The sequence below is a fragment of the Georgenia sp. AZ-5 genome (genome assembly GCF_043952095.1).
Taxonomy (GTDB): Bacteria; Actinomycetota; Actinomycetes; order Actinomycetales; family Actinomycetaceae; genus Georgenia.
In genome coordinates, this window is sequence record NZ_JBINOU010000001.1 from 4077097 (window position 1) to 4134767 (window position 57671).

Annotated in this window: 51 protein-coding genes (2 of these 51 only partly in view); 11 read left to right on the forward strand and 40 right to left on the reverse strand. The window is 69.5% G+C overall.

All coding sequences use genetic code 11. The annotated features are described in order from the left end of the window. Both ACF0H8_RS18880 and ACF0H8_RS18885 read left to right on the forward strand, forming a co-directional pair. A protein-coding gene (locus ACF0H8_RS18880; RefSeq protein ID WP_395290388.1) for an enoyl-CoA hydratase/isomerase family protein crosses the window boundary here: on the forward strand, positions 1 to 41 show its 3' portion. 739 nt of this gene lie to the left of the window's left edge; the window shows 41 of its 780 coding nt (coding positions 740–780); the start codon falls outside the window, past its left edge; its stop codon occupies positions 39 to 41. Positions 42 to 81: 40 nt separating this feature from the next. Further along, on the forward strand, positions 82 to 687 hold the full coding sequence (locus ACF0H8_RS18885; RefSeq protein ID WP_395290389.1) for a biotin transporter BioY: 606 nt from the start codon (positions 82 to 84) through the stop codon (positions 685 to 687). 36 nt (positions 688 to 723) lie between these two features. On the opposite strand, the gene ACF0H8_RS18890 is transcribed toward ACF0H8_RS18885, so the two are convergent. Next, positions 724 to 1521 carry a crotonase/enoyl-CoA hydratase family protein gene (locus ACF0H8_RS18890; protein ID WP_395290390.1) on the reverse strand — a complete coding sequence of 266 codons (798 nt, stop codon included), beginning with the start codon at positions 1519 to 1521 and terminating at the stop codon, positions 724 to 726. Positions 1522 to 1650: 129 nt separating this feature from the next. Between ACF0H8_RS18890 and ACF0H8_RS18895 the strand changes: the two genes are divergently transcribed. The 5 genes from ACF0H8_RS18895 to ACF0H8_RS18915 all read left to right on the forward strand — a co-directional run bounded on the left by ACF0H8_RS18895 (position 1651) and on the right by ACF0H8_RS18915 (position 6235). Continuing rightward, entirely contained in the window at positions 1651 to 2409 is a 759-nt protein-coding gene (locus ACF0H8_RS18895; RefSeq protein ID WP_395290391.1) for an SDR family NAD(P)-dependent oxidoreductase, read from the forward strand. Between the two features lie 463 nt (positions 2410 to 2872). Then, entirely contained in the window at positions 2873 to 4141 is a 1269-nt protein-coding gene (locus tag ACF0H8_RS18900; protein ID WP_395290392.1) for a cytochrome P450, read from the forward strand. A gap of 21 nt (positions 4142 to 4162) precedes the next feature. Then, positions 4163 to 4471 (forward strand): 2Fe-2S iron-sulfur cluster-binding protein, encoded by a 309-nt coding sequence (locus ACF0H8_RS18905; protein WP_395290393.1) that lies wholly within the window; start codon positions 4163 to 4165, stop codon positions 4469 to 4471. A 17-nt stretch (positions 4472 to 4488) separates the two neighbouring features. After that, positions 4489 to 5709 (forward strand): NAD(P)/FAD-dependent oxidoreductase, encoded by a 1221-nt coding sequence (locus tag ACF0H8_RS18910; protein ID WP_395290394.1) that lies wholly within the window; start codon positions 4489 to 4491, stop codon positions 5707 to 5709. 13 nt (positions 5710 to 5722) lie between these two features. Next, positions 5723 to 6235: an HtaA domain-containing protein gene (locus ACF0H8_RS18915; RefSeq protein ID WP_395290395.1), complete on the forward strand. Its 513-nt coding sequence runs from the start codon at positions 5723 to 5725 to the stop codon at positions 6233 to 6235. Between the two features lie 236 nt (positions 6236 to 6471). Here ACF0H8_RS18915 and ACF0H8_RS18920 read toward each other — a convergent pair whose 3' ends face one another. Together ACF0H8_RS18920 and ACF0H8_RS18925 are read right to left on the reverse strand one after the other, a co-directional pair. Next, the gene (locus tag ACF0H8_RS18920; RefSeq protein ID WP_395290396.1) at positions 6472 to 6780 is read right to left on the reverse strand and encodes a 2Fe-2S iron-sulfur cluster-binding protein; all 309 of its coding nucleotides are present in this window, start codon (positions 6778 to 6780) and stop codon (positions 6472 to 6474) included. 20 nt (positions 6781 to 6800) lie between these two features. Further along, positions 6801 to 8069, reverse strand: coding sequence for a cytochrome P450 (locus ACF0H8_RS18925; RefSeq protein ID WP_395290397.1), 1269 nt, complete (start codon positions 8067 to 8069; stop codon positions 6801 to 6803). 613 nt (positions 8070 to 8682) lie between these two features. On the opposite strand from ACF0H8_RS18925, the gene dctP (ACF0H8_RS18930) reads away from it, so the two are divergent. Continuing rightward, positions 8683 to 10002, forward strand: a complete 1320-nt coding sequence (gene dctP / locus ACF0H8_RS18930) for a TRAP transporter substrate-binding protein DctP (protein ID WP_395290398.1) — start codon at positions 8683 to 8685, stop codon at positions 10000 to 10002. A gap of 126 nt (positions 10003 to 10128) precedes the next feature. Here the strand turns inward: dctP (ACF0H8_RS18930) and ACF0H8_RS18935 are convergent, their stop codons facing one another. From ACF0H8_RS18935 to ACF0H8_RS18945, 3 genes are all read right to left on the reverse strand, one after another. After that, on the reverse strand, positions 10129 to 11328 hold the full coding sequence (locus tag ACF0H8_RS18935; RefSeq protein WP_395290399.1) for a cytochrome P450: 1200 nt from the start codon (positions 11326 to 11328) through the stop codon (positions 10129 to 10131). A gap of 162 nt (positions 11329 to 11490) precedes the next feature. After that, positions 11491 to 12726: a zinc-binding dehydrogenase gene (locus ACF0H8_RS18940; protein WP_395290400.1), complete on the reverse strand. Its 1236-nt coding sequence runs from the start codon at positions 12724 to 12726 to the stop codon at positions 11491 to 11493. Continuing rightward, complete coding sequence (locus tag ACF0H8_RS18945) at positions 12671 to 13876, reverse strand: cytochrome P450 (RefSeq protein WP_395290401.1); 1206 nt, start codon at positions 13874 to 13876, stop codon at positions 12671 to 12673. Before ACF0H8_RS18945 ends, ACF0H8_RS18940 begins: the two co-directional genes overlap by 56 nt. Positions 13877 to 14255: 379 nt before the next feature. Between ACF0H8_RS18945 and ACF0H8_RS18950 the strand changes: the two genes are divergently transcribed. The 3 genes from ACF0H8_RS18950 to ACF0H8_RS18960 are packed head-to-tail and all read left to right on the forward strand — an operon-like array spanning position 14256 to position 18480. Next, positions 14256 to 15194, forward strand: a complete 939-nt coding sequence (locus ACF0H8_RS18950; RefSeq protein WP_395290402.1) for an LLM class flavin-dependent oxidoreductase — start codon at positions 14256 to 14258, stop codon at positions 15192 to 15194. Positions 15195 to 15199: 5 nt separating this feature from the next. After that, complete coding sequence (locus tag ACF0H8_RS18955) at positions 15200 to 16255, forward strand: aldo/keto reductase (RefSeq protein ID WP_395290932.1); 1056 nt, start codon at positions 15200 to 15202, stop codon at positions 16253 to 16255. A 23-nt stretch (positions 16256 to 16278) separates the two neighbouring features. After that, positions 16279 to 18480: a CoA transferase gene (locus tag ACF0H8_RS18960; RefSeq protein WP_395290403.1), complete on the forward strand. Its 2202-nt coding sequence runs from the start codon at positions 16279 to 16281 to the stop codon at positions 18478 to 18480. A 33-nt stretch (positions 18481 to 18513) separates the two neighbouring features. Here the strand turns inward: ACF0H8_RS18960 and ACF0H8_RS18965 are convergent, their stop codons facing one another. The 34 genes from ACF0H8_RS18965 to ACF0H8_RS19130 all read right to left on the reverse strand — a co-directional run. Then, positions 18514 to 20697, reverse strand: a complete 2184-nt coding sequence (locus ACF0H8_RS18965) for a CoA transferase (protein WP_395290404.1) — start codon at positions 20695 to 20697, stop codon at positions 18514 to 18516. 14 nt (positions 20698 to 20711) lie between these two features. Beyond that, the gene (locus ACF0H8_RS18970; protein WP_395290405.1) at positions 20712 to 21830 is read right to left on the reverse strand and encodes an NAD-dependent epimerase/dehydratase family protein; all 1119 of its coding nucleotides are present in this window, start codon (positions 21828 to 21830) and stop codon (positions 20712 to 20714) included. Beyond that, a complete protein-coding gene (locus ACF0H8_RS18975; protein ID WP_395290406.1) occupies positions 21827 to 23296 on the reverse strand; it encodes an MmgE/PrpD family protein in 1470 nt (489 codons plus the stop codon). The genes ACF0H8_RS18970 and ACF0H8_RS18975 overlap by 4 nt, the downstream gene beginning before the upstream one ends. Before the next feature lie 72 nt (positions 23297 to 23368). Further along, positions 23369 to 24817: an MmgE/PrpD family protein gene (locus tag ACF0H8_RS18980; protein WP_395290407.1), complete on the reverse strand. Its 1449-nt coding sequence runs from the start codon at positions 24815 to 24817 to the stop codon at positions 23369 to 23371. Between the two features lie 94 nt (positions 24818 to 24911). Further along, positions 24912 to 26024 (reverse strand): TRAP transporter substrate-binding protein DctP, encoded by a 1113-nt coding sequence (dctP, locus tag ACF0H8_RS18985; protein ID WP_395290408.1) that lies wholly within the window; start codon positions 26022 to 26024, stop codon positions 24912 to 24914. Between the two features lie 401 nt (positions 26025 to 26425). Next, complete coding sequence (locus tag ACF0H8_RS18990) at positions 26426 to 27565, reverse strand: CaiB/BaiF CoA transferase family protein (protein WP_395290409.1); 1140 nt, start codon at positions 27563 to 27565, stop codon at positions 26426 to 26428. Between the two features lie 32 nt (positions 27566 to 27597). Beyond that, positions 27598 to 28770, reverse strand: coding sequence for an acyl-CoA dehydrogenase family protein (locus ACF0H8_RS18995; RefSeq protein ID WP_395290410.1), 1173 nt, complete (start codon positions 28768 to 28770; stop codon positions 27598 to 27600). A gap of 10 nt (positions 28771 to 28780) precedes the next feature. After that, positions 28781 to 29911: an acyl-CoA dehydrogenase family protein gene (locus tag ACF0H8_RS19000; RefSeq protein ID WP_395290411.1), complete on the reverse strand. Its 1131-nt coding sequence runs from the start codon at positions 29909 to 29911 to the stop codon at positions 28781 to 28783. Between the two features lie 26 nt (positions 29912 to 29937). Next, positions 29938 to 30771 (reverse strand): enoyl-CoA hydratase/isomerase family protein, encoded by an 834-nt coding sequence (locus ACF0H8_RS19005; protein WP_395290412.1) that lies wholly within the window; start codon positions 30769 to 30771, stop codon positions 29938 to 29940. Beyond that, positions 30768 to 32984 (reverse strand): CoA transferase, encoded by a 2217-nt coding sequence (locus ACF0H8_RS19010; RefSeq protein WP_395290413.1) that lies wholly within the window; start codon positions 32982 to 32984, stop codon positions 30768 to 30770. Before ACF0H8_RS19010 ends, ACF0H8_RS19005 begins: the two co-directional genes overlap by 4 nt. A 2-nt stretch (positions 32985 to 32986) precedes the next feature. After that, positions 32987 to 33247, reverse strand: coding sequence for a hypothetical protein (locus ACF0H8_RS19015; RefSeq protein ID WP_395290414.1), 261 nt, complete (start codon positions 33245 to 33247; stop codon positions 32987 to 32989). Positions 33248 to 33264: 17 nt separating this feature from the next. Then, positions 33265 to 34428 (reverse strand): acyl-CoA dehydrogenase family protein, encoded by a 1164-nt coding sequence (locus ACF0H8_RS19020; protein WP_395290415.1) that lies wholly within the window; start codon positions 34426 to 34428, stop codon positions 33265 to 33267. Between the two features lie 40 nt (positions 34429 to 34468). Further along, positions 34469 to 36625, reverse strand: coding sequence for a CoA transferase (locus tag ACF0H8_RS19025; protein ID WP_395290416.1), 2157 nt, complete (start codon positions 36623 to 36625; stop codon positions 34469 to 34471). A 35-nt stretch (positions 36626 to 36660) separates the two neighbouring features. Further along, positions 36661 to 37962, reverse strand: a complete 1302-nt coding sequence (locus ACF0H8_RS19030) for a Rieske 2Fe-2S domain-containing protein (RefSeq protein ID WP_395290417.1) — start codon at positions 37960 to 37962, stop codon at positions 36661 to 36663. A gap of 332 nt (positions 37963 to 38294) precedes the next feature. After that, positions 38295 to 39383: a hypothetical protein gene (locus ACF0H8_RS19035; protein ID WP_395290418.1), complete on the reverse strand. Its 1089-nt coding sequence runs from the start codon at positions 39381 to 39383 to the stop codon at positions 38295 to 38297. Between the two features lie 172 nt (positions 39384 to 39555). Then, positions 39556 to 41013: an aldehyde dehydrogenase family protein gene (locus ACF0H8_RS19040; RefSeq protein WP_395290419.1), complete on the reverse strand. Its 1458-nt coding sequence runs from the start codon at positions 41011 to 41013 to the stop codon at positions 39556 to 39558. Between the two features lie 231 nt (positions 41014 to 41244). Continuing rightward, positions 41245 to 42036 (reverse strand): IclR family transcriptional regulator, encoded by a 792-nt coding sequence (locus ACF0H8_RS19045; protein WP_395290420.1) that lies wholly within the window; start codon positions 42034 to 42036, stop codon positions 41245 to 41247. 182 nt (positions 42037 to 42218) lie between these two features. Beyond that, positions 42219 to 42884 (reverse strand): RraA family protein, encoded by a 666-nt coding sequence (locus tag ACF0H8_RS19050; protein WP_395290421.1) that lies wholly within the window; start codon positions 42882 to 42884, stop codon positions 42219 to 42221. Continuing rightward, positions 42881 to 43537: an RraA family protein gene (locus ACF0H8_RS19055; protein ID WP_395290422.1), complete on the reverse strand. Its 657-nt coding sequence runs from the start codon at positions 43535 to 43537 to the stop codon at positions 42881 to 42883. Before ACF0H8_RS19055 ends, ACF0H8_RS19050 begins: the two co-directional genes overlap by 4 nt. Then, positions 43534 to 43935 carry a RidA family protein gene (locus ACF0H8_RS19060; protein ID WP_395290423.1) on the reverse strand — a complete coding sequence of 134 codons (402 nt, stop codon included), beginning with the start codon at positions 43933 to 43935 and terminating at the stop codon, positions 43534 to 43536. Before ACF0H8_RS19060 ends, ACF0H8_RS19055 begins: the two co-directional genes overlap by 4 nt. Further along, positions 43932 to 44570 (reverse strand): RraA family protein, encoded by a 639-nt coding sequence (locus ACF0H8_RS19065; protein WP_395290424.1) that lies wholly within the window; start codon positions 44568 to 44570, stop codon positions 43932 to 43934. Before ACF0H8_RS19065 ends, ACF0H8_RS19060 begins: the two co-directional genes overlap by 4 nt. Further along, the gene (locus ACF0H8_RS19070) at positions 44567 to 45691 is read right to left on the reverse strand and encodes an amidohydrolase family protein (protein ID WP_395290425.1); all 1125 of its coding nucleotides are present in this window, start codon (positions 45689 to 45691) and stop codon (positions 44567 to 44569) included. The genes ACF0H8_RS19065 and ACF0H8_RS19070 overlap by 4 nt, the downstream gene beginning before the upstream one ends. Beyond that, positions 45688 to 46734, reverse strand: a complete 1047-nt coding sequence (locus ACF0H8_RS19075) for a hypothetical protein (protein ID WP_395290426.1) — start codon at positions 46732 to 46734, stop codon at positions 45688 to 45690. The genes ACF0H8_RS19070 and ACF0H8_RS19075 overlap by 4 nt, the downstream gene beginning before the upstream one ends. A 46-nt stretch (positions 46735 to 46780) precedes the next feature. Then, positions 46781 to 47728 carry a PDR/VanB family oxidoreductase gene (locus tag ACF0H8_RS19080; protein WP_395290427.1) on the reverse strand — a complete coding sequence of 316 codons (948 nt, stop codon included), beginning with the start codon at positions 47726 to 47728 and terminating at the stop codon, positions 46781 to 46783. Further along, positions 47652 to 48947 carry a Gfo/Idh/MocA family oxidoreductase gene (locus ACF0H8_RS19085; protein ID WP_395290428.1) on the reverse strand — a complete coding sequence of 432 codons (1296 nt, stop codon included), beginning with the start codon at positions 48945 to 48947 and terminating at the stop codon, positions 47652 to 47654. Before ACF0H8_RS19085 ends, ACF0H8_RS19080 begins: the two co-directional genes overlap by 77 nt. After that, positions 48944 to 50290 (reverse strand): Rieske 2Fe-2S domain-containing protein, encoded by a 1347-nt coding sequence (locus ACF0H8_RS19090; protein WP_395290429.1) that lies wholly within the window; start codon positions 50288 to 50290, stop codon positions 48944 to 48946. Before ACF0H8_RS19090 ends, ACF0H8_RS19085 begins: the two co-directional genes overlap by 4 nt. 26 nt (positions 50291 to 50316) lie before the next feature. Beyond that, a complete protein-coding gene (locus ACF0H8_RS19095) occupies positions 50317 to 51093 on the reverse strand; it encodes a citryl-CoA lyase (protein WP_395290430.1) in 777 nt (258 codons plus the stop codon). Beyond that, positions 51090 to 53219 (reverse strand): acetate--CoA ligase family protein, encoded by a 2130-nt coding sequence (locus tag ACF0H8_RS19100; protein ID WP_395290431.1) that lies wholly within the window; start codon positions 53217 to 53219, stop codon positions 51090 to 51092. Before ACF0H8_RS19100 ends, ACF0H8_RS19095 begins: the two co-directional genes overlap by 4 nt. A 34-nt stretch (positions 53220 to 53253) precedes the next feature. Then, a complete protein-coding gene (locus tag ACF0H8_RS19105; RefSeq protein ID WP_395290432.1) occupies positions 53254 to 54558 on the reverse strand; it encodes an MFS transporter in 1305 nt (434 codons plus the stop codon). Then, on the reverse strand, positions 54545 to 55096 hold the full coding sequence (locus tag ACF0H8_RS19110; RefSeq protein WP_395290433.1) for a nuclear transport factor 2 family protein: 552 nt from the start codon (positions 55094 to 55096) through the stop codon (positions 54545 to 54547). Before ACF0H8_RS19110 ends, ACF0H8_RS19105 begins: the two co-directional genes overlap by 14 nt. Beyond that, positions 55093 to 55902: an NAD(P)-dependent oxidoreductase gene (locus ACF0H8_RS19115; RefSeq protein WP_395290434.1), complete on the reverse strand. Its 810-nt coding sequence runs from the start codon at positions 55900 to 55902 to the stop codon at positions 55093 to 55095. The genes ACF0H8_RS19110 and ACF0H8_RS19115 overlap by 4 nt, the downstream gene beginning before the upstream one ends. A gap of 1 nt (position 55903) precedes the next feature. Then, positions 55904 to 56737: an NAD(P)-dependent oxidoreductase gene (locus ACF0H8_RS19120; RefSeq protein ID WP_395290435.1), complete on the reverse strand. Its 834-nt coding sequence runs from the start codon at positions 56735 to 56737 to the stop codon at positions 55904 to 55906. A gap of 49 nt (positions 56738 to 56786) precedes the next feature. Further along, positions 56787 to 57566, reverse strand: coding sequence for an SDR family NAD(P)-dependent oxidoreductase (locus ACF0H8_RS19125; protein ID WP_395290436.1), 780 nt, complete (start codon positions 57564 to 57566; stop codon positions 56787 to 56789). Further along, positions 57563 to 57671, reverse strand: the 3' portion of a protein-coding gene (locus ACF0H8_RS19130; protein WP_395290437.1) for an MmgE/PrpD family protein. Its footprint extends 1343 nt past the window's final position; the window shows 109 of its 1452 coding nt (coding positions 1344–1452); its start codon lies off the right edge, out of view; the stop codon is at positions 57563 to 57565. The genes ACF0H8_RS19125 and ACF0H8_RS19130 overlap by 4 nt, the downstream gene beginning before the upstream one ends.

A 57671-nucleotide genomic window follows, 5' to 3' on the forward strand; every position in this document is an offset into this window, starting at 1 on the left:
CATTCAACGAAAAGCGCGTGCCGGCCTGGCCGGGTGCCTGACTAACCTTCATCACGTTGTGTCCGATTTCTTGGAGAAACTATGAGCGTCACTGCTAGCAGCCTGTCCCGCCCCGTCCTGGGCGATCTCCTCGCCGCCTCCCGGGTGCGCGACGTCGCCACCGCCCGGGTGCGCGATGCCGCGCTCGTCGTCGGTGGCGCCGCCACCGTGGCGCTCGTGGGCCAGGTCGCCATCCCGCTGCCGTTCACGCCGGTCCCGCTGACCTTGGGCACGTTCGCGGTGCTCCTGGTCGGTAGTGCGCTCGGCCCGGTCCGCGCGCTGGCGTCCCTCACGCTGTTCCTCCTCGCCGCCGTTACCGGGGTGCCCGTGCTGGCGGGCTGGGAGTCCGGGTGGGCGCTGGCCTCCTTCGGCTACGCGCTCGGCTATCTGCCGGTGGCGGTGCTGGCCGGCTGGCTCGCCCGCCGTGGCGCGGACCGCTCCGTCTGGCGTACGGCGCTCGGCACGCTGGCGGCGGCTGCCGTCGTGTACGCCGTGGGCGTGCCGTGGCTCATGGAGTTCACCGGGATGACGTTCACCCAGGCACTCGCCCTCGGGGTGGCGCCGTTCCTCGTCGGGGACGCCATCAAGGCCGTGGCCGCAGCCACGCTGCTGCCGGCCACCTGGCGGTTGCTCGGCGAGCGGGGCTGACCCGCTGCGGCTGCCCGCGCCGGCCGCTCCACCGGGTTACTGCCCGGTGTAGCGGCCGGTTCGCTTTTCCAGCAGGGCGGCGACCGCCTCCTCGTGATCCGCGGCCTGATGCGCGACCGCCTGGAACGCGGCGGTGAGCTCGAGGAAGGAGTCGAGCGAGTGGTGCGGGGCCTCGCGCAGCAGCTTCTTGGTCATGCGGACGGCGTGGGGCGGGTTGGCGGCCAGGCGGGCGGCCAGATCGAGCGCCGTCGGCAGGAGATCGTCGGGCTCGACCACCCGGGAGATCAGCCCCCACTCCACCGCCTGCTCGGCCCCGACCGGCTCGCCCAGCAGGGCCATCTCCGCCGCGCGTGCGGCGCCGACGATCCGCGGCAGGAACCAGGCCCCGCCGTCGCCCGGGACGAGCCCGAGCCGGACGAAGCTCTCGGCGAAGAAGGCCTTCGGGGTCGCGATGCGGAGGTCGCACATGAGCGCGAGGTCGCAGCCCGCCCCCACGGCCGGGCCGTTCACGGCGGCGACCACCGGAACCTCCAGCGCGTGCATCGCCCGCGGGATCCGTTGGATGTTGTCGCGGTACGACTCCCGCAGAGCCGGGGCGCTGCCGGCGAACATCCCCGAGCGGGACGCCATCTCCTTGACGTTGCCACCCGCGGAGAAGGCCGGGCCCGCGCCAGTGAGCACCACCGCCCGGACGTCAGGATCACGGCTGGCCTCGCGGGCTGCCGTCTCGAGTGCGCCGATGACCGCGGGATCAGAAATCGGGTTGCGCTGCTCGGGAAGGTTGAGGGTCCACGTCTGGACGTGCTCGCGTTGCTCGACGAGCAAAGGGGACATGAGGACACCTCCCGGCGCCCGGTCCCGGCAACGCACCGGCGCCAGGCGCGCACTCTAGGATGAGACGTTAGCGATCGCTAACGTAACACGCGGCCTGTGCGCCGCCGCGGGATTGATTGGGGAGCCGAGATGGGAACTTTGTTCGCGGGCAAGGTGGCGCTCGTGACGGGCGGCGCCTCCGGCATCGGCCGGGCCACGGCGCTGCGCTTTGCCGCCGAGGGAGCCCACGTCGCCGTCTGCGACATCGACGCCGACGGCGCCCGTGACGTTGCCACCGAGATCGAACGGGCCGGGGGCGTCGCCCTCGCCGTCACGGCGGACCTCGCGCGCAGCAGCGACATCGCGGCCATGGTGCAGACCACCGTGGACCGGTTCGGCCGCCTCGACGCGGCGTTCAACAACGCCGGCCGTCCCGGGCCCTACGCCCCCATCACCGAGCTGGCGGAAGACGAGTGGGACGCCACGCTGGACCTCAACCTCAAGGGCGTCTTCCTGTGCATGAAGCACGAACTCCTCGCGATGAAAGGTAATGGCGGCGCGATCGTCAACACCTCCTCGGCGTCGATCCTCAAGCCACGGACGCCGCAGCCGGACTACCAGGCGTCCAAGGCCGGGCTCGTCGCGCTGACCAGGAACGCCGCCGTGGCGTACGGCCCACAGGGCGTGCGGGTCAATGCCGTTCTACCCGGTGCCGTCGAGACGCCGATGCTCCGGGCAGGGATCACGGGCCGCAGCACCCCGCTGGCGGACATGGGGAAGGCGTTCCCGCTGGGGCGGATCGGGCAACCGGAGGAGATCGCCAACATCGTGGTGTGGCTCTGCTCGGACCAGGCCTCGCTCCTGACCGGCACGGCCATACCGGCCAACGGCGGGGCGCACTTGGTCTGAGGCGCGCCCAGACCTCTGATCGCCTCGATCGGGCCCGCCGCGCTACGCCACGAGCATCGCGACGGGTCAGGGCGATGTTCGCGACACTTGACCGGAGGTCCGTGGCCCCGACCCCGCTCCCCGCCCCCTCCGGACGGCAGCGGACGCCCTTGCTTCACACGAATCCTCGGAATACAGTTCGAAGAGTCGTTAGCACCGCTCGGACGAGGCGTCCGTGGCGGGAACACGCTCAGAGAGGAGACGTGGGCCGCACGCCGAATGTAGCTCGCTGACACCTGGCGTGGGGGCGGCACATCGGAGCGGATGGCAACAGACGAACTCATGACCGGCACGGCGCCGGGCCCACAGTCGACGATGCTCGCTGGCGAGCGGCGACGGCGTGCGGCCTCGGAACGCGGCCGAGGGTGGCGGGCGAGGTGCTCCGCGCGGTCGACAGCAGTAAATACGGCGAAGGGAAACAGGCATGACAACTGAGACAACAACGGACTGGAAGGCCATCGACAACCTTCTGCTCGACCCGCACTGGTACGCGCAGGGGAACTTCCACGACACGTACCGCATCCTGCGCCAGGAAGACCCCATCCACTGGACCGAGGACGAGCGTTACGGGCACCCGTACTGGGCGATCACCACGTACGCGCACATCCGTGAGATCCAGGACCGCTGGGACATGTTCAGCAGCCGCATCGGCACGCCCGTCCCGCCACGCTCCGGCAAGAGGATTCCACCCGAGCAGCGCCACCAGATGGGGCTGGACACCTCCATCGCGACGCTCGACCCGCCGCTCCACCGCATCTACCGCCGCCCGATCAACAAGCACTTCTCGGTGCCGGCGATCGCCAAGCTCACCGACCTGGCCGACCGCATCGTCGATGACCTGATCAACGAGGTCGCGGACAAGGACGAGTTCGACTTCGCCCAAGAGGTCGCCGCCGAGCTGCCGATGCGCCTCGTGCTCGGCTTCATCGGTGTGCCGGAGGAAGACTGGAAGAGCCTGCAGGCCTCCACGAACCGCTACGCGCTCCACGCCGACCCCGCCGTCACGATCGACAACGACCCGATCAAGACCATGGAGATCGGCCGGGCGGAGCTGTCGGAGTACGCCATTGCGCTGGCCGAGGACCGGGCGAAGAACCCTCGCGACGACCTCGCCTCGAAGGTCGGGAAGCTCAAGGTGGACGGCGACTACCTGAGCCCCCACGAGGTCAAGAACTGGTTTATCAACTTCATCCTCGGTGGGCTCGAGACCTCCATCAACGGCCTGGGCACGGGCATGTGGCAGTTCATCGAGAACCCGGACCAGCGCGACCTGCTGCTGTCCGACCCGTCCCTGGTTTCCAACGCCGTCGAAGAGGTGCTCCGCTGGGGGTCCCCCTCCCGCGTCCAGTGCCGAGTGGTGAACGAGGACCTCGACTTCCACGGCAAGGAGATGAAGGCCGGCGACTGGGTGATGCTGTTCGCCGCGTCGGGCAACCGCGACGAGACCGTGTGGGAGGAGCCGGACCGCTTCAACATCGGCCGCGAGCTCATCGACCACCTCTCCTTCGGCGAAGGCATCCACAAGTGCCTGGGCCGCAACCTGATCCGCCTCGAGATGGCACGCTTCTTCCCCAAGTTCCTCGCCGCGTTCCCCAAGCTGAGCCTGGCCGGTGAACCCGTGTGGAACGTGGACTACCACGGAAACGGCTTCAAGCGCCTTCCCGTGACCCACAACAACGTCGTCGTTCGCTGACTCAGAAAAAGGAATCTCCCGGTGCCCAAGGTCAAGTTTCGCATTGCCGGATCCGACGACCTCGTCGTCGACGGAGCAGTCGGCTCAAGCATCATGCAGGTAGCCGTGAGGGCCGACGTGCCCGGCATCATCGGCGAATGCGGCGGCGACCTGTCCTGCGCAACCTGCCACGTCTACGTCAAGGACCAGTCCCCCTTCAAGCGCCGCACGGAGGACGAGGAAGACCTCCTCGAGCTGGCCGACAACGTCTGCGACAACAGCCGACTGAGCTGCCAACTCGCACTCACCGACGCGGTCGACCTCGTCGAGGTCGAGGTGCCGGCGGGATGACCATCCCCACGTACGACGTGCTGATCGTGGGCGCCGGCCACGCCGGCGCCCACGCGGCGATCAAACTGCGGGAGCTGAACTACGCCGGGTCCATCGGCTTGCTCTCGGACGAAGCCGCGCATCCGTACGAGAGGCCGCCGCTGACGAAAGGCTTCTTCAACGGGAAGGTCACGTTGGGTGACCTGCTCATCCGACCCGAACCGTACTGGGCGGAGAACGGCATCGAGGTGCTGCTCGAGCATCGCGTCACCGCTCTGGACCCCGCGGCGCACGTCGTCACCACCTCTCGTGGCACGCACATCACCTACGGACATCTCGTCTGGGCCGCCGGGGCAGCGCCGATCAAGGTGCCCATTCCCGGTGCCGACCTGCCGGGGGTCCACTTCCTCCGGAGCCTGGCGGACGCCCAGCGCTTCGGTCCAGAGCTGCGTCCCGGCGCCCGGATCGTCGTGATCGGCGGTGGTTACATCGGGTTGGAGGTCGCCAGTTCGTGCGTGACGGCGGGGGCGAGCGCGGCCGTGCTCGAGTCCCGCTCACGCCTCCTGTCCCGGGTGACGGGAACGGAGCTGTCGGAGCGATTGCTGCGCCTGCACCGCGACCGCGGGGTGCAGGTGGAGCTGGACGCTCAGGTCGTCGAGGTGCTCGAGCGGGACGGGCGCGCATCCGGGGTGCTGCTCGCCGATGGGCGCACGATCGACGCCGATTCGGTGCTGATGGCGGTGGGCGTCGCGCCGAACACGGCGGTCTTGGCGGCCGCCGGGGCCGAGTGCTCGAACGGCGTGGACATCGACGCCCACTGCCGGACGAGCCTGGCGGACGTGTACGCCGTCGGCGACTGCGCGAACTTCCCCTACCAGGGAGTCCGCACACGCCTGGAATCCGTGCAGAACGCGGCCGCTCAGGGCGCCCACGTGGCGGCCCTGCTCGCTGGCGACACCAGTGCGTACAGCCTGGAACCGTACTTCTGGTCCGACCAGTTCGATGCCCGCATCAAGACGGTCGGCCTGGTGAGGGACTACGACGATCAGGTCGTCCGTTGCGGCCGGGACGAGGGTTCCTTCTCGGTGGTCTACCTCAAGGATGGCCGGGTGCAGGCGGTGGATACCGTCAATGCCATGAAGGACTACGTCGACGCACGCAAGCTCCTCGGACACAAGGTCTCCCCGGAGCTCATCCGGGACTCTTCGATCCGCCTACGCGAGGCCTTGCTGGGCCGCGAGTATACCGACGCGCTTTAACCGGGACGGGATTATGCCAGTTTCTGACGTCACGCTTTGGTGGTCCCTGCGCGAGAGTTTCCGGGCGTACGTCGCCTCGCTGGCGGACGGGCAGGAAGTCGTCGGCGGCGGCGCCGGCATAGCCGGCGATGGCCGCTTCGAAATGAAGGGGACGTCTCAGCCCGACGCACCGGTCGGCGCTGACGCGGCGGACGCCGGCGTGGATTCAGTTCTCGCTTTCGAGGGCACCGTAGGTTTTAGTGGCTATTTCGGCATGCTGTCGGTGTCGATCAGCGCTCCGTGGGTGGGCTTGCGGAACGACGGCAGCGGCGTCGTCTCGATCCTCTCGCAACGGGATCCTCGGTACCCCGGCCGACGGGTCACCATCGCTGAGTTCGGCGAGGTGGTCCGGGCCCCGCAGGAACTGACAGTGCCCAGACCGACCCTGACGTCGGCGGGGGTCGCGCTGCTCGGCGACGTCTACAAGGTCGGCGACCTGCTCGATCCGATCGAGATTCGCGGCGCCGGCGTCTCGCCGTCTCCCTAGCCGTTAGCCCTCCTCCCTCCGTCTCGCCTGAGCCCCTAGCCCGCTCTCCAGCCCCCAGTCGGCTCCACAGAGGCGGCCGGGGGCTGTTGCGTTGAAGGGCGGCCCCCCAGATATCCCCACCCTCGGCCGTTGGGGCCAAGACAAAGATGCTGCTTGGCATCCATCCTCATCGGACACCAAGCAGCATCTTGATCGCGACCCTCAGGCGGCGATCAGCACGTCGTACGTAGGGGTGGTCATCCCGCTGGTACCTCGACCTCGACGAGGTCGACCGCGTCGGTGAGCGCGAGTTGGCAGCTCAGTCGGCTGTTGTCGCAGACGTTGTCGGCCAGCTCGAGGAGGTCTTCCTCGTCTTCCGTGCGGCGCTTGAAGGGCGATTGGTCCTCGACGTAGACGTGGCAGGTTGCGCAGGACAGGTCGCCGCCGCATTCGCCGATGATGCCGGGCACGTCGGCCCCCACGGCTACCTGCATGATGCTTGAGCCCACTGCTCCGTCGACGACGAGGTCGTCGGATCCGGCAATGCGAAACTTGACCTTGGGCACCGGGGAATTCCTTTTCTGAGTCAGCGAACGACGACGTTGTTGTGGGTCACGGGAAGGCGCTTGAAGCCGTTTCCGTGGAAGTCCACGTTCCACACGGGTTCACCGGCCAGGCTCAGCTTGGGGAACGCGGCGAGGAACTTGGGGAAGAAGCGTGCCATCTCGAGGCGGATTAGGTTGCGGCCCAGGCACTTGTGGATGCCTTCGCCGAAGGAGAGGTGGTCGATGAGCTCGCGGCCGATGTTGAAGCGGTCCGGCTCCTCCCACACGGACTCGTCGCGGTTGCCCGACGCGGCGAACAGGAACACCCAGTCCCCGGCCTTGATCTCCTTGCCACCAATGGTGATGTCGTCGTTCGCGATCCTGCTCTGGACGCGGGAGGGGGACCCCCAGCGGAGCACCTCTTCGACGGCATTGGGAACCAGGGACGGGTCGGACAGCAGCAGGTCGCGCTGGTCCGGGTTCTCGATGAACTGCCACATGCCCGTGCCCAAGCCGTTGATGGAGGTCTCGAGCCCACCGAGGATGAGGTTGATGAACCAGTTCCTGATCTCGTGCGGGCTGAGGTTGTCGCCGTCGACCTTCAGCGCGCTGATCTTCGTGGCGAGGTCGTCGCGGGGGTTCTTCGCCCGGTCCTCGGCCAGCGCAATGGCGTAGTCCGAGAGCTGCTGGCGCGCGATCTCCATCGTCTTGATCGGGTCGTTGTCGATCGTGTACGCGGGGTCGGCGTGGAGCGCGTAGCGATTCACGGTTTCCTGAAGGCTCTTCCAGTCCTCCTGGGGAGCGCCGAGGAAGCCCAGGATCAGACGCATGGGCAGCTCGGCGGCGACCTCTTGGGCGAAGTCGAACTCGTCCTTGTCCGCGACCTCGTTGATCAGGTCGTCGATGATGCGGTCGGTCATGTCGGTGAGCTTGGCGATCGCCGGCACCGAGAAGTGCTTGTTGATCGGGCGCCGGTAGACCCGGTGGAGCGGCGGGTCGATGGTCGCGATCAGCGTGTCGATTCCCAACGCATGGCGCTGCTCAGGGGTGAACCGCTTGGCCGCGCGGGGAGGGACCGGGGTGCCCAACCTGTTGCTGAACATGTCCCAGCGGTCCTGGACTTCCCGAATCGCTGCATACGACATGACCGCCCAGTACGGGTGGCCATAGTTCTCGTCCTCGGTCCAGTGGACCGGGTCCTGCTGGCGCAGCAGCCGGTACGTGTCGTGGAAGTCCCCCTTCGCGTACCACTGGGGGTCTAGAAGGCGGTTATCAATGGCCTTCCAGTCTGTGGTCGTATCAATCGTCATAGCTCTTCCCCTTCTCTATACCTGCTGGTGTCGATTCGCCACGGCGCACGCGTGCCTGCGAGACGTCGACCGGACTGCGATCCGCTCTTCGTCGTTCGCCGGTAGTGTCGAGATGCCGTCTTGCTGCGCGCGCCTATGCCCAGAGCGCACGGCTTCCCTGGCGGGGCGCCTCACCCGGAGCCGGGCATAGTGCCATCCGACCCGACATACCGCCTCCGCATCCGCAGGTAGTTCTGACGATCGCGGTCGCATCATGGCTCCTCTCTGAGCGTCCTCCCGCATCCTGAAGCTCGGCGGAGCTTGCCCCCTCGAGGCTGGCGGCTGCGATATCTCGAAGAGTATTCCGGAGCGTCGTGCACCGCAAGAACCGTCCAGGCCCCGGTCAGCTGCGGCGGACCCGACTACTCCGACGCCCTCGTCGCCGGCGGCTTGCGAGGTGCACCCCTGCTTCGGGAGGCGCATGACACTGCCGGGCCGAGCCCTGAGGTGTCGATCTCGCAACAGTGCCGCCATTGCCCTGCGGAGCCATTGACCTGGATCACAGTGAGCCGTAGTGTGCGCCGAGATTTCGGTGGGCACCGTAGCCTGCCGAGTGGGACCATGGAGGTATGGAATGCGAAACAAGCGACTGCTTCGCAACCGGCGAGCCGCTATCGCGATCAGCACGTTGGCCGTGGCCGGACTCACCTTGTCGGCCTGCGGCGGCTCGAGCGGTGCGGACGACAACGGGGGCGACCCCGCAGCCGGGGACACCGCTTCGGTGGAGCCGGGGGCCAGCAAGGAGGAGTACGCCGAGGCGCTGGCGAACATCGACCCGGTTGAGCTTAGCTTCCAGTTTCCCACCGCGCCGGGTGTAGCCACCACGGCCCCGGCGGAGAAGTGGGCCGCGGCCGTGGAGGAGTGGTCCGACGGCAAGGTCGCGATCGAGCTGCTCTACTCCGGCTCGCGCGTGCCCGTCCACGAGATGGGGCAGGGGCTGCGTGACGGGCTCGTCGACGGCGGCTACCTGCTGCAGTACACCGCGCCGGAGCTGTTCCCGATCGCCACCTACACCGGTGACCTCATGCCCCTGCACAACCCCAGCCCGTTCGTGGGGACCATGCAGATGGTTGCCCAGTGGGTGGAGTTCGGCAACACGCAGGAGGCGCTGCTGGAGGAGGCTCGTGCCAACAACATCGAGCCGCTGCTTTGGTGGCTGCCCGGCGCCGGCAACGGCCTCTTCTGCACGGAGCCAGTCAGCTCGGCGGAGGACGCGGCCGGCAAGACCATTCGCACAAACTCCCCGCTGACGACCGGGCTGGTCAAGGAGCTGGGCGCGGCCACGGCCGATGTCCCCACCGCGGAGGTCTACTCCGCGCTCCAGCGCGGCGTCGTGGACTGCGCCGCCACCGCTCTCTCGGTGGTCGACTCGATGGGCCTGTCCGAGGTCGCCAAGCACTGGACGCTCGACAGCAAGGCACAGCAGCCGCCGGCAGGCGGTGGCCTTGCGATCAACAAGACCACCTGGGACGACCTGCCGCTGCCCGTGCGTCAGCTGCTGTGGGACCGCCTCGACGTCTACCTCGAGTCCTCGTTCATTGACCGCGAGTTCGGCGTCCTCTTCAGCGCCCTGCAGTCCGGCCTCGACGCCGGGGTGACCATTCACGAGTGGGACGAGGAGACCCGGAAGGGCCAGGTCGCCTACATGGAGGCCTCCGTCGCGGAGGCGGCGGGCAACGCACCCGAGGGCGTTGACGGTCAGCAGCTCGTCGACGCGGCCCGCGAGTCCCACGAGAAGTGGGGCGACGTGATCGAGGAGCTGGGCTTCACCGAGGACGTCACGTGGGCCGAGTTCGCCGAGTGGTACGCCGATAACAAGGACGACATCGACGTGACGCCCTTGGTCGACAGGCTCGTCGAGGACGTCCTCGCCCCCAACAGGCCCACCGCCTGATCCACCGACGTTGCTCGTGAGGGGCATCTTCTACGGCCACTCACCAACGTCGAGCGGCCCTTGGTTGCTAGGAGTTCCAAGCAACCAAGGGCCGCTTCTTTGCGCGCTGGCTACGCCCACCCGCGGTCAGGCGGTGGGCATCTGAGGGGTGAAGGAGACCGGAAGCGCGAGTGGGCCGCGATTGAAGGGTGCATCCCCGCCGACTGCGACCTCGCCGGTGATCTCGAAGTCCGGCAGGCGGCGCAACACTTCCTCCAGGGAGATACGCATCTCCGCCCTCGCGAGATGCTCGCCGACGCACCGGTGCACCCCGTGCCCGAAGGCGAGGTGGCTGGTGCCGTGCCCCCGGTCGAGCCGGAACTCCCCCGGCTCCTCGAAGGCGGCGTCGTCGAGGTTGCCCACCCCGAAGACGAGGGCCACCTTGTCGCCCGCGCTCATCTGCACACCACCGAACGAGGTGTCCTTGGTCAGCGTGCGCGCCATGAACTGGGTGGGGGCCTCCAGGCGCAGGGCCTCGTCGATGGCGGCGTGGATGAGGTCGGGTTGCTCTTGCAGGCGCCGCTTGATCTCGGGACGCTCCCCCACCAGGCGGAGCAGCGAGGAAATGCCGTTCACGGTGGTGGTGTGCCCGGCGATGACCAGTGTGAGCAGCGTGCCGACCGCCTCGAGGTGCTCGATGTGCCGCCCGGCGACTTCCGCGTTGGCGATGTGGTGGAACAGGTCATCGCCCCGCACTCCCTTTGCCTGGCGCACGCGCTCGTCGACGTAGGCCACCAGTGCCGTGGTCGCCTTCTTGTTCGCCTCCAGATCGCCGCGGTCCAGTGAGCGCCGCATCTCCGTGGTCCACTCGACGAAGTCGTCGGCATCGTCCGCGGGCAGGCCGAGGAGGTAGGTGATGATGATCGGCGGCACGCGGCTGCCCAGTTCGTGCGCAAGGTCCGCGCTGCCGCGCCCGATGAAATCGTCGATACATTCGTTCACGACCCGGCGGATGTCGTCCTCCCACGCCGCCACCCGTTCCGGTCGTAGCTCGGGGGTGAGCAGCTTGCGGAGGTCGCGGTGCTCGGGTGGGTCAGCCTCGAGCGGCAGCGCCGGGATCGGCAGCCGCACGCTCGGCAGTGACGCGCCCCCACTGGAGCAGAAGGTCGCCGCGTCAGCCGCCGCCTTCTTCACCTCGGCGTACCCCAGGACTGCCCAGAATCCCCCGAACTCCTCGCTGCGGACCACCTGGCCCTCGGTCAGCATCTCGCGCGCCACGGCGGCGTTGTCCACCTGGGTGCGCAACTTGGACATGTCGATCCGAGCATGCGTATCGGAACTGCTCATCGAGCTCACCTCACTGTCGTCGCTCACCGGCGGACACCGTCCCGGCGAACCTTCGGTCGTAAAACTCTCCGGGGAGAGCTATGGGCGCACGTGTGAACGTGCGCCCATAGCTCTCCGAACTCAGAACTCCGAACTCAGAACTCAGAACTCAGAACTCAGAACTCAGAACGAGGTGATCACCACGCGGGCGATCGAGGGGTCCTCGAGCGCGGCGTATCCGTCGTTGATCTCCGCGAGCGAGATCTCCTTGGAGACGAGGCCGTCGAGGTTCATGCGCCCGCCAAGATAGAGATCGGCGTACATGGGGATATCCCTTGCGATGTTGCTCGAACCCATGTTCACGCCCTGGATCCGGCGTTGGCCCGCGATCATGCCGATGATGTCGAGGTCCATCCTCTCGCCCATGCCCACCGCACCGATGAGGTAGAGGGCGCCACCCTTCACGAGCATCTCGAGCGCCTGTTCCGTCACGGCCTTGGCTCCGACCAGGTCGAAGACGGCATCGGCTCCCCCGAGGTCTCGGACGAGCTCCACGGGATCGGCCTTCGCGGAATTGACCACGTGGGTGGCTCCGAACGCCCGGGCGAGTTCGAGCTTGGCGTCATGGACGTCGACGGCCACGATGTGGGCGGCGCCGGCGATGACCGCGCCGCTGATAGCGTTGAGGCCGACGCCACCGGCGCCGATGACGACGACGGTCTGGCCAGCCTGCACGTTCGCGGTGTTGATGACGGCACCGGCGCCCGTGACCACGGCGCAGCCCAGCAGCGCGGCCAGGGCAAACGGCAAGGTCTTGGGCACCGTCACCAGCTGCCGCTCATGGATGAGAGCGCGCTGAGCGAATCCACCAAGGCCCAGGCCCTGCGTGATCGCCTCGCCGTCACGGCTCAGGCGGGGCGCCTCCTCCGGCGCGCGGAGCGTCCCGCCCACCGGGCACTGGTAGGTCCGCCCGGACAGGCAGGTGGCGCAGGTCCCGCAGAACTGGATCAGGCTCGCGACGACATGGTCGCCGACCGCGTGCGTCGTCACCTCCGGCCCCACCTCGGTGACGACGCCGGCCACCTCGTGCCCGAGCACGACCGGGGGCGGGTAACCCATGCCGGAGCGAGCGAACGTGAGGTCGCTGTGGCACAGGCCCGAGGCCTTCACCTCGACCAGGACCTCCCTGCCGAGCGGTCGGGAGATCTCGAGCTCTTCGATCTCGAAGGGCGCCCCCGCCGTGTTGACCACCGCAGCGCTCGTCCGCAGCCGGTCCGCCTCGTCGCCGCGTGCGGCGGTACGCACGCTCGCGCCAACTTCTGTCATGTCTGCTCCTAAATCGTTGGTGAGGATGCTGCAGTGATCAGGCGCGGACCTTCTTGCCCGGTGTGAACGTGACGGGAACGGCGAGGGGACCACGGTTGAAAGGCGCGTGGCCGCCGACGCCGACCTGGACGTCGCCGTCGAGGCGGAAGTCCGGCACGCGGGCGAGCATCTGCTCGAGCGAGATCCGCATCTCGGCACGCGCCAGGTGCTCCCCCACACACCGGTGGATGCCGTGCCCGAAGGCGAGATGGTTGTTGTGCCGGCGGCCCAGGTCGAACTTCCCCGGGTTCTCGAAGCCGGCCTCGTCGAGGTTGGCCAGCCCGAAGAGCAGCGCGACCTTGTCCCCCGCCTTCATCTCCACCCCACCGAAGACCGTGTCGCTGGTCACCGTGCGGGCCATGTACTGCACCGGCGCCTCCAGGCGCAGCGCCTCGTCGATCGCCGCGGGGATCAGGCTGGGGTCGTCCTGCAGCGCCTGCTTGATCTCGGGTCGCTCACTGACCAGGCGGAGCAGCGAAGAGATGCCGTTCACGGTGGTGGTCTGCCCGGCGATGATGAGCGTCAGCACCGTCCCCACGGCCTCGAGGTGTTCGACGGGGCGGCCGGCCACCTCGCTGTCGGTGATGTGATGGAACAGGTCGGTCCCGTCCTGGCCCTTGGCGCCGCGCACACGCTCGTCGATGTAGCCCACCAGCGCGGTCGTCGCGGCCTTGTTCGCCTCGACGTCGTTGCGGTCCAGCGAGCTGCGCATCTCGGTGGTCCAGCCGACGAACTTGTCGACGTCCTCCCCGGGCAGGCCGAGCACCTGCGCGATGATGATCGGTGGGACCCGTCCGCCGAGCTCGGCGGAGAGGTCTGCGCTCCCCCGTTCGATGAACGCGTCGATGCACTCGTCGACGGCCGCGCGAATGGCGTCCTCCCAGGCGAGGATGCGCTCTGGGCGCAGCTCGGGCGTGAGGAGCTTGCGCAGCTCGCGGTGGTTCGGCGGGTCCGCCTCGAGCGGCAACGCGGGGATGGGGAGCTTCACGCTCGGCAGGGAGGCGCCGCCGCTGGAGCAGAAGGTCGCGGCGTCGGCCGCGGCCTTCTTGACCGCGGCGTTGCTGACGACGGCCCAGAAGCCACCGAAATCCTCACTGCGGGCGATCTCGCCGCCTGCGAGCACCTCGCGCGCCAATGCGGCATTGTCGACTTCCTTGCGGACGCGCGAGATATCGATACTTGGCGCGACACTGCTTTCGATCACGGGCTTACCTCACTCGTCGTGGTGTTCGCCGGCTCGGTGCGCGCGAGAACACGTGCACCGGTGGGTATAGCTCGGCTCGGTGATAGTCCGGCGATGCCGCTTGGCTCTCTGCGGGACCTCATCGCCCCGCTTTAGGGTCTCGACACTTCGTCAGCATTGACGTAATCCCGGATGCTAGGGACTGCCCGGTGCCGTGTCAACGACATCGCAAGCGCGAGCCTCCGCTTCAGAACCGGCGCCGCCAATGCCCACTGGAGCGCGCCAAGGCTTCCCGAGCCGCACCGACACCTCATAGACTGATCCGAAATGTCGGATCAGTCCGCGCGACGATTGCGCCGCTTCCGATTTTCCGCGCGCCGAGAGATGGGTCGTCGTCATCATGGACCGAAACTGGCACCTGGGTGTCAGCGTCACGAGCATCTTTCTCGACTCCCCCGGCGGCTCCCTCCTGCCCGCGATGGCACAGGCCGGCCGGGCCGAGGTGGATTACCTCTCGATCGCCGATCACGTGAGCTTTCGTGGCGGGGTGGGCGTGGACGGGCTGTTGAACGCGGCCGCGCTGCTCTCGGTGCAGGACCGGCTGCCGGTGACCGTGGGGGTCTTCCTCCTCGCCCTGCGCCACCCGGTCCTGGCCGCCCGGCACCTGGTGGATCTGGACCGGATCGCGCCGGGCCGGCTGACCCTCGCGGTCGGCGTCGGCGGGGAGGACCGCCACGAGTTAGAGGTCTGCGGGGTCGACCCCGCCCGGCGCGGGCGGCGCACCGACGAGGCCCTGGAAGTGCTGCGTCCCCTCCTCGCCGGGGAGGAGGTCACCCACCGCGGTGAGCACTTCGCCTTCGACGCGGCACGCCTCTTGCCCGCCGTGTCGCGCCCACCGCAGATCCTGGTGGGCGGGCGGTCCGAGGCCGCGTTACGGCGCGTGGCCCGCCTTGGTGATGGGTGGCAGGCGATGTGGACCTCACCGCGCCGCTTCGCCACCGCCACCGCCGAGCTGGCCGAGCTCGCCGCCGCGGCCGGACGCACCACGAACTTCCGCCACGGTCTGACGGTGTTCGTCGCGGTGGACCCCGACGCGCGCCGGGCGCGGTCCCAGCTCGAGACGTTCATCGGCCAGCGGTACGGCATGCCCCTGGAGAAGGTGGAACGGTGGTGCGCGGCCGGCACCGCCACCGACGTCGCCGAGTTCCTCCACGGCTACCTCGAGGTCGGCTGCACAAGTTTCACCATCGTCGCCGCCACCGACGACGTCCCCGACGCGCTCCAGCAGGCCGAGCACGTACGCGAGGCACTCCTCGACCACACCGGAAAGGGCATTTGATCATGATGAGATATCAGCCGCTGGGCCAAAGCGGCCTGCGCGTGTCCGAACTGTGCCTCGGCGCCATGACATTCGGACAACAACGCGGCTCCTGGGGCGCGGACAAGGCAGACAGCCGCAAGGTCTTCGACGCCTTCGTCGAGGCCGGCGGAAACTTCTTCGACACCGCGAACACCTACCAAGGCGGCGAGTCCGAGACCTTCCTCGGCGAGTTCGTCGGCGCCGAACGCGACCACTACGTCATCGCCACGAAGTTCAGCGCCGGCCTGCGCGCCGGAGATCCCAACGCCTGGGGCAACGGCCGCAAGAACATCCGCCAATCGGTCGAGGCCAGCTTGCGCCGCCTGGGCACCGACTACATCGACCTGTACTGGATGCACGCCTGGGACCAGGCCACCCCCCAGGAAGAGGTCTTGCGCGCCCTCGACGACCTCGTGACCTCCGGCAAGGTGCTCCACATCGGGCTCTCCGACACCCCCGCATGGGTGATCGCCCGCTCCCAGACGATCGCGGAACTACGCGGATGGGCACCACTGGCCGCCGTGCAGCTGCCCTACAGCCTCGTCGAGCGCACCCCCGAACGAGAACTCCTACCGATGGCCGAACGCCTCGGCCTGGGCGTGACCACCTGGGGCGGCCTGGGCTCCGGCATCCTGAGCGGGAAGTACACCGCCGCCGGCAACGGTTCCGGGCGCCTCCACCACGCCGAATTCGCCCGCCCCGACCGCATCAGCGAGGCCAAGCTCGCCGTAGCCGCACAGGTCAGCGACATCGCCGAAGACCTGGGCGTACGACCAGCACAAGTAGCCCTGGCCTGGCTACGCCAGCGCTCCAGCGCGATCGTGCCCATCATCGGCGCCCGCACCGTCGACCAACTGCAGGAAAACCTCGCCTGCCTGAACACCACCCTCGACCCCGCCACCCGCCAACGCCTCGACAACGCCAGCGCCATCGACATGGGCTTCCCCACCGACTTCCTCACCGGCGACATGTACGAACGCGTCTTCCGCCAGTCGATGAGCACCCTCATCAGCCCACCAGCTGCGGGTCCGCGGGTGTGACCTATCGTTTCCCGGAGGTACCCATGACCGCCCCACGCACCCTCAGCGACCTCGTCGCCGTCGACCTCGGCGTCGGGATACCGACCGCGCTGATGGCCAAGTTCCTGCTCGACCTGGGTGCCAGCGTCTGGAAGGCGGCGCCCCCCGCGGGCGACCCGAGCGAGGCGCACTACCCGGCGTACTCGTCCTGGTACGACCGCGCCCGGCGGACGACTCCCGAGGCCGCCGGTGACCTGCTGTCGACGGCGGACGTGGTGCTGGTGGGCGGGGAGGACCATCCGGGCCTACCACGCCGGCACGACGCCGCCGCGTTGGCCGCCGCGAACCCTTGCCTCGTCGTCGTCGACGTGCGCGCCTACGCCGACGGGTTCGAGGAGCGGCCGGGCGTCGACGTGCTCGTCGCCGCACGGATGGGCTACGTGTTCGAGACCTTCACCGACCGGCCCGTCTATCCGGCCTTCCCGATGCCCTCCTACGGCGCCGCCCTGCAGGGCCTGCTCGGCATGGCCGCCGCTCTCGTCGAGCGTGCCCGCAGCGGCCGCGGCCAGGTGGTGTCCACGTCGCTCCAGCAGGGGCTGGCGGCCCTGCTCAGCCCCGTGTGGGGCACCTATGCCGACACCGGCAAGGTCAATATGCGAAATCCCCCGAAGGGCGTGCGGCTGCCGGTGGTGCGCACGGCGGACGGCGAGTTCGTGTGCCTGTCGCCGCGCATGAACGGCATGGAGAAGGTCTTCGCCGCATTCGGCATCGAGGGCGACCCCGGCGACTGGTCGAAGATCTCCTACTTCGGCGATCTGGAGCTCTTCCAGCGCCACGCGGCGGGCTTCGACAGCGAGGAGCTGCTCGCGGCGTTCGCCGCCAACGACGTCGCCGCGGAGAAGGTGCGCGCCCCGGGCGAGTGCTGGGACGACGAGCAGGTCCAGGTCAACGGCATCATCGTGACCGACTCCGCGGGGCGGCGCCGCGCCGGTGCCCCCGTGACCTTGCGCTCGCGGCCCGGGCCGGAGCTACCAGGCGGCGCAGACGAGCCCGCTCGATCGCCCGCCGCCCCGCTGCCGGAGAATGCCCCACCGCTCGCCGGGCTGCGCATTCTCGACTTCGGCGCCATGGTCGCCGGGCCGTACGGTTCGCGGCTCCTCGCCGACCTGGGCGCCGACGTCATCAAGATTGAGCCGCTGGCGGGGGACGTCATGCGGGCCGCCAGCTATCCGCACTTCGCACCGGCCAACGCCGGCAAACGCAGCATCTGTCTCGACGCCAAGTCTGTCGCCGCGCGCGAGGTCATCCGCCGGCTGTGCGCGACCGCGACCGCCGCACAGCACAACTTCCGCGTGGGCGCCGCGGAACGGCTCGGGCTCGATCCCGCCACCCTGCGCGAGTACCAGCCGGGACTCGTGCACCTCCACGCCTCCGCGTACGGTCCGTCCGGGCCACGTTCACGCAACTCCGGCCTGGATCCGCTCATGCAGATGTACTGCGGTCACGCGGTGCGCGCGGGCGGCCAGGGCGGCACGCCCCTGTGGATCCGCAACATGTTCGTGGACTATGCCGCCGGCACCCTCGGCGCCATCGGGGTGCTCCTCGGCGTCCACGAGCAAATGGTCACCGGAACGCCGGTGGAGGCGGAGACCAACCTGCTCGACACCGGCCTGTTCCTGATGTCGGAACTCGTCCAGGACTCGGACGGCACGTTCTCGGGGGCCCCGCTGCTGAACCGAGAGCTCACCGGCTATCACTGCACCGATGCGCTCTATCAGTCCGCCGACGGGTGGGTCGCCGTCGCCGCCCGCTCGGACGCCATGGCGGCGCGTCTCGCGACCGAGCTCGGGCTCACCGGCTTCCCCGCCGCGCGGTTCGCCTGGGGGGACGCCGAGTGGCGCCGGCTCGGCGAGGCCATTCGCGCCGTCCCCACAGCGGCACTGCTGGCCCGGCTCGACGCCGCCGAGGTGTGGTCCGAGCCGTGCGTCGAGGACGGGTGGCAGCAGCTGACCACCACCCCGGCGGCGGCCGCGGCGCAGCTGGTGGTGACGACCCCGGATCCGACCGTGGGCACCATGGCCCTGGTCGGGCCGGCCGTCTCCTTCTCCCGCTCGTGCCTCGACCCGGCGCGGCCCCTGGCGGTCCCCGCGCGCGGCGCGGACACGCGCCGGGTGCTGACCGAGGTCGGTTTCACCGAGGCGGAGATCGAGGAGCTCATCGCGGCTCAGGTCGTGGCCGGTAGCTGACCGGCCCCGCCGCCCCTGCAGGTGGCGCGCTTCTCAGCGCACGCCCTGCAGGGGTTCCGCAGCCTCCTGCTCGAAGTCGGTCACGACGCCGGTGGCGTAGAGGTCCTCGACGACGTCCTCCGCGTAGCCCAGCTCCAGCAGCAGCTCTCGGGTCGCCGACCCGAGCACCGGTGCGGAGCCACTCTCGACGACCTCGCTGCGTGAGAACGCCAGCGTCGCCCCGGTGACGAGGATGTCGCCCTTGTGCGGGTCTGCGAGCGTCGTGACGAGCGGGTCCCCGACCGCCTGGAGGTCCTCCCACCCGTCGGCGACCGCCTCCTCCGCCCAGACGTCGACTTCACCCAACTCGCGGAGCGCGGCGGACGTCGACCGGCCGGCGAAGGCGGATCTCAGCTGTTCTCGCGCCGCGTCGGGCCACTGCGTAACGGGCGCATCCGGCGCCTCGCCACCGGCCCAGGACATCAGCCGTTCCGCCATGGCGGTGGAGCGGGCGGCCACCGCGACCCACCCGTCCCGGGTCTGGTAGAGGGACTCGGCGGGGTGATATCCCGTGCGCTCCGCGTTGGTGAATCCAGCACCCCGGAAGGTCCCCTCGGCGTCCTGGAACAGCTCGGAGAGCAGGAACAGTCCGGTGTCCAGCAGGTTGAAGGTGACATCCACCGCGCGCCCCTCGAGCTGCTCGAGGACGCCGACGAGCATCCCGATCGCCCCCAGGAGACCGGCGGAATAGTCGATCGTGAGCAGCCGGTACCACAGCGGGTCGCCGCCGTCGCCGCCGGCACGGACCTCGAGCCCGGTCAGCGCCTGCATGATCGGGTCGAAGCCGGGGTCCGCGATCTTGGGACCGGTGACGCCGTACGCCGATGTGTGCACCGTGAACAGGTCGGGCCGCACACCGCGCAACGTCGCGCCGTCCAGGCCGAGGCGCTCGGCGACTCCCGGGCGGAAGTTGTGGCTGATGCCGTTCACGCTGCCCGCGAGGCGGCGGATGATCTCGCGGCCGCGCTGGTCCTTGGCGTCGACCGCCAGCGTGCGCTTGCCACGGTTGACCGACAGATATGCGGAGAAGCTGTTCTCGCGCATCCTCTCCCCGGAGGTGGTCTCGACCTTGATGACGTCGGCGCCCAGATCGGCCAACAACTTGGTCGCGTAGGGGCCGGCGACGAAGTGGCCGAAGTCCAGGAAACGGAACCCGCTCAGGGGCCGCTCCGTGGCCGGCGAGGCTGCCGCTGCCGGGTGGCTTCCCGGTACCGGTTCCGCACCGGAGAAGTTCAGCGGATGACTGACGGAGCGACCGTCGTCGTGGGTCTCGATGATGCCGTTCGCCACGGCCTGCGCGTGATCCCACATCTCACCGGGGCCATGGACGAGTTCGACGGCCATACCGGCCTCACGCAGCAGGGCAATCGCCTCGTCACTGGACATCTCGGCGATCGCGGCGCCGATCCTGTCCGCGTCACCGAACCAGTTCGGATGTGGCGTCGCCGGTGCCTCCAGGCCGAGCACCTGGTACGCCAGGGCGGGGTTGGCACCGGTCGAGAAGTGCAACCAGCGGCCATCGGCGCACGGGAAGAGCAGGGGCACCGTGCCCTTGGGGATGGACTTGCCGAAGCTCGGGTCCGGCTTGCGCGGGAGCATCCAGAACGGCAGGTAATGCAAGGTGCCCTGTTGCAGGGAGGTGGTCACGATCTGGCCTGTGCCCGACCGGGTCCGCTCGACGAGCGCGGCGAGGACGCCGACCATGCCCTGGAGTGCGGCGCCGAAGCTCGGCGCGGCGAAGGTCAGGTGAACGGGTCGCCCGGCCACGATCTCGTTCGCGATGCCGCTGCGCGCCTGCACCAGGAAGTCCACTGCAGGCCGACCGGCCGCGGGATGGGCGGCCGGGTATCCCTCGATGTTCAGGACGACCGCCCGTGGGTTGGCCGCGTGGAGCGCGCTGGGGTCCGGATGGTGGATACCGGGGTAGTCCTCCCCGCCGGTGAGGATCACGTCCGCGCGAGAGATCCACTCGTCTCGTTCGTCGCGCGATGGCCGCACCGCCTTCCGTCGCCATTCCTGTTGGAACGGGTAGGCGTCGTCGAGCGGGTCGCCTCCCTCGGGTTCGAAACGTGCCACCCGGGCGCCGAGCCCGGTGAACATCTTCACCAGGAGAGCGTCGGGAAACCCCAGGCCCAGGTCGACGACCGTCAGGCCTTCGAAACTCTGCACATTCTTCATGCCCCGCTCCCGGTTCATCGTCCTCGTTCGTCCGTCCCAGTCCCTGGCTTCTTGGGGTGGGCATAGCTGTGCATGATCTCGGGTGCCTCGAGGCGACCGGCCCACGTCGCCTTCCACTCCTGAAGCGCCGCGTACACCTCGTCCTCGAGGGCGTAGTCGAAGGGATCACGGCGATTGTCCCGGCCGTGTTCCCGCACCCACCGGACGGTCTCGCCGAGGGCCTCCCGGGCCGTTTGGCGCTCGGTGTACCCCAGGAGAGTGCGCACCTTCTCGGTCGAGATCGTCATGTGCCGGGACGTGGTACCGCCCATCGTCAGCAGGTGCCCCGTCACCGGGTTGAGAAACTCCGGTAGCCCGACGATCTCGGCACGGACACCCATCTCGTCCATGATCATCTCGACCCATTGGGCATGGTCGTACTGGTCGTCGTCGGCGATGTTGAAGATCTCGCCCCCCGCACGCGGATGCTCGATCGACAGGAGGATCGCGTGCGCCGCGTTCACCCCCGCACAGCGCGTGTACGTGGTCATGCCTCCGTTGGGCAGCAGGAGGAAGGGCCGACCGTCCTCCAGTCGCTTGATGTAGGACCACTCGCTCGTCGCCGGGATCGGCACGGCCTGTGGGCCGTAGATGGCCGGGTATCGGAACAGCGTGGCGGAGTATCCTCCTCGCTCGTGCTCCGCGAGGACGGCGTCCTCGGCGGCGACGACCTTCCGCACAAAGGCGCTGGCCTTCTGATTGACGGGCTCGACCGTGTCGCCCCGCCGGGCGTCCTCGGTCGCCATCAGGGGGAAGCCCTGGGGCGACATCGCGGCGGGATCCATGAAGCCTGCGTACGCCGCCACGGCCCCCACGCCGATGAAGCGCCGGCATCGACCGGTGAACACCTTCGCCAGGCCCTCGAGCCGCCCATAGGCGGCCACCACGACGTCGAAGGTCCGGTCACCTATTGCCTCGGCCACCTGGTCCGGGAAGGACGGATCCACGTGGATATGGGGCAGATGCTCGATCTCCGGCGACTCGTGGACGCCGCGGTGCAGGATCGTCACGTCGAACCCGCGCTCGGTCAAGCCGGTCGCGATGTGCCCGCCGGTGCCGCCCGTGCCGCCGATGAGCAGGGCGCTGCGACTCATCGGCCGAGGCCCGTCAGGGAATTGACGAGGCCTGTCACGTCGCGGCAACCAACCAGGTCGTCCAGGATGCGCAGCGCGCTGTCGGCTGCCCCCGGGAGGAGGAGGTCGGCGGTGAAGTCGCGGAACTTCTTATTGACGTCGTCGTCGGTGAACCGGGTGGCCTCGTGGTACGGGTCGCCGTGGGCGAACTCGCGGTAGTCCGTGTACACCTTGTCATCGACGACGACCTCGATGCTTGCCGGCATCCGCACGTTGTACCCGTGCGCGTCCAGGTCTTCCTTGGCGGCCGGGCCGGAACGGGGCTCGAGCTCGACGGTCACCTTCTCGGCGAAACGGCGAACGCGTTCGTCCCGACGAGCCTCCTCGGTGTGCCAGTTCGGGCCGGGTGCCCCGCGATAGGAGGCGACGCCGAGCAGGTACGGGAGGGAGAACATCCCATCGACGGTCGTCTCGACGTCACTGGAGCCCATGTGCTTCGCGAGGGCACCACCGTGCACCCGGGAGGTCACGGCGGTGACGTCATCCGGCGAGAATCCGTGCTGCTCCATGAGCGCGAGGAGCATGTCGATCGAGGAGTTGAGGAAACGGCATCCGGGATACGGCTTGTAGGTGACCTCGTCGGCCAGCCAACGCGAGCCCAACCGGTCGCCGAGGATGGACTCGTTGAAGTCGACCGACCCCGCGACGCGCCAGAATCCACGCTCGCCGTCGAGCACCGACGTTTCCGAGGTGAACCCCTCTGCCGCGAGCAGTGCCGCCTGGACGCCGGCCTCCGCGATGGCACCGTACAGGGCGTACTTCGTCATGGGCCGCGGCAGCTCGAGGCCGAACTGCGAGGATGCGGGAAGAGGCGCGCTGGCCAGGGCGATGCCGAAGGCGTGGCGCATCTGCCGAGCGTCCAGGCCGATCAGGCGCCCGGTGGCGCTGACGGCGCCGAAGACGACGGCGGAGTAGCCGCTGACCTTGCCGAAGACGATCTGGCCGTCCTCGCCCACGGTCAGCGAACGCATCGACATGGCGACCCGGCTGGCGACCTCGTAGCCAATCATGCAGGCGGCCAGGTATTCCTCTCCGGAGGAGCCACGCCACTCGGCAACCGACAGTGCAGGGCCGACCACCCCGGCGGCGACGTGCGCCTTGTAGTGGATGGTGTCATCGGCGTCGATCGCGTTGCTCAGGTGCCCGTTGATGTGTGCGGCGGCCGTGACGGGCAGTTTGAGCCCGCCCGCTCCCAGCACGGTGGCCTCGGGGTTGCCGCCCCGCCGTGCGATGACCTTCTCGATGATTCGGCTCGACGGGATCGTGCGTCCGGCGATGGCGCACGCAAGGGTGTCCTTCACCAGCCTGGCGCCCGCTTGTTGATCGCTCGCCGGAATATCCGAGAAGCTCTGTTCGACCGCAAAAGTGGCCAGGCGTTCGGTGTGATTCAATGAATTCTCCGCTTGCATCGAGGGGACGGCGGCCATTCACGCGCGCGCGTGCTCGCCGGACCGTCCGTGGCGAATGGGCAGTTCTCATTTCCTGCCCGCCAGGGGTGGTCAGGGGTTCAGGAGAGCCACGACGTCGCGCACATCGGTCACCTGTTCCAATGCCCGCAGGGCGGCGAGGGCACGCGCCGCCTGATCCTCCGTCAGCACCCGAGAGACGTTGTGCAGGAACTTGGCGTCGAGTTGCTCATCGGTGGCCCGGGCGTCGGTGAAGGGCGTGCCGCCGGGGTACATCCTCTCCTCGGTGAAGGTCCGCCCGCCGGCGACCACCTCCACCCGGGCGAGGGATGAGCGTCGGTCGGCTCGGTACGCCGCCTCGTAGCCGGGGTGGGCACGGACGGTGACCTTGTCCATGAAGGCACGCACGCCGGGGTCGGCGAGCGTGCTCACGTCCTGCCAGGCGGCGCCAGGCGGAATCCGGTGCACCGCAACCGCGGCGCAGTACGTCATCATGAACTGCGCCGCCAGTGGTGTCAGCTCGCTCGTCTGCAAGTACGGCTTGCGCTCGACCTGGGGATCCATGAACACCCTGACCTCTCCGATGTCCTCGGGCCGGAGACCGTGCCCGTCGATGATGCCGATGAGCGCGTCCAAGGACGAATGCACGTTGTAGCAGGCGGGGTAGAGCTTGTACGCGATCTCCTCGATCGTGGTCCAGGTGGTCCCCAACCCGGTCATGACGTCGGCAGGGTCCCAGCCCTGCGCGCCGACCATCCGCCACCAACCGTGCTCGCCCTCGAACACCGTGGTGTCCCCCACGAAGCCGAGTCCCGCGGCCAGGGTGGCCGTCACGGCGTTGGAGGAGATCCAGCCGGCCGCCCCGTACTTGCTCCACGCGCCGCCTTCCACGGCCGCGAACTTGGTGCCGGTGGGCACGTTACTGACGTGTCCGGTGAGGCCGATGGCGTTGGCCAGTTGCACCCGGTCGTAGCCGAGGAGCCCGCCCATCGCCACCGTCGTCCCGAAGGCGCACTGTCCGGCACCGGTCAGGTTCGAGTAGGTGATGACCTCGTTGCCGGCCGCGTCCGTTGTGACCTTCTTGAACGGCATGGCGATCGACAGCCGTCCGGCGATCTCGTGGGCGAGGACCGTCGCGACGATCAGGTCCTTGCCCGTCACACCGGCCGACTCGGCCGCGGCCAGGACCCCCGGGATGACGTACGGGACGATGTGGCCGGGCGGTCGGTGAATCGCGTCGAAGTCGTGAGCGTTCATGAGCTCACCGTTCGCGAACGCTGCCGCGGGCATCGAGACGCGTTCGCCGGTCCCGAGGATCGTCGCCTCCGCCGCTCCGCCCAGGCGGCGGCCCAGTTCGACGCCCACCCTGCCCTTGTCGTGGGCGAGCCCCGCGACGGTGCAACCGATCGAGTCGAGCAGGACCCGCTTGCCCTCGGCGATGACGTGCGCCGGGAGGCCGTCGTACGAGATGTCCGCGGCGACGTCGGCCAGGTCGAACGCCATCGAGGGCGAACTCTTCACGGGCGGGGTACTCACTGCCATTTTTCACACCTCACGGACCGCAACTCCTACGGGCTGACGCTGGGTGGACCGACGGACGGTGATGCGGGCGGCATCGGCGTCCGTCGGCCATCGATCACTCGGGTCGGTGCGGAACCAGGACCTCCTCGCGGATGATGTCCGCGAAATCCGCGAAGTCGTGGTCGTCCTGTGCCCACGAGGTGTAGGTCGGCCACGTCACGTCCTTGCCGTGGCCGAGCTCCTCGACCGTCGACAGCCACTTGTCGTGCAGGTCGATCACCGTGTCGACGGTCTGCTGGCCGTCGACCCCGGAGGGCGCCCGGTCCGGCAGCTCCGCGAGCACGGCCTGGTGGTGCTCGAGCAGCGTCTCCGCGGCGTCGTCCGCCCACGGCATGACCGTCAGTCCGGCCTCCTCGCTCTGGGAGAGGGCGTCGGCGGCCGAGCCGACGATGTTCCCGTGCGCGTATTCCTCGACGAAGACGTCGAGACGATCCCAGAGCAGTTGGCGGGCCACGAGGGGCAGACCGTCCCAGGTGGCCGCGCTGATGCTCCACGCCACCGGCGCGCCCGGGAACATGACGCGCTCATCGAGGACCCAGGTGTCGGCGACCTCGTGGAGGCCGTACACGGACGCGTTGCCGAGCGCGGAGGCCACACAGTCGACCACCCCGCGTTGCATCGCTTCGTACTGTTCGGGAGCCGGGACGCTGACCGGGACACCTCCGAGCGCCTCGATGCCGGCCGCCACCGCCGTGGCACTCGTGCGGATCTGGGTGCCGTGCAGCTCATCGAGGGAGTTCCGCTCGCCGTTGCAGATGAGGCCGGCGGATCCGCTGACCATCATCGGAAGCAGGGGCTGCACACCGCGGTCGCGCAGTTCGGTGTGCAGGGCCTCGTCGGTGGCCCCGAACTCCGACCATACGCCGACGAGCTGCAGCGCGCCGACCACTGGGCTGCCCTCGTTGAGGAAGGTCAGTTGGGCGGCGTAGTCCACGACCGGGAACGTGTCCGGCGCGATGCTCGGCATGTGCTGGCCCATGTCGACAAGGCCCTCGGCGAGTGCGTCGTTCATCTCCTGGAGCGGGACGCGCGAGCCGCTGTACAGAATGTCGAAGGTGATCTTCCCGTCGGACCATTCCGTGATCGCGTCGGCGTAGGCCACGACGGCCTGGGAGTACGGGTTGTCGGGTCCGGACGCGAGCTGGACGGTCAGCTCGGTCGCATCCACGTCGCCGAATGCTGCCGCGTAGTCCTGCTTCGTTGCGTCCGCAGGCAGGCTCTCCTGACCCTGCTCCTCGCTGCTCCCCGCGGGGTCCGCCGCGCCCCCGGCGCAAGCCCCCAGGAGAAGAACCGCCGCAACGGAGGCCGCCAAGGAGCGACCGGCTACATGACTGCGCATCGAAAAACCTTCAATCGTCGGTGATTGGGGAAGCGGCGACCGCCACGAACTGCTGCAGATTGGCACGTTATTTCGCAAGTGTCAACGATGCTCCGTTGACGGTCCGCTTTCTATGGATCAGCAGGGACTTGAACGCTGCAATGAATTCCATCGTCGCGAATTCGGCTCGCCATAGTCCACCACGAAACTTCGAAATGAGAGCGCGGGTGGCAATCGTGTGTCGGCTTCAATCACCGCACGACGGCGGGGTGTTCCGCCTCGCCCGCCGGACTGCTCATGCCGGCCGCGTCGCCGCCCAGCCGGATCGGGAAGCGGATTGCCGGTTGGCCGGCAACCTCCTCCACCAGACCGCGGCCGACCGCCTGGGGATGGGAGACCAGCTCGCTCGGCAGGGTGACCGCGCTGACCGGTACGCCCGCCGCCGTGAGGCGGGCGATCGCCTCTTCGCTGGGTAGCTGGGCGAGCGCCTCGGCGATCGCCGCGTTCACCTCGCGCGCCCGGCTCACCCGATCGCTCAGCGACAGCGTGGCCCAGGAGGGCTCCAGCGCCAGGGTCTCGACGAGGTGCGCCCAGAAGTGGTCCTCCAGCGCGGCGACGGCGATCAGCCGCCCATCACTGCCGGCGAAAGTGCCGTAACCCGGCTTGCTGTACGTGAACTCCCGCTGTTCCTCCAGCGTGGCGAGACCACTGTGCTGGAACTGGCCGAGGCTGAAGTTCATCATGTGCATCAGGCAGTCCGTGATCGAGACGTCGATGCGCCGGCCGCGACCGGTCTGCCGCGCCTCGTACAGGGCCGCCAGCGTCGCCCCGAGCCCGTACAGCGAGGCCGCGATGTCCCCCACCGGGAGGTTGATGCCGGGGCCGACCGGGTTGTCGAGCCCACCGCTGAGCGCCAGCACACCCGCGACGGCCAGGTAGTTGATGTCGTGACCGGGGTCGTTGACCATGGGGCCCGACGCGCCGTAGCCCGAGATCGAGACGTACACGAGTCGCGGATTCAGTGCCACGACATCGTCATATCCCAACCCGAGCCGGCCCATCACGCCGGGCCGGAACCCCTCGACCATGACGTCGGCGTTGCGGATGAGCTCGCTGGCCCGCGACAGCCCCTCGGCGCTCTTGAGGTCCAGCATCGACGAGGTCTTCCCGGCGTTGATGATGGGGAAGACCCCGGGCCCGGTGCGCCGCGCCATGTCACCCAGCGGCGGGCGTTCGACCTTCTGGATCGAGGCACCCATCGCCTCCATGCAGTGCGTCAAGAACGGGCCGGGGGCCAGCTCACTGAAGTCGACGACCTCGACCCCTGCAAGGGGACCCGCGTCGGTTGCGGCGGCGGCGCCGGGGCGGCCGCCCTCAGTTGGTGTTTCCACGTGAATCGTCCTCGTCCTTCCGACCGGTGGCCTCAGCGGGGCACGCGGGGCAACCCCAGCCCCAGGGTGCCGATGAGCTCGCGCTGGATCTCGCTCGCCCCACCGGCCACCGGCAGCTTGAGCTCGACCTTCAGCGTGTGGTCGATGTCCCGCATCAGAGCTGCGGTGGCCGGGTCTGCGGGATCGCCGTAGCGCTGGACGACCTCCGCCACTGTGCGACCAACCTGGATCAGCCGCTCGGAGCTGTAGAGCTTGTTCGCCGACGCGTCCGCCGCCCGCACCTCTCCGGCGCCGGTATCGGCCACGATCCGCCAGTTGAGCAGCTCGTTGGTGGTGACCATGGCCGAGAGCTCGGCGAGGGCGCGGCGCACCGCCGGGAGGTCGGCCATCCGGCCCTGCCCCTCCACCGGTGTGTCGAGCGCCCACTCCTGGAAGTGGTCCAGGTGCGCCTGTAGCTTGCCGGCCGGGCCTACGATGAAGCGCTCGGAGTTGAGCTGATCGATCATGAGCTTCCAGCCGCGGTTCTCCTCCCCGACCAGCATCGTCGCCGGGACGCGCACGTCGTCGAGGTAGGTGGCATTGACCTGGTGTGTGCGGGGCAGCGTGCGGATGGGCGTCCACGAGATGCCCGGCAGCGAGGTGTCCACCATCAGGATGGACAGGCCGCGGTGGCGAGGCTCTGCCGGGTCCGTGCGGCAGCCGAGCCAGATGTAGTCGGCGCTGTGCACCCCCGACGTCCACATCTTCTGGCCGTTGACGACGTAGACGTCGCCGTCGCGCCGCGCGCTGGTGGTCATGGCGGCCACGTCCGTCCCCGCGCCTGCTTCGCTGTAGCCGACGGCGACTTGCAGCTCGCCCGCGAGGATCCGGGGCAGGAACTCGGCCTGCTGCTCGGGGGTGCCGAACCGCTGGAGTGCCGGTCCGATCGAATAGACCGTGACTAGCGGGTATGGCACCCCATAGCGGAACGCGGCACTGACGACGATCTGGTCCGCCATGGGACCGAGCCCACGCCCGCCGTGCTCGGTGGGCCACCCCAGCCCGAGCCATCCGTCCCGGCCGAGCCGTGCGCTGATGGCCCGGTAGGCCGGCCCGAACTCGTCCTCGCGCAGCGAGGCACGTTCCTCGTCGGTGACTACCTGCGAGAAGTACGCGTCGGCCTCGCGGCTGAGCGCGCGCTCTTCCGCGGTCAGGTCGATCTGCATGGGTGTCCTTTCAGCTCACGGCGACCGGCGCGGCAACGGGCAGGGGTGCCGCATCGAGGCACGCCTCCGTCCCACCCAGCAGCTGGTCGAGGTAGAGGCCGGTCGTGAAGTAGCGGTGCAGCGGGTAGTCCAGGTCGAGGCCCGTGCCGCCGTGGAGGTGCTGGCAGCTGAACAACGCCGGGACGGCCTCCTGGCACACCAGGTAGGTGGCGGCCGTGACGGTACGTCGCGCCTCCTGCGCCCCCCGCTCGGCCAGCAGCCATCCGCTGGCGCGGACCGCGTTGTCGAGGGCGAGGTTGGCCACGTACACGTCGCTGATGCGCATGGTCACGGCCTGGAATTCGGCGAGCGCTCGGCCGAACTGACGCCGGTTCTTCACGTGCTCGGCCGTCAGCTTCATGGCGGTCTCCAGCACACCGGAGGCAAGGGCGGCCACGCCGGTCAGCGCCGTGAGCTCGAACAGCTCCGCAGCCTGCCCTGGATCCTCCGCCTGGAGCAAGGCGTTGGCGGGAACGGCGACGTCGTCGAGTTCCAGGCGGGCCGTGGGGAGGTGGCAGGCCGTCGGGTGGTCTGCCCAGGTGATACCGGCACCGGCGGCCGGCACCAGGAACAGGCCGACGCCACCGTCCGCCAGCCTGGCCGGGACGAGGACGACTCCCGCGTCCCGGCCGAACGGGACGAACGACTTCACACCGGTGAGGCGGTACTGGTCGCCGTCGCGACGGGCGATCGTCTGCACGTCGCGGACGCCCCGCCCACCGGGCTCCCGGATGGCCCCGGTCACCCACGCCTCCCCAGCGGCAATCTCGCGGAGCAGGCTGTGGTGCTCCTCCCCGGCGACCGCAGCGAGCGGAACGAGGCCCAGCGCGAGGGTGCTCAACGCCGGGACCATCGCCCCGCGCTGACCGACCTCGCGCAGCATCGCCGTCATCGCCGTCGGTCCGGCCTGCGCGCCGTCGGCCTCCAGGGGCAGGAACGCCTCGAGGACGCCCGCCTCGACCAGGCCCTGCCAGGCAGGCGGGGCGTACCCGTCGGCCTCGTACTGTGCCGACGAGATGGCCTCGTCCGGCAGTTGGGTGGCAAGAACCTGTCGGGTGAGGTCCGCCAGCTCCTGGGCGACCTCGTCGAACGAGAAGTCCATCCCTGTTCCCTCGCTTTCTGTCCGGCTCAGCGAGCCTGGAACTGGGGCTTGCGCTTCTCGGCGAACGCGCGGCCCGCCTCTTTGAAGTCCTCCGTGCGGTCCAGGCGCGAGAGCTGCATCTCGGTGTCGAGCTGCGTCGCGATCGGCACCCACTGCTTGCGCGTCACCCGAACCGCGTCGCGCGTGGCCAGGGGCGGCACGCTGAGGACCTCCTGCGCGAGCTCCTCAGCGGCGGCCAGGTGCTGACCGTTCGGGACCAGGCGGTTGACGAAGCCCATGCGGTACAGCTCGGACGCCTCCATCTTCCGGCCGGTGATGAGCATCTCCGAGGCCAGCTTCGTCGGCATGAAGGTGTTGATCTTGGCCCAGGTGCGCGACCCGGACATGCCCGCGGTGGTCTCGCTGATCGCGACCCGGGCGTCCTCCGAGGCCACGATGAGGTCGCACTCCGCGGCCAGGTGGGCCCCGCCGCCGAGGGCGTAGCCGTGCAGCGCGGCGATGACCGGCTTGTAGTTGGCGGTCCGGCCCAGCCAGCCCTCACCGCCGGTGCCGCGCACGTGCTGCGCACCGCCAATGTGACCCGCGCGGGCCGCCTCGAGCGCACGGGCGTTACGTGCCGCGTCGTCGACGCCGAAGGCGAAGGAGCTGTGCTCCTTGACGTCGACGCCTGCGCAGAAGCTCTTGCCGGCGCCGTGGATGATGAGGACCCAGAGGTCGTCGTTGAGATCGAACTCGAGCAGCGCCTGCCGCATCTCCGCCTCCATCTGGTCGGTGAAGGCGTTCAGACGTTCGGGTCGGTTCAGCTTCAGGTACGCCAGGCGGCCCTTGTTGGTGAACTCGACGGTCTGGTAATCGCTCATGTGGTCGCTACCTCGTGCTCTTTCGTGTGGGGTGCGGTCCTGACCGCACCGGTCGTGACGAACGTGCGCTGTTGCTCAGGTGAGAACCCCAGCTCGGTCAAGATGTCGTGCGTGTGCTCACCGGGCGCCGGCGCGGACCGCAACGGCCCCAGGGGCCGGCCCGCGAGACGTACCAATGGCCCGAACACGCCGGTGATCGCTCCGTAGCGTTCGTCGGGCACGGTGATCACCAGGCCGGCCGTGCGGGCGGCGGGGTCGGTGGTGAGCCGGTCGAAACCGGCGGGCTCGCACCTGGTCACCCATACCCCGGCGGTCCCCAGCTGCTCGAGGGCCGCATCGTTCGTGCGGGTGGCGAGTGCGGCGGAAATTGCCTTGTGTTCGCCGTCCGTCCACGTCTCCGGTGCGGTCGGCAGGTCGAGCCTCAGGGCCTCACCGAGCCGTTGCGCCATGGCCGTGCCCCGCACCGCGAGGGCGATCCAGCCGTCGCTGGTCGGGTAGAGGCATTCTGCCGGGTCGAACCCGGTGCGCTGCGCATTGAGCAGCGGCGCGCCGCGGACCGCGCCGTCGGCCTCGCGGACGAGTTCTCCGCGCAGGAACATCCCGGCGCCGAGCAGGCTGGTGTGCACGTCGGCCCCCGCGCCGTGCACGGTCCGTGCATAGAGCCCGGCCAGCATCGCGACGGCGCCGAGCGCCCCCGTGGCGTAGTCGATGTACGGCGCGCGGTACCAGACTGGCTCGTTCCCGACCCCGCCGGCGCGGACCTCATGTCCGCACAGGGCTTGCACGACCATGTCGAAGCCGCTGTTGCGGGCCTGCGGCCCGGTGCGCCCGTAGGCGGTGGTGTGCAGGTAGACGAGGCCCGGGTGCAGCGCCCGCAGGGTGGCGGCGTCGGCGCCAAGCCGCTCGGCGACGCCGGGCCGGAAGTTGTGGTGCACGACGTCGGCCGTGGCGGCCAGCCGTCGGAGGACCTCCTGGCCGTCCGGTTGCTGCAGGTCCACGACGATGCTGCGCTTACCGCGGTTGGAGGCCCACACGTTGCGGATCCCGGTGATGTTGGACAGCCCGGTGGGCGGCTCCACGGAGATGACATCCGCGCCGAGGTCGGCGAGAAGCTTGGAGGCGAACGGTCCGGCCACCCAGTTGCCGAGGTCGAGCACCCGCACGCCGGCGAGCGGCCCGCCCCCGTCCGTGGCGGCGGACCACGGCGCAGCGCCGGCGCCGGCGGCCGTGGTGGTGACCTCCACCGGATTGCCCGCGTAGCGCCGGCCGTCGGGTCCGGTCTGGACGAGCCCCACCTCCTCGGCTTGCGGGTTGGTCAGGCACTCCCCGGGCGTGAGCACGGGCGCCGCGGCGATGCCCACCTCGTTCAGCGCCGTGACGACCTGTTCGCGTGGGAGGCGGGCGATGTGCTCCGCGAGAAGCGCGCGGTCGCCGAAGTAGTTCTCCGGTCCACGGGTGGCATCGGGTGCCCCGCGGTCGGCCGGGTCGGCCTCGGCCTCGATGCCCAGGGCCCGGTAGATCTTGGCGACGGCGGAGGGGACGCCCATGACGAGTTGGACATGCCCACCGTCGGCGCAGCGGAAGATGAGGTGCTTGACGTCGAGCGGCGGCACCGTGTCGAACTCCCGGTCCGGTCGCTCCGCGCGCATCCACAGGTGGGACCAGAACAGGGCGATGCCTTGCTGCAAGGTGACCGGGACGAGGCTGCCGCGGCCCGTGCGGTGCCGCTCGAGCAGCGCCGCCCACGCACCGATCGTGGCGAGCAGCGCGGCGCCGTACAGCGTCGGCCCGAAGGCCAGTTGCGTCGGCTGACCGCTGAACTGCTCGAACACGAGGCCGCTGCGGGCCTGGACGAGCAGGTCGACCGCGGGGGTGCTCGGCTCGGTCCCGGGCACGTAGCCGGAGATGTCGACGACCACCACGTGGGGGTGACGTTCGGCGATCGCGTGTGCATCCAGCCGCGGCGCGGCGTCGGGATGGTCCTCACCGCCGACCAGGCAGACGTCGATGCCGGCGAGGACGTCGTCGAGATCCGCCGGGTCTACCGTGGCCGCGTCGCGACGCCACCATGACAACGCGGGATAGCGCGGGGCCGCCGGATCGGCGACGTCCAGGCGCAGCAGGACGGCACCGAGCTCCCGAAAGAGCCTGCCCACCACGGCGGTGGGCAAGCCCGTTCCGGCATCCAGGACCCGCAGGCCCTGCCCAGGCATCGTCAACGGGCAACCTCGACGTCGAGCGGGACGATCATCTCGACGGGCAGGGGCTGCCACAGGCGCGTGTCGTCCTGGCCGACGAACCCGAGCTTGCGGGGGCTCAGGACGCGTGTCAGCTCCTCACGCAACGCCTCCACGGCGGACTCCATGCTGCCCGCCTCCCGGGTGAGATCCGCGACCCCGAGGCACCGCGCCGAGTACTCGCCGGACTCCTGCCACGTGATAGCTGCTACCGCCTCGATGACCATGCTGGCCTCCATCCGTTTTCTCACGCCCCTTACAGGGCGCGAGCGATCGCTTGCTTCATGGTTTCGGACGTGCCCCCGTACACGCGCAGCACGCGGTTCGAGGTGTAGATGCGCGAGATCGGGGACTCGTCCATGAAGCCCATGCCGCCGAACAGTTGCATGCATCGGTCCAGCACCCGCCCGGACATCTCGCACACCCACAACTTGGCCATGGCGGCCTGCTGTTCGGAGCTGATGCCGCTGCGCACCTTGCGCACGATGTCCTCGAGCATCGTGCGGCCGACCTCGATCTCCGTCTTCATCTCCGCCATCGCGAACTGGGTGACCTGATAGTCGCCCAGCGTCTGCCCGAACATCTGGCGCTGGCGCACGTGCTCGAGAGTCAGCTGGAAGGCCAGCTCGGCCTGGCCGAGCGCGCGGGCGCTGATCTGGAGCCGGTCGTAGGCGAGCGCGCCCATGAGCAGGCGCATGGCGCCGCCCTCGCCGCCGAGGAGGTGGCCCGCGGGTACGACGACGTCGTCGAAGTACAGCTCCGCGGTGTTCCCCAGCGGGAAGCCCATCGTCCTGAGTTTGCGGCGGGTGATGCCGGCGCTCGCGCCGTCGACGAGGAACATGCTGAGGCTGCGCCCGCGCCGTTCCGGGGCGGTCCGGGCGACGACGTAGATGATGTCCGCGACGTCCCCGTTGGTGATGAAGGTCTTGGCCCCGGACAGCACGTAGTTGTCGCCGTCGCGCTTGGCGGTGGTGCGGATCGCCAGGACGTCGCTGCCGGCGTCGGCCTCCGTGGCGGCCATGCACTGGATGGCCTCGCCGGCGATGATCTTCGGCGCCCACTCGTTGATGAGCTCCGGGGTGCCGCCGTCGACAAGCAGACCGGTGGCGAGGTCGGTGCAGAACAGGCTGCCGACGGTGCCGTAGGCGTGGGACTTGGCGAGCTCGTGGGAGATGATCATGTTGAAGATGGGGGTTGCCCCCATGCCGCCGTACTCCTCGGGCACGGTCGTGCCGAGCAGGCCTGCGTCTCCGGCCTTGCGGAAGAGGGCGTGGCGGGTCTCGCTGTCTGTGGCCAGAGTTGCGTAGACCGGCTCGACCTCGCGGTCGAGGAAGTCGCGCAGCAACTCGCGGAAGGCGTCCTCGTCCTCGGTGAACGCCGGCTGGTAGGCGGGTGCGTCGGGGTGCACGTCGATGGTCATCGCTTATCTCCTGGTCTGTTTTTCAGGCGCCTGAGCAGGCTCAGCACACGGTCCCGGCGGCGTAGAGGGCGTCGATCGCCTGGTCGTCATATCCCAGCTCGGCGAGCACCTCGCGGGTGTGCTGACCGTGGGCGGGGATCCCAGGACGGCCACGTTCCGGCAGGCGGGTGCGGGAGAAGGTGATCATGGGCCCCAGGTGCCCGCGGACCTCGCCGTAGACGTCGTCCTGCCGGCTGGTCTCCGGCACGACTGGGCTTTGCCACGGCTCGGCCCATGCCCCGCAGCGGCGCACGTCCGCCAACGCGGCCTCGGTCGTCCGGGCCTCGAGCGCCGATGCCAGGTGTGCGGTCTCGTCCGCCGCCCATTGCTCGACGGGCCGGCCGGGCTCCATGCCGGTCAGCTCGCGCCACAGGTTCCGGGCAATCGAGTCCGATCGGGCGGCGATCGCGATCCACCCGTCCGCCGTGCGGTAGTACCGCTCGGTCGGGTGGGTGCCGAGCCCGTCCGCTTCCAACGGGCGCGGACCAGCCAACGTACCGTCGGGCAGGCGGACCATGTCCGAGATCATGAACATGCCGGCGTTCAGCAGGCTGACCCACACATCGCTCGCGACGCCGTCGACCTCTCGCTCGTAAAGGGCCATGAGCACCGCGATCGCACCCAGGGTGCCGGTGGCGTAGTCCAGGTAGGGGGTGCGGTACCACACGGGTGGCCGACTCGGTCCCCCCGCGCGGCGCTCGAGACCGACCAAGGCCTGGACCACCATGTCGAAGCCCGGGTCGTCCGCCCGCGGGCCGGTCGGCCCGAAGGCGAGCGACTGCAGGGTAATCAGATCCGGCCGGTGTGCGCGGAGCTGCTCGGGACTCACCCCGAGCCGGCGGTCAACGCCGCGCCGGAAGTTGTGCGTGACGATGTCGGTGTCCTTGAGCAGGTCTGCCAGTACGCGGGCGCCGTCCTCGGACTTCAGGTCGATCGCCAGGTCCCGCTTGCCGGAGTGGCAGGCGAGGAAGTGGCGCAGCGTGCCGCGGGAGACATCCCCCTGGAGGGTGTCGACCTTGATGACCTCGGCGCCGAGGTCCCCCAGGAACCGGGAGGTGAACGGGCCGGCGACGAACGCGCCCAGGTCGAGCACCTTGATGCCCGCGAGCGGGGCAGTGGCCGCGGTGGTCGTGCAGGGCCAGCCGGGCGCGGGCGCGGTGCCGAGCACACCGAGGACGTTCGCCACCGCGGTCGCGCCGGCCGCCTCGGTGAGGATGCCGTTGGCCGCGAGCTGCTCGTCGTCCCAGAACTGGCCGGGCTCGAGCACGGGCGCGGCCGGGATACCTACCTCTGCCGCGGCGGTGAGGATGTCGGCGCGGTTCATCTTGGCGACGTGGGCGCCGATGAGGGGCCGGTTGCCGAAGAACTGGTCGGCCGGGGCTCCCGGCTTGGGGAAGCCGCGGTCGGCGGGATCGACCTCGACGTCGATGCCCAGGATGCCGTACAGCTTCTTCACCGCGCTGGGCACGCCCATCACGAACTGGACGTAAGTCCCGTCCTTGCACCGGAACAGGAGGTGCTCGACGTCCTTGGGGGTGACTTTGTCGAACTCCGGGTCCGGGTGCTCGGCGCTCATCCAAAAGGGCATCATGAACAGGGCCGCGCCCTGCTCGAGGGAGGCCGTCACCACCTGGCCCGTGTGGCTGTGCAAGCGCTCGATGAGCCCGGCCCAGGCGCCCAGCGCCGCGAGCATGGCCTGGCCAAATGTGGGCATGGGCACCGCGAAGTGCAGCGGCCGGTCGGAGAAGTGCTCGGTCCCCATCCCCGTGCGGGCCTGCACGAGGGAGTCGACCGCGGGCGCGCCGTCGTGTGCCTCGCTGACGTAGCCGGGCAGGTCGACGACGACGAGCCGCGGGTGGTGCGCGGAGATTTGCTCGGCGTCGCGACGCGTGCTGACCTCGGGGTGATCCTCCCCGCCGGTGAGTACGACGTCGGCCGCGGCGAGGAGCTCGTCGAGTTCCTCCGATCCGGCGGTGACGGATGTGGCGTGCCACGACCGGTAGGCCGGGTAGAGCCGGGCCATGACCTCGTCCCCCGCCGGGGCCACCCGATGCACGGTGGCCCCGGCGTCAGCGAGGAGGCGCGCGGCGAGAGCACCACCCATTCCGGTCGTCAGGTCGACGACGCGCAGGCGGCGTGCCGCCGAGAACTTCTCCATGCCCGGGTTCGCTCCTCGCTCTCGTTCTTGTTGGTTCAGCTCACGCCGAGACCGGCGAAGTGGTCCTTCCAGGACTTGCCGTCTTCCAGGGTGATGACCGCCGCCTTCAGCGGCTCCTTGGGCTCCAGACCGACAATCTCGTCGCCGCGGGAGAGCCGCTGGGCGTTGTCGACGAGGCGGCGCCGGAAGCGGGCGATCGCCAGGTCCGACGGCACCAGGTGCTCGATGGGGTAGTCCTCGACCTTGCCCATGGACGAGCTCACCGCGAAGTCCTCGGGGATGAAGCGGTGGATGCCCGTGAAGCTGCCGTTGCGCATGGCCTCACGGTCCTGGCCCCAGTTGTTCTCCTTCGACGGCCGCCCGGGGAGGCCGTGGTACTCGCGGCCCAGGCCCCAGGCGTCCATGCCCTCGTCGTCGATGCCGTAGTACTGGCGGATCGTCTCGCGCTTCTCACCCACGCCGATCTCCTGCGTGGCGTCCCAGAAGACCATGAAGAAGTGGGAACGGTCGTTGTCCACCGGCAGGGTCAGCTGCATGAGGTTGTCGCCGGGCGTGACGATCGTGGTGGGGAAGGCCCAGGCGGTGACGCGCGCGACCTGCTGCGGCTCGCCGGCCTCGGTGACGTAGTCGCGGATCGCGGCGTAGCGCATGCCGAAGTCCGTGTCCTGCACCTCGATCGCCGGGGCGAGGTTCTTCGAGATCGAGGCGCCGAGCTGAGTTCTGCTGGTGCCGCCGAACGCGAGCTTGGGGCCCGTGCCCTGCTCGTTGGCCCGCACGGAGTCCTGGTGCAGGATGCCCGTGTGCGATGAGTCCAGCAGGCCCTCGACGACGCGGGTGTAGTTGGTCGAGGCCACCATGAGCTCGACGACGCGGTTCTCTTCCGGCACGTCGAAGAACGCGTGGTGCGGCAGCGGCGGCTCCTCCTCCTTGGGGCCGAAGTAGCCCCAGATGATGCCGCCCTCGTCCCGCGCGGAGTAGGAGGGCTGGCGCACCCGCTCCTTCAGGCGCTCGTCCCGCACGTTGGGCATGTCCATGACGCTGCCGTCGACCGCGTACTTCCAGCCGTGGTAGATGCAGCGCAGGCCGCCCTCCTCGTTGCGGCCCAGGCACAGGGAGGCGCTGCGGTGGATGCACAGCTCGTCCATGAGGCCCACGCGACCGTTGGTGTCGCGGAAGACGACGAAGTCCTTGCCGAGCGCGGTGACGCGCATCGGGTCACCATCCGCAACGACGTCCCGGGACAGCGTCAACGGAAGCCAGAACCGCTTCATGAGTTCGTGCATCTTGCTCCCCGGGCGCACGTCCATGAGGAGCTTCTTCTGCTCGATCGGGTCCATGTCCAGTCCATTTCCCTGCTGCTGCAGCTAGCGACGTTGCGAAGCTTCTGTCCAGGTTCGGGCTCGGCCTCGAGCCCGCTCAAGTGGTGTCAGCGACCACTCCCACGATACTTCATCGCAACCTACGATACTTCGCGGCAGTTAACCGGTCGCGCTCGTGCCCGTCAAGCTACCCTGCGCGCCCACCCCGGCCCGACCAGACCCCATGCCCCCAGCCGGCGAGACGTCAACTTCTCCGCGAGACGTCATCTCCTCGGCGAGACGTCAACTTCTCGGCGAGATGTCATAACAGGCCGACGCCGTCTCACCCGGCTGGGCTGTGCGGGGATTGCTCATTGGGCGGGGCGCTGAGGTGCCAAGACCTTCTCGGCAAGCGCGTCCACGTAGACCCGCAGATCGGGCTCATTCGTTTGGAACCAATCCGCGAACTCGGCCCACGAGGGGTTCTCGGAGAAACCCAACTCCCCGACGCGTTCGAGCCATTCCGCGTGAGCGTCATTGACGGTGTTGACGATCGCCTCGCCGTCCAGTCCGGCCGGGGCTTCCAGGCTATGGCTCGCGAGCACGCTTTCGAAGTGATCCTCAAGGGCAGTCCGGGCATCCGGCTCCCACTCGTTGAAGCTGAGGCCACCGTCCTGAGACATCGTGAGGCCGTCGACATAGGTCTCGAAGACCGAGTGCTGGATGTGTGCCTCGATAAACACGTCGAGCCGATCCCAGAGGAGTTGCCGCACCGGCAGGTCGAGGCCGTCCCAGGTTGCGCTTGTCATCCCGAACGAGGTGGGTGTCCCTGAGAACTGAACTCCGCTGTCGATCGTCCATGCGTCGGTGACCTCGGTCAGTCCCATGACGCTGGCGAGCAGGAGGTTGGCGTCGACGCAGTCGATGACGCCGCGCTGCAGGCCCTCATAGAGCTCCGGGACCGGCAGGGAAACCCGCGCCGCCCCCAACGCTTCGACCTCGGCCTTGTGGGCCGCCGACGTCACCCGGATCCGCTTTCCGCCTGCGTCGTCGAGCGAGGTGACCGGCTCGCCCGCGCAGAGCAGGAAGGCTCCGCCCGTGAACGACAGCGGCATGAGGGGCTGGATGCCGTTGGTCCGCATCTCGTCTCGGACGGCGGGTTCGGTCAGACCCACCTCGGTCCAGGCGGCGACGCCCTGCAGTGCGCCGACGAAGGGCGTGGTCTCGTGGAGGAACATGAGGTCGCCGAGGTAACTGGTGATCGGGAACAACTCCGGCTCACCGGTGGGTTGATGGATCCCCATATCCACCAGGCCTTCGGCAAGGGCCACGTTCATCTCGTTGACGGGCACTCGGGAACCGGAGTAGAGCAGCTCGATGGTGACGGCGCCGTCGGACCATTCCTCCGTCAGCCAGACCGGCCTCTTCGAAAGCCTTCGCGCGCGTTCAGATCGGAACAATGGATTGCTCGCTTCCTCGGGTCTTGTGAGGGTTTCGCCCTCAGGAAACGTGACATCTCACCGAACGAATGACGCCTCACCCGGGAGATCGTGAAGTCTCGTGGAGAAGTTGACGTCTCGCGGAGAAGATGACGTCTCGCCACATTCCCCTACTTTTCACTTTTTTCGGGGGTCAGGCCTGGGACTTCGGGACCGTGAGGGTCTTGTACTCCACGAACGCCTCAAGACCCTCGGGACCCATCTCGCGTCCCAACCCGGAGGCCCCGATGCCACCGAAGGGCGCGGCGAAGTCCACGCTCAAGCCGTTGACGCCGCACATGCCGGTGCGCACGCGCCGGGCCACCCGCTCCCCGCGGGCCTCGTCGCCGGTCCACACCGCGCCGGCCAGCCCGTACTCGGTGCCGTTGGCGATCACGACCGCCTCGTCCTCGTCGCGGTAGATCATCAGGCACAACGCGGGGCCGAACACCTCCACCTGCCCGATCGTGGAGTCCGGCGCGACGTTGCCCAGCACCGTCGGCTCGACGTACCAGCCGGCATCCAGGCCCGCGGGGCGCCCACCGCCGGCGAGCACCGTCGCGCCCTCCTCCCGCGCAGTGGCAAGCAGGCCCTCGACGCGCTCGCGCTGACGCTCGGCGATCAGCGGACCCACCTCGGTCGCCTCGTCGAGGGGGTCGCCGACCTTGAGCGCCTTGACCGCCGCGACGATCGCCTCGGTGAACTCTGCGGCCCGCGACTCCGGCAACAGCACCCGCTGCTGGGCCGTGCACTGCTGGCCGTTGATGGTCATGCCGCCGGCGACGAGGCCGGCGACGGTGGTCTCCAGATCGGCGTCGTCCAGCACGATCGCCGACGACTTCCCGCCGAGTTCCATCGTGGCGCGGCGCACGCTGCGCGCACAGATCTCGAGGATGCGCTTGCCGACGGCGGTGCTGCCGGTGAAGGCGACCTTGTCCACGTCGGGGTGGCTCACCAGGTGCTCGCTGACCTCACGGTCGGCGACGAGCAGGCTCACCAAGCCGGCCGGGAGGTCACAGGCCTCCAACATCTTGGCGATCTCCACCGAGCACAGGGCGATCTCCGGCGGGGTCTTCACCACCACGGCGCACCCGGCGATGAGTGCGGGGATGGCCTTGACCATCACCGACATCAGCGGCGTGTTCCAGGGCACGACGGCCGCGACCACTCCGACGGGCTCGCGCAGCACGATCGAGTCCTTGACGAAGCCAGGCCGCCGCTCCTCCCATGCCGTCGACGCCGCCAGGGAGGCGAAATAGTCGACCATCATGGCGGCCCCGGGCACCTGCCGCGTGCGCGAGTAGCTGATCGCGCAGCCGACCTCGGCGCTGACCAGGGTGGCGAACTCCTCGGCGCGCTCCTTGATGGCATCTGCCAGCGGGGCGAGGGCCGCAGCCCGGGCGGTCGGGGGCAAGCGCTGCCACTCGCCGGAGTCCAGGGCCGCGCGTGCGGCGGCGACCGCACGGTCCACGTCCTGCGTGTCGGCCGCGGCCACGCTGCCCAGCGGCAGCCCGGTGCCGGGGGCAATGGATTCGATCCGCAGGTTACTCGAGGGGGCCACCCACTGCCCGCCGATGAAGAGCTGATCGATCTCCTGCACCACTGCTGACATATTCGCTCCTTTGCGAAAGACGGGCCTGGACGTGCACGTGTGCCCCGCGACACACACAGTCTGCGATATTTCGAACTTACGGCCGGATCTTCGTAGGTCAAGCACATCGGACTGCGGCACCCGGGCGCGCCACATCCGTCCCAGCGTCGGGAGCACGCGCTCCTCCGGCGACATCCCAAGGTCCCGGGTTGCTACGGCGCCGGCCGGCAACGGCCCGGCCCGTCGCGCCAGTTACTCGCCCCGGAAGACCGTCTCGCCGATCTCCTTGACGACCTCGACGAGCTCGTCGAAGTTGTCCACGATGCGCTCGGTCGGCCCGATGATGCCCAGTGCGACAGGCCGGTCACCGACGTGCCCTGCCACGGCGAGCGAGCTCACCCCGATCGTGCCCTCGTCGCGCGCATGGAAGTAGCCGCGCTCGCGCGAGTCCCGGATGTCCTCCTCGATAGCGCGCGGGTCGGTCTTGGTCTCCGACGTCAGCCTCGGCAGCGGGTTCAGCCGGAGTAGCCGCGCGAGCTCGTCGTCAGGCATCTGGCTCAGCAGTGCCTTGCCAAGTGCCGTCCCATGGACAGTGAAGGAGTCCCCGACATTGATGACATACCGCAGGCGGTGGCGACCCTGCGAAACAGCGAGGACTTTGATCTTGTCGTTGTACCGCTCGGCGAACGCGGCCGTCTCACCCGTCCGCTCGGCCATCAGGGACACGGCCTCCTCGGCGAAGGACAGCACCGGGTCGTTCTCGGCGATCTGTGTCGCCATGGCCAGGAGCCGCCCCGACGGGTAGTAGCGGCGCGTCCCGACCGTGCGGGTCACGTAACCCTGCGCGTACAGGGTGTTGAGCAGGTCCGAGGTGCTCGACTCGGGAAGGTCGAGCAAACGCGCCACCTCCGACTTGGACAGTTCTCGCTGCTCCCGAGCGAACGCCTCGAACACTGCCATGGTTCGCGCGGCCGCGGGCACGGTCAGGCCGGCACCGGTCTTGCGCTGGACGCGGTTCCCCGCGGTTGCATCGAGCTTGACCAACGCCGATCTCCTCCACTCATCTTGCCCCGCGTACGTCCCGGCATCGTCAGTGAGCACATGCTTGTCGCCCCGCTAGGCAATCTGTACCTAACGGCCCCGTACCGGCGCGGACTCGCAAGTTTAGAGGTTATCGCAGCTGCCAGAGCCGCCGTGGCTGAGGGCTCCGGTCATACTCCGGCCCTTTAGCCCGCTCGGTAGGTCTGCAGGCGGTGGTAGCCGACTTCGCTGCGAGCCTCCCGCAGGGTGCGTCCCTCGGCAACCGCCTGCCTGATCCGCTCCTCGGCGTCGCGGATCTCCTCGGCGGCAGTGATGACCTCCTCCGCACGCGCACGTGGGATGCTGACCACGCCGTCCCCGTCACCGACGAGCCAGTCGCCCGCCTCGACGCGGACCCCGCCGATGGAGACAGGTTCCCCGGTCGCCTCGACGCGCACCCGGTCCTTGCCGGTCCGCATCCAGTTCCCGCGGGCGTAGATGGGGTAGCCCAGCTCCAGGGCGCGGTCGACGTCACGGCACACGCCGTCGATGACGGTTCCGGCAACGTTGTTGCGGGACGCGGTCGAGGTGAGCAGGTCACCCCACACCGTGGCGTCCATACGGCCCTGGTTGTCCAGGACGACCACCTGTGCCGCACCGAGGTCGTCGATGTAGTCGCCGACGGTTCCCGGGTCCTCCCCGACGGGTCCGTAGCGCAGGGTCCACGCCTGGCCCACCAGCCGGAACGTGCGGTCGAGCGGCATGATGCCCAGGCACTGGCCGTTGATCCCGAGCCGGTCCATGGCATCGCTGACGTCGGTGCAGCTCAGTTCGCGCAGCGCCGCCTGTACCGCGTGGTCGTCCATCGTCATGCCTTCTCCAACATCGTCTCGTACTTCGCGCCCATGACCTGTGAGATCGGGACACCTTGGCGGATCTGCTCGGCCATCTGACGCTCGCGCTCGACCACGGCTTCTGCCGCGTCGAGCACCTCGGCGCCGCGGTCAGCCGGGATGAAGACCACCCCGCTGCCGTCGGCGATCACGTAGTCACCGGGATGGACCTCGACGCCGGAGATGGTGACGGGGATGTTCCAGTCCTGTTCCACGACCCGCCCGCGGGCGGTGATCGGGACGGCGCCCCGCGCGAACACGGGCAGGTCGAGGTCGCGGCTCTCGTCGAGGTCCCGGCAGGCGCCGTCGACGATCACGCCCTCGACACCTCGTTGCGCGGCGGCGAGCGAGAGGTTGCCGCCCCAGCCGGAGACGTCGTTCCGCCCGCCATGGTCGACGACGATGACGTCGCCGGCGCCCGATGCTTCGACGGCGGCGGTCCCCAGGTGCCGGCCGGAGGGCGCGGCGCGGCCGGCGGGCACCAGCCGCACCGTGGTCACCCGTCCGCGCACCGGCTTCTGCGTGCTGAGCCGCTCGAGGCCGAGGGCCACGCCGGGGAGGCCCAGGGTGTCCAGGGCGTCGGACACGGCGCAGGCGTCCACCGCCTGCAGCCGCGCGATGATGTCGCTCATGCGGTCCCTCCGCTCTCTGCGATGTACGCCGTGGCCTCCAGCTGCACCTTCATGCCGGCGGGCAGGTCCTGGCGGATGACGTGCCGTGCCGGCCGGACAGCCTCCTCGGGGTAGGCCGTGACCCAGGACTCGTTGACGAGCGGGCGAATGCCATCGGCACCCAGGAAGACGTTGATGTGGACCACGTCGTCGAGTGTGCCGCCGCCCGCCTCCAGCACGGCGCGGAGGTTGTCGAAGGCGAGGCGGACCTCCTCAGCCGCGTCCTGGGGCAGGGCGCCCGCCGCCCGGTCGACGCCGCGCACGGCCCCCGTCATCAGCAACGGCCCGCGCCGCGCCGCCGCCGGGATGGGGTTCGTGCCGTGCTCGAGCCCACTCACGTAGATGGCGTGCGGGCTCACCTGGTCACTCCGGGCAGGCCATAGATCTCGACCGTGTTCTCCCCGGCCACCAGCCGGTCGAAGATCTCGCTCTCCGTGTCCTCGCGCCGCTGCGCCTCCGCGACAGCGGCCGCCGCCTGAGTTGCGGGGAGAACCACGACGCCGTCGTCGTCACCTACCACGAGGTCGCCCGCACGCACCGTGATGTCGCCGATCTGGATCGGATCCCCGAGCGAACCGGCGCCCGCCGGGTCCTTCGCGGTGCCACGGATGGAGATGTGCCGGGAGAAAGTGGGGAAGCCGCGGGCACCCAACTGATCGCCGTCGCGCACGCCACCGTCGATCACGAGGCCGGCGATGCCGCGCGCCTGCGCGGCCACCGCCATCACCTCGCCCCAGTAGCCGTACTCCCCGGCCCCCATGTCGCAGACGAGGACGTCGCCCGGGCCGGCCGCGATGATGGCGTGGTGCAGCCAGAGGTTGTCCCCCACCGGGCCGCGCACCGGCAGCGCACGGCCCGCCAGGCGCATACCCGGCCGCACGGGCCTGATCGCTGCCGGCAGGGCGCCGACCTTGCCCGCGGCCTCGTGCAAAGTCGCGGTCGGCAACGTGGCGGCCTGCGCGATGAGGTCGTCGGCGACGCCGGTGACGGTCACTGCCGCACCGCCTGGGCGGAGGCCCGGGCGTCGTCGGCCAGCTGGGCATCGAGCAGCGGAAAGACCTGCCGCGCGTTGTGCTCGTAGATGAGCCCGCGGTCGGCGTCCGTGAGGAAGTCCAGGCGGTCGATCGTGTACTTGAAGTCCTCGAACGACCGGCCGGTCTTCGGGTTGATCGCCCCGCCGCTGCCCGGACGCTCGGTGCCGAACAGCGTCCGGTCGGTGCCCACGGTCTTGAAGAGCAGCTCGAGCGAGGTCTCCGCGTGGACGTCGGTGTCGAACCAGAGCATGCGCAGGGCATCGTCGAAACTGGTGAGGTCCGCCGGCGCCGCGGGGAGCTCCAGGCCGTTCATGCCCGCGTGCTCGAGGTCCTTGAAGTAGTCGGCGATGTGCTTCTTCTTCGTGGCCAGGTCCAGCCACCAGTGCGCCCGCCAGCGGCCGATCTGATAGGGGATCGCCCCGCCGCCATGACTGATCATGACCTTGAGGTCGGGGAACCGGTCGAACACCTCGGAGTGCACGAGCGCCGTCACGGCGAGGCTCTCCTCGGTGGAGAAGTGCTCGTCGTAGGTCTCCCGGCCGCGGCAAGCCGCGCTGTGGATGTGGGCCGGGACCTTGAGCTCGACCAGCTTCTCCCACAGCGGGTACCAGTACGGGTCGGACAGGCGCGGGGAGCGGCCCCCGCCCTCGTCCGGGTCCGGGTTGAGCAGCACGCCGACGAAGCCCAGCTCGCCGATGGCGCGCTCGAGCTCGTCGAAGACGATCTCGACGGGCTCGCCGGACACCTGCGGCAGGCCGGCCACGCCGCGGTACCGGTCGGGGTGGAGCGAGACGGTCCGGTGGATGAGGTCGTTCTGCAGGCCGACCCACAGCGCGACGTCCTTCGCGATGGGGTGGGAGTGCATCAGGACGAAGGGTCGCGGGGAGATCAACTGGATGTCGGTGCCCACCTGGTCCATGAGCGTCACGCCCCGGGCCGCGCTCGCCTCGAGCTCGGCCTCACGGACGTAGCGGTCGATGTACCACTCCTTGGAGTGCTGCCCGTTCGAGGCCTGCAGCACGGTGCGGATCCCGAAGACGGATGCCGGGGTGATGAGGTGGCCGTGCGCGTCGATGATCATACGGACGCGGCTCCTTCCGTGACGCGGGCGGGGGCGACGGAGTTCGCGCCCTGCCAGATGAGGAATGCCATCCCGATGCCGGTCCCGGCCTCGGTGCGGCGGACAGGGATGTACTCGTAGCCGTCGGCCTGCAGGTCCTTGGCTGCGCCGGCGGTCATGATCCAGTTCAGGATTTCCGAGTTGCCCGAGCGCAGGCCCAGGTGGGGCAGCGCCTTGAGGGTGTCGACGTCCTTGGCGACGAGCGCGTCGAGCACCTTGCGGTCGAGCTCCTCGTCGACGGCGAAGTGGGTCAGGCCGCCCGAGGCGACGACGCCGACGCGCTGGCCGGTCGGGAGCGCCTCGATCGTGCGGGCGATAATCTCCCCGATGTCGTAGCACCGCGCCGGGCGAGGCACGTTCGGCGGGAAGTAGGTGTTGAGCATGATCGGCAGGATCGGGATCTGCCGCTCCCCCACCAGCCGGTCGATCACGAAGCCGTACGCGTGGCCGAAGCCCAAGGTGTAGGGGTCGGCGACCTCGCTCGCGACGGCCGTGTCGACGCCGTTCTCGATGAACCCGTCGATGAGCGCGTTGGCCAGCTCGGGGGCCCCCGGGTAACGGTGGACCGTGTCCATCTTGTACCCGCGGTTGGCCTCCTGGTACCAGGCGGGCAGGTTGGGGTTCACCTCGTTCTTCGGGTGGGTGACGATCTCGTCGCCGTTGTAGACGGCGATGGCGGGAGTGTGGGCGTCGCTGAAGAGCTCCTGCTGGTCGTCGCCGATGACGATGAGGGCGTCGAGCTCGGCCTCGTCGATGGCGGCGGCGAGGCGGTCGAGTGCCGCCTGTGCCAGCGCCGCCTGCTCTACGAAGTGCTCGGTCGTGGCCTCGTCCGCGTGCCGGCCTCCGACCTCGACGTTCAGCTCGTCGTAGCTGACGACGCGCCCGTCGGCGAGGAAGAGCTCGGTCTTGCGCAGGTCGTCCTTGGCGCGGTCCGGCCAGGTCTCGGGGGCGATGGCAAGGAGAGGGCTGTGGGATGTCCCCACCGCCATGACGATCTCAGCCATGTTCGTTCTCCACTTCGGTTCGGTGTGTCGGGATGTCGGACGGTGCTCAGCGCTCGAGCACGAGCCGGGGGCTCTGGCTGCCTGAGCAGCAGATCATGATGGTGTCGTTCGCGGCCTTCTCCTGGTCGGTGAGGACCAGGTCGCGGTGGTCGGGCACCCCGCTGATGACGCGTGTCTCGCACGTGCCGCAGATCCCTTCGGTGCACGAGTACGGCACGTCGAGGCCGGCATCGAGCATCGTCTGCAGGATCGTGTTCCCGGCGGGCACCACGAGGGTCAGGGCGCTCTCGGTCAGCTCGACCTCGAACCCCCCATCGGTGGCCGGCGCCTCGGTGTTGGAGAAGTACTCCACGTGCCGCTGCTCGGCGGGCAGGGCCGCCGCGGCCGCCTCGAACGCCTCGAGCATTGGGGTGGGGCCACAGCAGTACAGGTGGGCCTGCTCGCCCGCGGACTGCACCACGGAGTTGAGGTCGAGGACGGCGCCGCCGTTCTCGTCGTCGACGTGGAGCCGGAGCCGTTCCGGGTGCTCTCCCGCGAGCCGCTCCAGCTCCGGCAGGAACGCTGCCTGGGTCCGGGTGCGCACCGCGTAGTGGAGCACCCAGTCCCGCCCCAGGGCCGCGAGCCGGCACACCATCGCCATCATCGGGGTGATGCCGATGCCGCCAGCGATGAGCACGCTGGTGGCGGCCGACTCGACGAGCTCGAAGTTGTTGAGCGGCCCGGTCACCTCGAGCAGCTGCCCGGGACGGATCTCGTCGTGGATCCAGGTGGAGCCCCCGCGGCTCTGGGCGTCTCGGGCAACCGCGACGACGTAGCGAGACGTCTCGGTGGGGTCGTTGCACAGCGAGTAACTGCGGGAGAGCCCGTTGGGCAGCGCCAGGTCGATGTGCGCACCTGCGGTGAAGGCCGGGAGCGGCTCACCGTTGGGGTGCGCGAGCTCGAGTGAGAGGATGTTCTCCGCTTCGAGGCGCACTGCCTGCACGCGCAAGGTCATGGTCTGAAGCTCCTTGGCGCCGGGTCGTTCCATGGTCTGGTGGGACATCGCACCGCTCCCTTCTGGAGTCGAGTAGAACCTGCCGACGCTGATCGGCCGATCGGATGATGGCCAGGCACACCGCGAGGGTGTCCCGGCCGAACTCCCCGTCGTGGAGAGCGGGGCTGCGGTGGCGGACCGCGGTGACAAGCTCTTCGAGCACATCACCCCGGCCGGGCCACCATGCGGTCTGGTCGATGGGGTGCTCGACCACGCCGTCGTCGGTGTACGCCAGCACCGAATGCCGCCCCAGCCGCAGGTCGGCACCGGCACAGCTGACCACGAGCTCACCGAAGTGCGGCTGGTTCTCCGGCCGCGCCACGGTGCGCGCACCGTAGGCCATGCGGGTGGTGCGTTCCTGGCGTTCCTCGTTCGCGCTGAGCCCACGCAGCCGGGCACGGGCGGCGCCGTGGGCCGGCGTCTTGGGACCGCCGCCCTCGGCGATCCAACCGTGCAGCTCGTCGCTGTCGAAGTGGTCGTACCCGCTGTAGACGAGGTTGACCGCTGCCCCGCTCTCGAGCTCCACCAACGCGGCGCAGCTGCCCTCGGTGGGCCGCTGCGGGTCGAGTACGCTGGTGAGCGCCGTGACCGCCCGCACCGGGCTCCCGGCGATGGTGCGCGCGATGTCCACCTGGTGGGGCACCTGATTGAACAGGATGCCACCCCCCGCGCTCGTGTCGAGTTCCTCCGGCCGGCGGGGCCGGTAGAGGAAGTCGGTGTAGTTCCACAGCGCGATCATGCCGAGGGGTCCGTACCGACCGCTCTGGACGAGTTCGCGCAGGAGGAGCACCCCTGGGGCGAAGCCGTGGGTGTGGCCGACGATGAGGACTACACCGGCGGCCTCGGCCGCCGTGACCATGGCGTCACAGTCCTCGAGCGTCAGCGCCATCGGCTTCTCGACGACGACGTGCTTGCCCGCCTGGGCGGCCCGCACCGCCTGCTCGCGGTGGAACTGGTGCGGGGAGGCGATGTAGACGGCGTCGACGTCGTCGAGGGCCAGGGCGTCGCCGAGGTCGGCGAAGGCCGGAAGACCCTCGGCCGCTGCGAATCTCGCGCGGAGCTCGGGCTGCGGGTCGACGGCCGCAGCGAGGCGGACCCCGGGATGGGTCCGCGCCGCTGCCAACATGCCGCCGCCGGCGAGCCCGAGCCCGACGATGGCGAGCCCTAGCCGTTCCGTCATAGCGCCGGCTCGACCTCGGTCATCGACGCCGCGGCGAACTCGTGCCCGTAGGTCTCGGCAAACTCGTCGAACGTCTCGATCGGCGTGAGCTTGCTGATGGCGCGGACCCGGAACAGGTCCGCGTTCTGCACCGCGGAGGGCTCGGCTCCGGCTTTGAGCTGGTCGGCCATGTTGATGAGGATCCGCCGGGCGGCGACGACCGCCCGGTCGGAGCTCACGAGGTGCTCGAAGGACCGGTCCGCGATGCCCGGGTCACCCTCGATGACACGAGAGTTCTCGGCGAGCGCCCGGTCCTGGTCGTGCACGCCCCAGATGCCGGTGAAGTTCTGGTGGCGCTGCATGACGCGATCGACGAGGTAGTCGTTCCCCTTGGTCGCCACGGGCAGGAAGGTGTCGATGACGGTCTCGTCCTGCAGCTTGTACGGGCCCTTGGTCAGGCGGGGCGGGAAGAGGGCGCCGCTGAGGTAGTAGGACTCCAGCTCCGCCTTCTCGATCGGGTGGTCGACGCGGTAACCGAAGGTGAAGACGGTCGTGTTGTTGTCATCGATCGGCACCCAGGCGCGGCCGCCGCCCTGGACAAACTCGCCCGGGCCCCGGGGGATCAGGCTGAACATCGGCAGCATGAACTGCGTGACACGCCAGAGGTACTGCCCCTCGTGCTCACGGCGGGCGCCGTAGACCATGCCGTAGTCGGTCTGGCGCAGCTCGATGTGCGGGGCGGCGTCGTTGGTCATCTGCGCGCCGGTGGACTTCTGCTTCGTGTTCTCCTTGTCGAAGTCCCGGTGCAGCCAGCTGATGTGGGAGCTGTCGATCTCGCCCTCGAGGCCCTGGGACCAGTTGGTGCGCTGCAGCCAGCGGGCGGCGAAGACCTGGTCGGCGGGCAGGTTCGCGTACTCGATCGCCGGGAACGGCGGCTGGTGCTCCTTGGGGCCCATGTACACCCAGATCACGCCGGCGCGCTCCTCGACGGGGTAGGCGGTGATGCCCACCCGGGAGCGGATGTCCGGCGCGTCGGCGGGGACGTTCGGGGTCTCCAGGCAGTTGCCGTCGACGTCGAACTTCCAGCCGTGGTAGCCGCACCGGATGCCGCAGTCCTCGTTGCGGCCGAAGAAGAGCGGTGCCAGACGGTGGGAGCAGTAGGCCTGCACGACGCCGACCCGGCCCTTGGTGTCACGGAAGGCGATGAGGTCCTCCTTGAGGATCCTCAGCCGGATGGGCGGACCGTCCTTCTCGGCGATCTCGGACGAGAGCGCGGCGGGCAGCCAGAACCGCCGGAACAGCTCACCCATCGGCGTGCCCTTGCCCACGCGCGAGAGTGTTTCGTTGGCGTCTTTCCTGAGCATCTCTACTCCTGTGGTTCAGCGGTTGACTACTTGGTGGGGAGCTCGTTGCGGGGGTCCTGGCGCAGCACCAGGTCCCACAGCTCCTGCCCGGTCGGGTGGGTCTCCTCCTCGATGAGGTGGCCCAGCAGACCGGCGCAGCGGCCCACGAGTGCGAGTCCCCGGGCCATGTGCACGGGCAGGCCCATGCTCAAGATCATGGCTCCGACGGCGCCGGCGGTGTTGGCCGGCAGGCGGCGCGAGTAGACGGTGGACGAGGCGTCGTCCATGGCGAGGAGCAGCTTCCACCACCGGCCGTAGTAGCCGTTCGCCTCGGAGACCGCACGCAGGCTCGGGATCCGCGGGTCGCCGTCGATGTGGATGTTGTGCCCGAGTCCGTAGAGCGGGCGCCGCTGCCGCCGCCGCTCGCTGACGAACTCCAGGGCCACGCGGCGGATGTCCTCGTCCGAGGCGTCCTCGGCGAGGTCGCTCCCGGCCTCCTGCAGCATCTGGGCGGCGTTCTGCATCGCGCCGAGAAAGACGCTGCCGGCGCCGAGCAGCCCGGCGGCGATGGCCGCCTGCGGGGCCTCGGGGGCGCCCATGTAGGTCAGGCGCGCCGCGAGCGCGCTCGGGGTCAGCCCGTGGTCGGTGACGGTGACGAGGATGGCGTTGAGCATCTCCTTCTCGTGCCCCTCGCAACGCCGGTCCAGCGTGACGAGCATGAGCATGTCGATGAAGTCGATGTTGCCGATGAGTTCGCCGGCCAAGTCATGCCCGCGGACCGTGATCCGGTCCGTGGTGGTCTGTCCGATCTCGGTGGTGATCATGCCTGCTCCTCCAGGGGGCCTGAGGTGACGAGCACCGCGTCCAGGGCGACCACGCCCTGGCCCGCGGGCAGCACCCGGACGGGGTTGAGCTCGAGCTCTTCGATAACGTCGGCGTGGGTCTCGACGAATCGGGAGACCGACACGAGCAACTCGACGAGGGCCTCGATGTCGTAGGGTTCGGCGCCGCGCAGCCCCTTCAGGAGCGCGGCGCTGTTCGGCTCCTCGACCAGGGCGCGTGCCTCCTTCTCGCTGAGCGGCAGCACGCGGCGGGACACGTCCTTGAACAGCTCGACGTAGATGCCACCGAGGCCGAAGGTGACGACGGGCCCGTGGACCGGGTCGGCCGTGACGCCGACCAGCATGTCCACGCCGTCGGCGGCCATGGCCTCGACGAGGACCTCCTCGACGTCCCACCCGGCAGCGCGGACGCTGCCGGTGACGCGGTCGTACGCGGCACGGACGGCGCCGGCGTCGGCGAGCTTGACGGCAACGCCGCCGATGTCGCTCTTGTGGGTGATCTCGGAGCTGACGACCTTGAGCACCACGGGGAAGCCGATGCGCTCGGCGAGCGCGGCCGCCTCCTCGGCGGAGCGGGCCACCCCGGAGTCCGGCACGGGCACGCCGTGCCGGGACAGTCGTGCCTTGGCCTCGGGCTCCGTCGCGGTCACCCGGGGGCCCGCCGGCTCGTGGGCGCCGACCGGGCGCCAGCTCGTGTCGCCCTCCCAGCGGCCCCGGTCGATCCAGCGCCGCAGCGTCTTGGCCGCGCGGTTGATGCTGCCGACCGGCACCAGGCCGCCGGCCACCATGGCGTCGTAGCCCGGGCCGAGGCGGTCGCTCATCCAGGCGGCCATGATCGGGGTCTCGGTCTGCTGCTGCACCTCGACGATGGAGTTGCCGATCTGGCCGGTGAGCTCCTCGTAGTCGCAGGGGAACGGGTAGAGGATCACGCCGACCTCGGGGTCGTCGGCCACCGCGACGAGGCTCTCGGCACCGATCTCGGGCCGGCTGAGGATGTCCGAGGTCGCGTCGACGGGGTTGCCGATCGCGGCGTAATCGGGCAAGGACGCCTGCAGGCGCACGTTCGTCGCGTCCGTGAACGTGGCGAGCTCCAGGCCCATGTGCCCCACGGCGTCGGCCGCCAACGCGCAGCCGCCCCCGGAGAAGCCGTAGACCGCGACCTTCTCCGTGCCGCTCGGGAGCTTGCGGGCGAAGAGTGCGGCGGTGTCGATGAGCTCGTCGAGGTCGTCCACCTCGACGACGCCGGCCTGGCGCAGCACGGCGGAGTTGATCTCGGCGGAGCCGGAGAGCGAGCCGGTGTGCGAGGCGACGGCGCGGGCGCCGTACTCCGAACGCCCCACCTTCAGCGCGACGACGGGCTTGCCGCGCTCCGCGGCGTAGAGCGCGGCGTCGACGAAGTCGGCCCCGTCCTTGATGCCTTCCATGACGGTGGCGATCACGGTGATGTCGTCGGCGTCGGCCATGTACCGCACGAAGTCCGCGACCGTGAGGTCGACCTCGTTACCGGTGGACGCCCACAGGCCCACCCCGAGCCCCCGTTCGAGGCCCTGGACGAAGGCGCGGCCGATGCCGCCGCCCTGCGTGGCCAGGCCGATGGGGCCGGGGTTCTGGTCCCGGTGGAAGGACGGGGAGAACATCATGCCGAGCGGCTTGTTGAGGTTGCACAGGCCGGGTGAGTTGGGGCCGTAGATCCGCATGCCCGACTCGCGCCCGATCCGGGCCATCTCGGCCTCGGCCTGCTTGCCCTCCTCCCCCATTTCCCCGAACCCGGAGGTGAAGACGATGGCGTAGCGCACGCCCCGCTCGGCGCACTCGTTGAGCACAGACAGGGTCTGTGCCGCCGGCACGACGAGCATGGCGACGTCGGGGGCCTCCGGCAGGTCCAGGACGCTCTTGTAGCAGGGCAGCCCGTGGATCGTGTCCTTGGTCCGGCTGATCAGGTACGGCGTGCCGTCGAAGCGGGAGTGGTCCAGCAGATTGGCGACCGACCGCGCGCCAAGGCTGCCGGATCGGTCGGAGGCACCGATGATCGCGATGCTGCGCGGATCCACCAGGCGTGACAGATCGGTCTGGGCCGCAAGCGACACGTCGCTTGAAGTCGTGGTCATCGTTAACCCCCGCTCTACGTGATTTCGTTGCACACTACGATACTTCGCGGAGGCCTGCAAGGCGGCCTACCGCCGCCGCGGGCGGCGTGCGCCCCCCGCCCGGGGGGGGCCGCCGCGGCGCGCCGAGCGCCTTCGGCCGGGACAGCCAGGCCACGAGGAACGTGCCGGCCGCCGTGACGAGCAGCGCCACGGCGACGGAGCTGATGTCAGTCAGAAAGCCGCTGAGCATGGAGCCCAGCGGGCGTGCTCCGAGGAACCCGAGGAACCACAGGGCCATGACTCGGCCCCGCATGGCCGCGGGCGCCCGCATCTGCACGAGGGTGGTGACGTTGGTGAGCCCGAGCGTCATCCCGACGCCGCCGACGGCCATCCCGGTGAGCGAGAGGACCGCCGAGAACGGGAGGGCGGCCACCGCTAGCCCCGCCCCCATCAAGAACAGCCCCGTCGTCGCCGATCGGGAAAGGCCGTACCGGGTGCGCATGGGCCGCAGCAGGAGAAGTCCGACGGCGGCGCCCCCGCCGAAGGCGGACGCGATCCAGCCGGTAAGTGCGGCCGAGCCGCCGACGAACTCCGTGATCGCCGGCGCGAGCGTCACCGCGGGCTCCGCTGCGGCGCCGACGGCGGTGATCGCCAGGAGCAAGAGAAACAGTGGCCGGTCCCGCCACACGTGCTTCGCCGCGCTCCTGAGGGAGAGATCATCGCCGGCGGACCGCGCGACAGCGGGTAGCCGGATGAAGGACAGGGCCAGCCCGCACGCGACGAACGCCGCCCCCGCGACCGCGAAGCCGGCGGCCGCCCCCAGCTGGGTGGCGATGATGGCGCCCAGTGCCGGCCCGATCGAGCGCGACACGGTCATCGGCACGCTGTTGAGCGCCATCGCCGGCGGCAGTTCCTCGCGGCGGACAAGGGAGGGGACGACGGCCTGGCTGGGCGGCCCGAAGATCACGAACCCGATCCCGACCACGAGGGCCGAGATGAGGATCGGGGCGGGTCCGGACAGGTTCGCAGTGCCGCCGACGGCCCAGATCCAGCCCGCTAGCCCCAGCGCTCCCAGTCCGGAGACCACGTGGCCGGCGACGAGCTGCGCCTTGGCGTTACCGCGGTCAGTGATGACGCCCGAGAACGGCGTCAGCACGATCTGCGGGAGGAATTGCGCCACGCTGATCAGGCCGACCAGAAACGCCGACCCGGTGACCTCGTACATGACGATCGCCGCGACGATGTTGTGCGACCAGGTCCCGAAGTTCGAGGCCGTCTTGCCCCAGAACAGCACCCCGAAATCGCGGTCGACCAGGAGCTGCCACGACGACCGGATGTCGGGTCGCTCAGCGCTGCTCACGGGGCAACCGCTCCGGGTGGTAGACGAGGTCGTCGGGATAGCGCTGCCCCTGCTCGAAGTGGTGAGCCGTGACGACTTCCTCGGTGACCGGCCCCTCTCTGGTCACATCCATGACGACCTTGCGGGCGAGGATCCGCCAGACGCCGGCGCGCTTGGCGAAGCGGTCGACGTAGCGGCCGAAGCCCTCCTGCAGCCGGTCGGCGCCCTCCGTCGTCGTATAGATCCGGTGGTAGCTGAAGTAGGTCTCCACGAGTGCCGTGTCGCCGTCGAGCTCGATCAGCGTCTGGCACTGGGCGTGGTGGTTCGCCTTGTTCTCCGGCGCCGACCGGGCCGGTCGGCGGGCGAAGTCGTGCCCCGTGCCCTCCCAGGGCCCGTGGGAGTCGACGGCCTCGGGGTGGTAGCACGATGCGATGAGCTCGGGGTCCACCCGGTCGATGCCCCGGGCGTAGCGGGCGAGGACCTCGGTGATCGCCTGCTTGTCGAGGAGCTCCTCGACGGCGGCAGGGAGGCGCACGGCGCCCCGGTCCGTCGTGGTCACGATTCCGCCATGTGCTCATACGCCGCGAGGGCGATGATCGCGGCCCGGTCGAGGGCAGTAACCGGTGGCGCGGCGCTGGCCACGACGCTCCGGGCCAGGTCGAGATCCTTGCGCACGATCTCGAGCGGCACCGGTCCGGGGAACGCTCCGTTGTCGAGGACCTCCAGGCCGAAGCTGCGCGACGTGCCGTGCAGCAACAGCTCACGCAGGGCGGCGCGGTCGAGCCCGAGGTTGCGCCCGAGCTCGAGGACCAGGTGGGCGTTGCCGACGTTGATAAGCGCCAGTAGGTTGTTGAGGATCTTCACCGCCTGCCCGGAGCCGATCGGCCCGAGGTGACGCACGGTCGTGCCGTAGGTCGTGAACACCGGCATCGCGCGGGCGACAGGGACGTCCTCACCGCCGACCATGACCAGGAGGCGACGCTCTTGGGCACCGCGACGCAGGCCTGAGACGGGGGCGTCGACGATGTCGACGCCGAATGGCGCCGCTTCCGCGGCGATTCGCCGGCAGGCGTCCGGGGAGATGGTCGAGTGGATCGCGACCACCGCGCCCTCCGGCAGGGCCTCGAGGACCACGCCGTCGAACAGCACCGAACGCACGTCCGCCTCGGCCACCACGCACAGCCCCAGGTGTTCCACCTCGGCGGCAAGCTCGGCGGCCGAGGCGTGCCCGACCGCGCCACGCTCGACGAACGGCCCCACGACCTCGGGGCGGCGCGCCCACACGTGCAACTCGTGGCCGGCCTCGGCGATGGCCTCCGCCATCGGCTCGCCCTGGTCCCCCAGGCCGATGAACCCTACGCGCATCTCAGGACCGCGCCGCAGTGCTCGACAGCGACCCGTCCAGGTGCTCTCGCACCTCTAGCGCGATTGCCACGACCTGATCGAGCAGATCGACCGGCGAGCCGGCGCCGTCAATGAACTGGCGGGCCACCGCGAGGTCCTTCCGGCCGGTCACGGCGGACAGCTTCCCGGGAATGACCTGGTCGTCGAGGGCGCTGAGGGCGAAGCTGCGCGAGGTGCCGTGCAGGAGCAGCTCGCGCAGCGCGGCACGGTCGAGACCCAGATGGCGGCCGAGCTCGAGCACCAGGTGCGAGTTGGTGAGATTGGCATTCATCAACAGATTGTTGAGGACCTTCACCACCTGGCCAGAGCCGATGGGGCCGAGGTGGCGGACCGGGTTGCCGTACGTCTCGAGCACCGGCATCGCGCGGGACACGGGCGCTTCCTCGCCGCCGACCATGACGAGAAGACCCCGCTCTTGCGCGACCCGCCGTCCCCCCGAGACGGGCGCGTCGATGACATCAACACCGTACGGCGGAGCCTCTGCGGCGATACGCTGGCAGGCCTCAGGCGAGATGGTGGAGTGGATCGCCACCACCGCGCCGTCGGGCAGAGCTTCGAGGACCCCGCCATCGAACAGGACCGAACGCACGTCCGCCTCGGACCCGACGCACAGCCCGAGGTGCTCGACTTCGGCGGCGAGCTCGGCCGCCGAGGCGTGCCCGACCGCGCCGCGCTCGACGAACGGCGCCATGACCTCCGGGCGCCGCGCCCACACGTGCAGCTCATGCCCGGCCTCGGCGATCGCCTCAGCCATCGGTTCGCCCTGGTCGCCCAGGCCGATGAACCCTACGCGCATGTCTCTCCGCTTTCTGTTCCTGCCGCCGGTCGGCGAATGTCGTTGTTCCTCATACCGAGGTCTGGCCACCGTCGACGAGCAGGCACTGCCCGGTCACGTAGCTCGCCTCGTCCGAGGCGAGGAAGAGGATCGCGTTGGCGATCTCCCTCGGCTCCGCCCACCGGCCGAGAGGGACCTTGGCGCCGAGCCGCTGCAGTGACTCTTCCACCGAAGGCCCGCCCGGCTTCGCAGCGATGGTGGCGAGCTGCTCCGAGATGGTCTCGGTGAACGTCGTGCCCGGTGCTACGGCGTTGACCCGGATGCCCCGGTTTTGGCGGGCGAAGTGCACGGCCGCGGTCCGGGTGAGCGCGACCACTGAGCCCTTCGCCGCGCTGTAGGGGAAGGACTCGGGCACCGCCACGAACGCGGCGACGCTGGCGATGTTGACGATGGCGCCGCCCTCGGTCATCGCCTCCGCGCCGAGCTTGGTGCCCAGGTAGGTGCCCTCGGAGTTGACCCGTTGGTTGCGCCGCCACAGCTCCAGGTCGGTCTCGTCGATGGTCGCCGGCACGCGGGAGGCGGCGTTGTTGACGAGCACGTCGAGCCGGCCGTGCTCGCGGGCGACGGTGTCCAAGAGAGCCCGCCAGCTGTCTTCGTCTCCGGCGTCGAGATGTGCGTGCGTAGCCGTGCCATGCCCCTGAGCTTCAGTGGCCACGTTCGCAGCGTTTTCCCGGTCGACGTCAGCCACGACGACCGTGGCCCCCTCCTCGGCGAAACGCAGGGCGGTGGCGCGGCCGATGCCGCGCCCGGCGCCCGTGACGATGGCGACTTTGCCCTTGAGGCGACTCACAAGGTGGCTCCGACCTGTTCGCGCACGGGGGTGGCGACAAGAGCGGACATCAGCGGCTCGATGGAGGGCTCCTGGTCCAGACGGCCCAGGATTTCCAATGCCGCG

Coding starts and splice junctions, on each gene's coding strand:
- ACF0H8_RS18885 (WP_395290389.1), top strand. CDS start 82: ATGAGCGTCACTGCTAGCAGCCTGTCCCGCCCCGTCCTGGGCGATCTC.
- ACF0H8_RS18890 (WP_395290390.1), bottom strand. CDS start 1,521: ATGTCCCCTTTGCTCGTCGAGCAACGCGAGCACGTCCAGACGTGGACC.
- ACF0H8_RS18895 (WP_395290391.1), top strand. CDS start 1,651: ATGGGAACTTTGTTCGCGGGCAAGGTGGCGCTCGTGACGGGCGGCGCC.
- ACF0H8_RS18900 (WP_395290392.1), top strand. CDS start 2,873: ATGACAACTGAGACAACAACGGACTGGAAGGCCATCGACAACCTTCTG.
- ACF0H8_RS18915 (WP_395290395.1), top strand. CDS start 5,723: ATGCCAGTTTCTGACGTCACGCTTTGGTGGTCCCTGCGCGAGAGTTTC.
- ACF0H8_RS18925 (WP_395290397.1), bottom strand. CDS start 8,069: ATGACGATTGATACGACCACAGACTGGAAGGCCATTGATAACCGCCTT.
- dctP (WP_395290398.1), top strand. CDS start 8,683: ATGCGAAACAAGCGACTGCTTCGCAACCGGCGAGCCGCTATCGCGATC.
- ACF0H8_RS18935 (WP_395290399.1), bottom strand. CDS start 11,328: ATGAGCAGTTCCGATACGCATGCTCGGATCGACATGTCCAAGTTGCGC.
- ACF0H8_RS18950 (WP_395290402.1), top strand. CDS start 14,256: ATGGACCGAAACTGGCACCTGGGTGTCAGCGTCACGAGCATCTTTCTC.
- ACF0H8_RS18955 (WP_395290932.1), top strand. CDS start 15,200: ATGAGATATCAGCCGCTGGGCCAAAGCGGCCTGCGCGTGTCCGAACTG.
- ACF0H8_RS18960 (WP_395290403.1), top strand. CDS start 16,279: ATGACCGCCCCACGCACCCTCAGCGACCTCGTCGCCGTCGACCTCGGC.
- ACF0H8_RS18965 (WP_395290404.1), bottom strand. CDS start 20,697: ATGAAGAATGTGCAGAGTTTCGAAGGCCTGACGGTCGTCGACCTGGGC.
- ACF0H8_RS18970 (WP_395290405.1), bottom strand. CDS start 21,830: ATGAGTCGCAGCGCCCTGCTCATCGGCGGCACGGGCGGCACCGGCGGG.
- ACF0H8_RS18975 (WP_395290406.1), bottom strand. CDS start 23,296: ATGGCCGCCGTCCCCTCGATGCAAGCGGAGAATTCATTGAATCACACC.
- ACF0H8_RS18980 (WP_395290407.1), bottom strand. CDS start 24,817: ATGGCAGTGAGTACCCCGCCCGTGAAGAGTTCGCCCTCGATGGCGTTC.
- ACF0H8_RS18995 (WP_395290410.1), bottom strand. CDS start 28,770: ATGCAGATCGACCTGACCGCGGAAGAGCGCGCGCTCAGCCGCGAGGCC.
- ACF0H8_RS19000 (WP_395290411.1), bottom strand. CDS start 29,911: ATGGACTTCTCGTTCGACGAGGTCGCCCAGGAGCTGGCGGACCTCACC.
- ACF0H8_RS19005 (WP_395290412.1), bottom strand. CDS start 30,771: ATGAGCGATTACCAGACCGTCGAGTTCACCAACAAGGGCCGCCTGGCG.
- ACF0H8_RS19010 (WP_395290413.1), bottom strand. CDS start 32,984: ATGCCTGGGCAGGGCCTGCGGGTCCTGGATGCCGGAACGGGCTTGCCC.
- ACF0H8_RS19015 (WP_395290414.1), bottom strand. CDS start 33,247: ATGGAGGCCAGCATGGTCATCGAGGCGGTAGCAGCTATCACGTGGCAG.
- ACF0H8_RS19020 (WP_395290415.1), bottom strand. CDS start 34,428: ATGACCATCGACGTGCACCCCGACGCACCCGCCTACCAGCCGGCGTTC.
- ACF0H8_RS19025 (WP_395290416.1), bottom strand. CDS start 36,625: ATGGAGAAGTTCTCGGCGGCACGCCGCCTGCGCGTCGTCGACCTGACG.
- ACF0H8_RS19030 (WP_395290417.1), bottom strand. CDS start 37,962: ATGGACCCGATCGAGCAGAAGAAGCTCCTCATGGACGTGCGCCCGGGG.
- ACF0H8_RS19040 (WP_395290419.1), bottom strand. CDS start 41,013: ATGTCAGCAGTGGTGCAGGAGATCGATCAGCTCTTCATCGGCGGGCAG.
- ACF0H8_RS19050 (WP_395290421.1), bottom strand. CDS start 42,884: ATGACGATGGACGACCACGCGGTACAGGCGGCGCTGCGCGAACTGAGC.
- ACF0H8_RS19055 (WP_395290422.1), bottom strand. CDS start 43,537: ATGAGCGACATCATCGCGCGGCTGCAGGCGGTGGACGCCTGCGCCGTG.
- ACF0H8_RS19070 (WP_395290425.1), bottom strand. CDS start 45,691: ATGATCATCGACGCGCACGGCCACCTCATCACCCCGGCATCCGTCTTC.
- ACF0H8_RS19075 (WP_395290426.1), bottom strand. CDS start 46,734: ATGGCTGAGATCGTCATGGCGGTGGGGACATCCCACAGCCCTCTCCTT.
- ACF0H8_RS19080 (WP_395290427.1), bottom strand. CDS start 47,728: ATGACCTTGCGCGTGCAGGCAGTGCGCCTCGAAGCGGAGAACATCCTC.
- ACF0H8_RS19085 (WP_395290428.1), bottom strand. CDS start 48,947: ATGACGGAACGGCTAGGGCTCGCCATCGTCGGGCTCGGGCTCGCCGGC.
- ACF0H8_RS19090 (WP_395290429.1), bottom strand. CDS start 50,290: ATGCTCAGGAAAGACGCCAACGAAACACTCTCGCGCGTGGGCAAGGGC.
- ACF0H8_RS19095 (WP_395290430.1), bottom strand. CDS start 51,093: ATGATCACCACCGAGATCGGACAGACCACCACGGACCGGATCACGGTC.
- ACF0H8_RS19100 (WP_395290431.1), bottom strand. CDS start 53,219: ATGACCACGACTTCAAGCGACGTGTCGCTTGCGGCCCAGACCGATCTG.
- ACF0H8_RS19115 (WP_395290434.1), bottom strand. CDS start 55,902: ATGCGCGTAGGGTTCATCGGCCTGGGGGACCAGGGCGAGCCGATGGCG.
- ACF0H8_RS19120 (WP_395290435.1), bottom strand. CDS start 56,737: ATGCGCGTAGGGTTCATCGGCCTGGGCGACCAGGGCGAACCGATGGCT.